Consider the following 56,565-nt stretch of genomic DNA (forward strand, 5'->3'; position numbering starts at 1 on the left):
ACGCCCTGCTCCGGCAGGGATCCGCCGTGCACCGCCGAGTGCTGGGCCGCCTCGATGACGGAGTCCTTGCTGAACCATCCGCTGAACGGCGGGACGCCCGCGAGCGCGGCCAGGCCGGCCGTCATCGACCAGAACGTGACGGGCATGGCGCGCCACAGCCCGCCGTAGTGCCCGAGCATGTTCGACCCGGCGGTGACGATGACGCATCCGGCGGCGAGGAACAGCAGCGCCTTGAACGCGCCGTGCGTGAGCAGGTGGAAGACGGCGGCGGTCTTCGCGCCGACCGCCAGCCCGGCGGCCATCACGGCGAGCTGGCTGATCGTCGAGTACGCCAGGACGCGTTTCAGGTCGTCCTGCGCGAGCGCCGCGCACGCCGCGCCGACCATGGAGACCACCGCGACCACGGCCAGCACGGTGCGGGCGCCCGGAGTCAGCAGGAACACGCCGTAGAGGCGGGCGACGACATAGACGCCCGCCGCGACCATCGTCGCCGCGTGGATCAGCGCGCTGATCGGCGTCGGGCCGGCCATCGCGTCCGGCAGCCAGGTGTGCAGCGGGAACTGCGCGCTCTTGCCCGCGACGCCGGCGAGCAGCAGCAGCGCCGCCGCGGTCACCGTCGAGGACGGCAGGTCGCCCGCCCGCGCGAGGATCCCGGAGATCTCGAACGTGCCGGCGCCGACACCGAGGACGATCACGCCGAGCAGGAAGCCGACGTCGCCGAGCCGCGTGACCAGGAACGCCTTCACGGCCGCCCGCGAGTTCGCCCGCTCCTCCCAGTGGTGCCCGATCAGGAAGTACGAGCAGATGCCCATGACCTCCCAGCCGACGTACAGGACGAGGAGGTCGCCCGCGTACACGACCAGGAGCATCGCGGACGTGAACAGCGAGATGAACGCCGCGTAGGACGAGTACCGCCGGTCGCCCTTCATGTACGCGACCGAGTACACCTGGACGGCCAGCGCGACGCAGCACACCATGAGCCCGACCACGGCGGCCAGGCCGTCCACCTGGAGCCCGATCCGGATCGGCACCGACCCGGTGTCGACCACGGCGAGGGTGCCCGTCCGCTCACCGGGGTCGCGCCACACGGTGAAGGCGACGACCGCCGACAGGACGAGCGAGACCGCGACCGGCACGCACGCGAGCACGCCGGGGCCGCCGCCCGGCACACCGCGCAGCATCCGGGTGAGGGACGGCCCGGACAGCATCCCGGCGAACGCGGCGAGGAACGGCAGCAGCGCCGTCAGGGAGGACAGCAGGATCATCGCGCGTCGACCGCCTCGGGGTCCGCCTCGGGGTCCGCCTCGGGCTCCGGTTCCGCCGGGCGCCGCCCGGTCTCGCCCTCCCGGGCGCCGTCCTCGGCGAGCGTGCGCAGCCGGTCGACGTCGATCATCTTCCGGTTCCGGTACACCAGCAGGACGATCGCCAGCCCGAGCCCGACCTCCGCCGCCGCGATCACGATGGTGAACAGCGTGAGGACCTGGCCGCCGTGCAGCCGGTCGCGATACCAGACGTCGAACGTGACGAGGTTCAGGTTCACCGCGTTCAGCATCAGCTCGACCGACATCAGGACGAGGATCGCGTTGCGGCGCGCCAGCACCCCGTACACGCCGACGGAGAACAGCAGCGCGGCGACGACCGTCGGGTAGGCGAGATGCATCAGGCGTCCTCTCCCGAGTCCGGGCCCGCGCCGGAACCCGCCTCGGGGGCGGGCGGGCCGATGTCGGAGCGCGACAGGACGATCGAGCCGACCAGCGACGCCAGCAGCAGCACCGACAGCACCTCGAAGGGCAGCACCCACGTCCGGAACACGGCCGCGCCCAGCTCCTCGGCCGACCCGCCGCCCGCGCGCAGCGGCATCCGCTCGTCCCGGAAGCCGAGGACCACCACGGTGACCAGGACGGCGGCCGTGCCGGCGGCGACGGCCAGCGCCGCCCACCGGTTGCCGGAGTCGAGGTCGGCGGACTCCCCGATCGGCGCCCGCGTCAGCATGATCCCGAACAGCAGCAGCACGACGATCGCGCCGACGTAGATCAGCACCTGCACCCAGGCGACGAACTCGGCCGTCAGCACCAGGTAGCCGCCCGCGAGCGCACCGAACGACACCACCAGCCACAGCGCCGCGTGGACGAGCCGGCGCGTCGTCACCACCAGCACCGCCGACCCGACCGCGACCACGCCGAGCAGCGTGAACACGATCTCCTGGCCGCTCACCGCGCCGCTCCCGGGGACGCGCCGGGCGGCCGGCGCGCGGCCCGCGCCGCCGCCTTCTCCGCCGCGGCGACCTCCTTGGGCGGCTCCGCCCCCGGGTCGTGCGCCTGCGGCGGCGGGACGGTCCACATCCACTCGCGCAGCCGCTCCTTCTCGTGCGTCAGCTCCGCGATGTCGTACTCGGCGTACTCGAACTCCGGCGACCAGAACAGCGCGTCGAACGGGCACACCTCGATGCAGATCCCGCAGTACATGCACAGCGCGAAGTCGATCGCGAAGCGGTCGAGGACGTTGCGGGTCCGGGGGCGCCCGCCGCCCTCGGCCGGGAGGGTCTCCTTGTGGGAGTCGATGTAGATGCACCAGTCGGGGCATTCACGGGCGCACAGCATGCAGACGGTGCAGTTCTCCTCGAACAGGGCGATGACGCCCCTGCTGCGCGGCGGCAACTCCGGTTGCACTTCGGGGTATTGACGCGTTATGGACCGCCGCGTCATCGTCCGCAACGTGACCGCCAGCCCCTTGGCCAGCCCGCCTCCTGGTAGCCGTCCCACGTGCCCCATGATTGCGCACGTTGGGCCTCGGGGGAACGCGATGGGCGCGGCGTTCGTCCTACCTGGAGTAGGACGCGTGGTACAGGACGCGCTTACGTGCAGGGAGGCTATGTGAGTCATCACGCGGACCGCCCTCACGACGGCGAACCGGGTCCGGCGATGCCGCGGCCTCCGCACCGGCCCCCGTACCGGCCTCCCTTCCCCGGTAGGCCGCCCGCGGGCGCGCCGCGTCCCGGAATGCCGCGTCCCGGAGCGCCCGTTCCCGGTCCGCCGGTCCCGCCCCCTCCGCCGCCGCCCGTCCCGCTCCCGGGCGCGGACACGGCGCGCGGTGTGCTGTGGGCGGCCGTGCCGTTCATCACATTCGGGTACGGGACGCCGGTCTCGTTCCTGTACGCCGCGATCCGGCGCGGTTCGTGGGGGCTCGGCGCGGCGGGCGCCGGGTACGGCGCCGGGACGGCCGCCGTCCTGACGATGCTCGGGTCCGGCGACGCGCTGCTGACCGTCTTCGGGTCGTTCGTGGCGATCCTGCTGTGGCTGGCGGGCACCGGGCACGCGTTCGCCGTCCGGAAGTCGGTGTTTCCGCAGGAGACGGTCCGCAACCGGCAGAACGAGCGCGCCATCGAACTCGCCAAGTACCGCCGTACGCTGCGCGAGCAGGCGCGCGCGCTCGCCGCCGAGGACCCGGCCCTCGCCCGCGAGCTGCGGATCGGCCGTCCGGACGCGCCGCGCACCTACGACGACGGCGGGCTGGTGGACGTCAACCACGCGCCCCGCGAGATCATCGAGGCGCTGCCCGGCATGACGCCCGAGATCGCGGAGCGCATCGTGCGCCACCGCGAGGAGCACGGCGGGTTCGTGTCCGCCGAGGAGATGGCGGTGGACGCCGACATCCCGCCCGACCTCCTCCCCGAAATGGCCGAGTTCACCATCTTCATGCGCTGAGCCGCGACCGACCAGCGGGGTTCAGGCCGGCGGGGTTCAGGGCAGCGGGGTTCAGGCCGGCGGGGTTCAGGGCAGCGGGGTTCAGGCTCTGCAGGTTCAGGCCAGGGCGACGCTGAGGACGCCCGTCAGCGCCAGTTGGGCGAGCGACAGCGGCACCAGCCACGCCCACGCGAGCTTCTGCAACTGGTCCTCGCGCATGCGCGGGTAGCTGACCCGCAGCCAGATGACGCAGAACGCCAGCGCGCCGACCTTGATCAGCATCCAGAGCCAGCCGAGCTCGGTGTTCAGGAACGGGCCCTTCCACCCGCCGAGGAACAGCACGGCCGTGAGCGCACAGAGCACCACGATCCCCGCGTACTCGGCCAGCAGGAACAGCGCGAACCGCAGCCCGCCGTACTCGGTGTACGGACCGAAGATGATCTCCGAGTCGGCGACCGGCATGTCGAACGGCGGGCGGCGCAGCTCGGCGAGGCCCGCGACGAAGAACACCACGGCGCCGACCGCCTGCCACGGCAGCCACCACCAGCGCCACTCCTCCACGACGCCCTGCAGCGACAGCGTGCCCGCCGCCATCGCGACCGACGACGCCGCGAACACCATCGGCAGCTCGTACGACATCAGCTGCGCGGCGACCCGCATCCCGCCGAGCAGCGAGTACTTGTTCGCCGACGCCCAGCCCGCCATGATCGCGCCGATGACGCCGACGCCCATCACGGCGAGCGCGAAGAAGATCCCCGGGCCGAGGTCGAGCGCGACCTGCCCGCCCGGCCCGACCGGGATGACCAGCAGTACCAGCAGGTACGGGACGAGCGCCACGCCCGGCGCCAGCTTGAACACCCACCGGTCGGCGTCGCGCGGGACCACGTCCTCCTTCTGCGCGAACTTCACGCCGTCTGCGACGAGTTGCGCCCAGCCGTGGAACCGGCCCGCGTACATCGGGCCGAGGCGGCCCTGCATGTGCGCCATCACCTTGTGCTCGGCCTGCCCCACCAGCAGCGGCAGCAGCGCGAACGCGGCCGCGACGAGGGCGAGCTTGACGACGATCTCAAGCATCCGGCCCCCAGTTCTCCGGGACGCCGGGCGGGCGGACGCGGCGGCGGCTCGGCGCCCCGTGCCCCGACTCCCCCGGCTCCTTGGCGCCCGGCCAGGGTTTGGCGACGCGGGCCGCGAGCACGAAGTCCTTGCGCAGCGGGTAACCCTCGAAGCCGTCCGGCAGCAGCAGCGGGACGAGGTTCGGGTGGCCCTCGAACAGGATCCCGAACATCTCCGCCGTCTCGCGCTCGTGCCACGCGGCGCCCCGGTAGACGCCGGTCGCCGTCGCCAGGACCGGGGCCCGCCTCGGGACGCGCGTCCGGACCAGCAGGTGGTGGCGGCGCTCCAGCGAGTACACGTGGACGACGACGGCGAAGCCGTCCTCCATCTCGTCGACGCCGGTCAGCCAGTCGAAGAACCCGCAGGACAGGTCGTCGCGGGCGAAGGTGAGCGCGTCGAGCCAGTGCTCGGGCGGGACGCCGACCGCGAGGCCGCCGGTCGTCTCCTCGGTGCTGACCTCGTCGCCGAAGCGGGCCGTCCAGGCGTCCGCCAGCTCGGCGCTCACCGGTCGCGCCCGATGCGGTCATCGTGGTCGTCGTCGACCAGCCCCGGGATGATGGACGGGTCGTGGTCGGGCGACCAGCGCCGCTTCCCGCCGCGCGGCGGCTCGGGCTCGCCGTCCTCCGCGACCGGCTCCTCGGCCTGGACCGGGTCCGGCACCTCGTCCTGGACGGGCGGCTCCTCCTGGACGGGCGGCTCGGCCGGGGCAGGTCCCTCGGCCGCGGGTTCCTCTGCCGCGGGTTTCTCTGCCACGGGTTTCCCGGCCGGGGCGGGCTCGTCCTCCACCGGCGCGACGGGCACTGTGGCCTGGTCGTCCTCGGCGACAGGCCGGACCGGCACCGTCTCGTCCTGGGGCGCGCCCGCCTCGGATATCTCGAGCTCGGACGCCGTGGGCTGCTCCTCGTGCACGGCCTCCTCGTCCGGTGAAGGTGAAGGGGCCGCAGGTGGCTCGGGCGGGGCCGGCGGCTCGGGCGGGGCAGGCGGCTCGGGCGGGGGCTGGAGCGGACGGCGCAGCACCGTCGCCGACATCGGCCGCGGCGGAGGCGGCGGGCTGAGCGGGTCGCCGCCGTCGTAGCGGTCGCCGAGCGACTCGGCCGCGATCTTCTCCTGCAGGTGGACGATGCCCTGCAGCAGCGCCTCGGGACGCGGCGGGCAGCCGGGCACGTAGACGTCCACCGGGATGATCTGGTCGACGCCCTTGGTGACGCAGTAGGAGTCCCAGTACGGCCCGCCGCAGTTGGAGCAGGCGCCGAACGAGATGACGTACTTCGGCTCCGGCATCTGCTCGTAGAGGCGGCGCACGGCGGGCGCCATCTTGTCGCTGACGGTGCCGGACACGACCATGAGGTCGGCCTGCCGAGGCCCCGGCGCGAACGGGATGACGCCGAGCCGCATGAAGTCGTGCCTGCTCATCGAGGTCGCGATGAACTCGATGGCGCAGCAGGCCAGCCCGAAGTTGAAGACCCACAGCGAGTAGCGGCGGCCCCAGTTGAGCACGAACTTGACCGGCTTCGGCGCGAGCCGGGACAGCGGTCCCACGCTCGGCGGCGGTAGATCGATGGTGCCCACAGCGCCATTGTTACAGCGGCCGGGCCCTCACACCCAGGAGAGGACGCCCTTCTTGCCCGCGTATGCGAGCCCGGTGGCGAGGAACGCGAGGAAGACGAACATCTCGGCGAGCGTCGTCGCCCCGTAGCCGGGCGCGGAGAAGACCGTCGCCCAGGGGAAGAGGAACACCGCGTCCACGGCGAAGACGACGTACAGGTAGGCGAAGACGTAGTACCGCACGTAGGAGTGGGCCCAGCCCTCCCCCACCGGGTCGACACCGCACTCGTAGGTCGTCAGTTTCTCCGCGGTCGGCCGATCCGGACGGAGCATCCGGTTCGCGGCCAGCGCGCCGCCGACGATTCCGGCGCCGACAAGGAGGAGGACGACCACAACGACATACGTGTCGAAATAGTTATGCACCAGATCCTCCTCAGATGCGTCTCATCCAGTATCCCCCGGCGCAGGATCGGGGGAGTGTGACGTCGTACCTCCACCCCGGGGGACCACGATGCCATGCTTTTGCTGCACACTAGGTTTGCATTGGGTCAGGTTGACCTGGAAGGACGTGACCGGATGAGCAACCCCCCGCCTCCCCCGGGTTGGGAATCCCCGGGCGGTGCCTCCTGGCCGCCCCCGCCGCCGCCGGCGGGCCCGGGCGGTCCCGGTCCGAGCGGACCCGGCAGCCCCGGCGGTTCCGGCGCTCCGGGCGCACCCCCGCCGCCTCCCGGCGGCTTCGGTGGTCCCGGCACGCCACCGCCCTTCTTCCCGCCGCCCCCCGGCGCCCCGATGGGTCCCGCCATGCCCCCGCCGAAGCGCGGTGGCGGCGGCGGGCTCATCATCGGGCTGATCGGCGGCGGCCTCGTCGTCCTCATCATCATCGCGGTCGTCGTGTACGTGGTGTCGGTGAACGGCGGAGGCAAGTCCCCCGAGGAGAAGCTGACCGCCGCGGCCGCCGGCATCGGCACCGCGCGCGCGGTGAAGCTGAAGGGCACCTTCAGCTCCTCGGAGTCGCTGCGCGGCGAGCTGAACGTCACCAAGGGCGGGCGCGTGATGGGGCCCGTCACGTGGGGCGGTGACAACGTCACCCTCCTCGCCGCCGACGGCAAGGTGTTCGTGAAGGCCGACCAGTCGTACTGGAAGAAGGAGATCTCCTCGACCGACGACCCGTTCTACCTCCAGTCGGGCGAGCAGTGGGGCCGGCTGGACGACGACGAGCTCGACATCGACTTCAGGACGCAGCTGTCGCCCACCGCGCTGGCGAGCAAGCTCCGCTCCGCCCGGACCTCCCGGGTGAAGCCGCTGGAGACGACGTGGCAGGGCAAGAAGGCGCTCAAGTTCAGCACCTTCTCCTCCACCCTCTACATCACCGACGAGGACGACTCCGAGCTGCTGCGCTACGAGGCGACCACGCCGCGCGTCGCGCTGGACGTCACCCCGCAGGACTCGAGCGGCGCCTCGTCCCTCATCTCCGACATGCGGTCGAGCATGGGCGAGCTGAAGGACGCCTTCAACGGCTCGGCGCGGCCGTCGGTCGACGAGTGGAAGCGGGGCGGCTGCAACAGCGACTCCGGCTGCACCGTCCAGGCCAAGATCCGCCCGCCGATCGGTGTGGAGAAGCCCGTCACGATCGACGTGCGGTTCCGGATCACCGCCAGCACGCTGACCGGCAAGGACCTCGGCAACTGCACGACCCGCATCACGATCACCGGTTCCGCCTCGCAGTGGGCGAGCTGCCGCGTCGCCACCAGCGCGTGGAAGAGCTGGGCCAAGGGCACCGGCGGCACCTTCTACAAGCACGCGCAGTACAAGGTGATCGGCGCCACGTCCGCCGATGTGCAGTCGCTGCAGAACGGCCTCGACAGCGAATGAGCCGCAGGTGAGGGTCGGAGTGCGCGGCACCGCGCGCTGACCCCCGCCGCCCGGGTGCCCGGCGGCGCTCCTCCCGTTCCGGAGGAAGCGCCGCCGGGCACCCTTATGCTCTGTGGGGACGCCCCTCCAGGGCCCGGCGGCCGCCCCTCATCCCCCCGCGACGGTCCCGAGCCTCGCCGGCACCCTCTGGTGGACGCTTCCCGCACCCCTTGCTTTGTGGCTGACGGTCGGGCCGAACCCGGGCCCCCGAAGTGAGAAGGGCAGAGCGAGTCCCCCGTGAGCGCTGAACAGGACGAGCCGTCACCGGCGTCCCCGTCCCCGCACCACCCCGCGAGTCCGCACCACCCCGCGGGCCCGCACCACCCCGCGGGCCCGCAAAACCCTGCCAACCCGCGGGCACGTCGCCCCTTCGCCGCCCGGCACCACCCGCAGGACGTGCGCGTGGCCGGCGGCCCCGCACCGTCCGGGCAGCCCGGCGGGCCCGCACCGTCCGCGGGACCTGGTGGGCCCGCTCCGTCCGGACGGCCTGGTGGGCCCCCTCCGCCCGGTGGGGTGATGCCCGGGAAGGGTGGACGCCAGGGCGGCCTGCGGCGGCGGCGCATCCTGGTGACCGCCGGGGCGGCGGCCGTCGCGGTGGTCGCGGCCGGCGCCCTGACGGCGGTCGCGCTCGGCGGGGACGGCGAGCCCGCGAAGCGGAAGCCGAAGCAGACCGCGGCCGCCGCGCCGCCCGCGTGGACGGCCGCACTCGGCAGCAGGCTCAAGCGCGGGACGGGCCTGCGCTACAACGGCACGCTCACGCTGACGGGCGGCTCCGTCCGGGCGCGGCTCCAGGTGTCGCCGTCGGGTTCGGCGACAGGGCGGCTGGTCGCGGGCGCCCTGGCGGCGGACGTCGTCGCCGTCGACGGCACCACCTACATCAAGGCCGGGCTCGCGTTCTGGCGCGCCTTCGCCGCCGAGGTCCCGCACCCCGAGTACTACGCGGGCCGCTGGTCGAAGGCGCCCGTGTCGGTGCCCGGGTTCGACGTGCCGGGAGTCCTCGGGCCGGAGTCCATCGCCAAGGCGCTCGCCAAGGCGTCCGGCACCCCGCCGACCGAGGACGCCGGCGGCGTCCGGGCCTACCGGGTCAGGACGCCCGCCGCCGACTACCTGGTCTCGGCCGCCGCCCCGTACCGGCTGCTGGCGGTGCGTCCCGCCGGGCAGAACGCGCCCGACTTCACCGCCGCGCCCGTGGCCGCGCCCGCGACGATGTTCGCCGAGCTGCGCCCGCGGGTGGCCGCGCTCGGCGGCGCGGCCGACCCGGGCGTGCGGTTCCGCCCGGGGACGCTGACGTTCAGCGACTGCGACCAGAACACCAACGGCTGCACGGTGCGGCTGCCCGCCACGCTGACCGCGCCCTCCGGGGCGGTGCCGGACGGCGCGCGGGCCGCCCTGCGGGCGTCGATCAGCTCGCGCGGCAAGCCGCTCGGCTCCTGCGGCGCGTCGAAGCCGGTCGGGGCCGACCGCTCGGTCCTGCTGGACTGCACCGTCAAGAGCAGGCTGTGGCGGACGTGGATGAAGAACGCGCTCGACAACCCCGGCTCCTACCCCTACGAGGCGTCCGCCCGCGTCGTCGGGGAGGCGCTGACCGTGGCGGACGTACCGAAACTGCTCGCTCGGGTCGACCGCGAGCGCAAGGCCCTGCTCACGCCGAAATCGGCCACACCGGGACCGTCCGCCACGGGCGGGACAGGTGGGACGCAAGGGCCGTCCGCGAAACGGACAGAAGGGGCGGAGGCGGCCACATCCCAGCCACCGGGACGGCCGTGATGCGCGCATCACGGGTCGGTGCAGTCCGCCTTTAGCCTCGCTGTCTACACTTCGGGACGTGAACTCCACGCCCCTGGGGAGCCGCGGCTCCTCGACGAGCCCGGCGCGGCGGCTGGTGCGGCGGCTGCACGTCGACCTGTGCCGGCAGCGCAGCAGCCTGTGTTCGGGATGAACTAGGCGTCCGCCCCAGGTCGTACCTCCCGGTGAGCGGTCGTCCCGAGAACACCATCCGATCCCGGACATACCATGAAGGTAAGCCTAAGTAGCATCACGATCCCGGGTGCCTCCCCCGGGAAGGGTGCTGCCCGTCGAGGAGGTCTTCCTCTGTGACCAAACAGGTCCAGCAACTCGACCGCGTCATCATCCGCTTCGCCGGAGACTCCGGCGACGGCATGCAGCTGACCGGTGACCGCTTCACGCAGGAGACTGCGGCGTTCGGCAACGACTTGTCGACACTCCCGAACTTCCCGGCCGAGATCCGCGCCCCGGCCGGGACGCTGCCCGGCGTGTCCAGCTTCCAGCTGCACTTCGCCGACCACGACATCCTCACCCCCGGGGACGCGCCCAACGTGCTGGTCGCGATGAACCCGGCCGCCCTCAAGGCCAACCTCGCGGACCTACCGCGCGGCGCCGACCTCATCGTCAACACCGACGAGTTCACCAAGCGCAACCTCGCCAAGGTCGGCTACGCCGCCAGCCCGGTCGAGGACGGCTCGCTCGGCGAGTTCCGCGTGCACGCGCTGCCGCTGACCTCCATGACGGTGAAGGCCCTCGAGGACTTCGACATCTCCAAGAAGGACGCCGAACGCGCGAAGAACATGTTCGCGCTGGGGCTGCTGTCCTGGCTGTATCACCGTCCCACCGAGGGGACGCTCGGCTTCCTGGAGAAGAAGTTCGCCAGCAAGCCCGAGATCATGAAGGCGAACATCGCGGCCTTCCAGGCGGGCTGGTCCTACGGCGAGACCACCGAGGCGTTCTCGGTGCAGTACGAGATCAAGCCGGCCGAGCACGAGCCCGGCCTGTACCGCAACATCACCGGCAACCTCGCGCTCGCCTACGGGCTGGTCGCCGCGGGCGTGCAGAGCGGGCTGCCGATCTTCCTCGGCTCGTACCCGATCACCCCGGCGTCCGACATCCTGCACGAGGTGTCCAAGCACAAGAAGTTCGGCGTGCGGACGTTCCAGGCCGAGGACGAGATCGCCGCCGTGGGCGCGGCGCTCGGCGCCTCCTTCGGCGGGTCGCTCGGCGTCACCACGACGTCCGGTCCGGGCATCGCGCTGAAGAGCGAGACGATCGGGCTCGGCGTCGCGACCGAGCTGCCGCTGCTGGTCATCGACGTGCAGCGGGCCGGGCCGTCCACGGGCCTGCCGACCAAGACCGAGCAGGCCGACCTGATGCAGGCCATGTACGGCCGCAACGGCGAGGCCCCGGTCCCGGTGATCGCGCCGCAGTCCCCGTCGGACTGCTTCGACGCGACGATCGAGGCCGCCCGGATCGCGGTGAAGTACCGCACCCCGGTCATCCTGCTGTCGGACGGCTACCTCGCGAACGGCTCCGAGCCGTGGAAGCTGCCGGACGTGGCGGCGCTGCCGAAGATCGAGCCGAACTTCGCCGCGCCCGCGCAGGAGGACTTCCAGCCGTTCAAGCGCGACCCCGAGACGCTCGCGCGCCCGTGGGCGATCCCGGGCACCGCCGGGCTGGAGCACCGGATCGGCGGCCTGGAGAAGGCCGACGGGTCCGGCAACATCTCCTACGACCCGTCCAACCACGACACGATGGTCCGGCTCCGCCAGGCCAAGGTGGACGGCATCGCCAACGACATCGAGCCGCTCGCGGTGGACGACCCGTCCGGCGCGGCCCGCGTCCTGGTGATGGGCTGGGGCGGGACGTACGGGGCCATCTCCGCGGCCGTCCGGCGGGTCCGCTCGACCGGCCGGAACATCGCGCAGGCGCACGTGCGGCACCTCAACCCGTTCCCCGCGAACCTGCCCGAGGTGCTGCGCTCCTACGACAAGGTCATCGTCCCGGAGATCAACCTCGGCCAGCTCGCCATGCTGCTGCGCGGCCGGTTCCTCATCGACGTGATCGGCTACAACCAGGTCCGCGGCCTGCCCTTCAAGGCGGAAGAGCTGCAGGGCGTCATCCAGGATGTGATCGACAGTGAGTGAGAACGGGTCCCCCAACGGCAACGGCGCCGTGGCGAACGGGAACGGCGCCGCGAACGGGAACGGGCACGCGAACGGGAACGGCAGGTCGCTGCTCTCCCTCGTCCCGAAGGCCGACCAGAAGCAGACGCTGAAGGACTTCAAGACCGACCAGGAGGTGCGCTGGTGCCCCGGGTGCGGTGACTACGCGATCCTCGCGGCCGTCCAGTCCTTCCTGCCGGAGCTCGGGCTGCGCCGGGAGAACATCACGTTCATCTCCGGCATCGGCTGCTCGTCGCGGTTCCCGTACTACATGAACACCTACGGGTTCCACTCGATCCACGGCCGCGCGCCCGCGATCGCGACAGGGCTCGCCACGTCCCGCCCGGACCTGTCGGTGTGGGTGGTGACCGGCGACGGCGACTCGCTGTCGATCGGCGGCAACCACCTGATCCACGCGCTGCGCCGCAACGTCAACCTGAAGATCCTGCTGTTCAACAACCGGATCTACGGGCTGACGAAGGGGCAGTACTCGCCGACGTCCGAGCTCGGCAAGATCACCAAGTCGACGCCGATGGGCTCGCTGGACGCCCCGTTCAACCCGCTGTCGCTCGCGATCGGCGCGGAGGGGACGTTCGTCGCCCGCACCATCGACTCCGACCGCAAGCACCTGCAGTCGGTGCTGCGGGCCGCCGCGCAGCACCGCGGCACCGCGCTCGTCGAGATCTACCAGAACTGCAACATCTTCAACGACGGCGCGTTCGACCCGCTGAAGGACGCCGACGTCCGCGACGACGTCACCGTCCGGCTGGAGCACGGCGAGCCGATCGTGTTCGGCGCGGACGGCTCCAAGGCGCTGCGGCGCACCCCGACCGGGTCGTTCGAGGTGGTCCGGACCGCCGACGTCGACCCGTCGGAGATCGCCGTGCACGACGCCCACAACCCGGACCCGTCGCAGGCGTTCGCGCTGTCGCGGCTGGACCAGCCGGCGTTCGAGCACACCCCGATCGGCATCTTCCGGGACGTGGACCGCCCGTCCTACGACGAGCTGATGCGGGCCCAGCTCGACGAGGCCGTCACGAAGCAGGGCGAGGGCGACCTCGCCGCGCTGCTCGGCTCCGGCGACACCTGGCGCATCGACTAGGCGCGCACCGAGTACGGCGCGCACCGGGTACGGCGCGCACCGAGCCAGACCGCGCAGGCGAAGGCCCGGCCCCGGTTCGTCCGGGGCCGGGCCTTTTCTCGCCTATTGCACAAGTATTGAATAGCGGGCAACAGGGCACTGATGCTCATGACGACCGTCGGGCGATTCGCCGGGGTCTTCGGGCGAGACACGGTGCGGGACGGCGTCTCACCCTGAGAGACTGTCGGAGATCATGGAGCCGGGGAGGTGACGATGCGGGTCATTCCGCGCCGCAACAGGGATCGTCCGCGGAACGAGTCCACGTCGCCTCCCGAGGAGAAGGCTTCTCCGGCCCCCTCCGGCGGCGCGGAACCCGCCGCCGAGGCCGCCTCCGGCGGTGCCGAGGCGGCTTCCGAGGGCACCGAGGCGCGGCCGGAAGCGGCCACGCGACCGCTGCCCGCGGGGAGCGCGGCGGGCGCGGGAGAGCCCGCGGAGGCGCTCGGGCAGGAGAGCCCGCGCGGCGGATCTCGCCCGGAGGCGGCCACGGCGGTGCTCCCCGCCGCGAGCGCCGCGAAGGCCGGAGACTCCGCGAAGCCCGGAGACACCGCGAAGCCCGGGGAGGCCGCGAAGGCCGGGGGCACTGCGAACGCCGGGGACGCCGCGAAGCCCGGGGACGTCCCTGAAGGTGAGGCGGCGCGCCGGCGGGCGCGGGCGGCGGAGCGGCGGCGCCAGGCGGCCGAGGTCAAGCGGAGCCGGGCCGGGCGGCGGCGTCCGCGCAAGCAGAGCGGTCCCCCCACGCCCGCCAAGGCCGCCGAGCAGCACCGGTCGGCGCTGCTCGTCATGGTGCTGACGCTGGGGCTGCTGATCGCGGCCGTCGCGGTGACCGGCGGGCTGATCGCGTCCTCGATGCGGACCCGGCCGGTGGCGCTCGCGGCGCCGCTGCGGATCTACCCGGTCGCCGAGGCGACGCCCGGCCCGTGCCCGGCCGGGACGGCGGGCATCACCGGGCAGGCCGGCACCGGGCCGACCTGCTACCGGCTCACCCAGGGCATCGCCATCCACAAGGTGTCGGGGCTGAAGGTGCAGAAGTCGCGGGTGAAGCCGGGCGGCTACGACGTGGCGCTGACGCTGCGCCCGGTCGACCGGGACGCGTTCGCCCGGCTGACCCGCGCCACGGTCGGGCGGGACCTCGCGTTCGTCGTCCGCGACCGGCTCGTCACCCTGCCCCGCGTCGACATGGCCATCACCGACGGGAAGGTCGTCGTGACCGGCTCGCCGGACCGGGCCACCGCGAACCGGCTCGTCCGCGACCTCAAGGGCGGCCGCTAGCACCCCGGCCACGACCCCGCCGGGCTGATCCCGCCGCCCGGCTCAGCCCGCCGCCGGGATCTCCTCGCCCTGGACGGCCTGGATCTCCAGCTCGGCGCGGAGGCTCTCGCCGACCATCGCGACGCCCGCCTCCAGGATCTGGTTGAACCGGATGCCGAAGTCGGCGCGGCGCAGCTCGGCCGACGCGCGGAACGCGGCCCGCACGCCGCCCCACGGGTCGGTGCCGCTGCCGAGGTAGGTCAGGTCGAGGTCGACCGGCTGCGTGATCCCGTTGAGGGTGAGGCGGCCGTGCACCGTCCAGCGGTCGGGCCCGGCGGCGGTGAGGCCATCGCCCTCGTAGGTGAGGTACGGGTGGACGTCGGCGCTCAGGAAGTCGGCGGAGCGCAGGTGGTCGTCGCGCGTCTTGTTGCCGGTGTCGATGGACGCGGCCTCGATGCGCGCCGTCACCCGCGACTCCTCGACGGGCTCGGCGATCTCGATCCGCCCCTCGAACGCGGCGAACCGGCCGCGGACGCTGGACAGGCCGAGGTGCTGCGCCACGGCGCCGACCGACGAGTGCGCCGGATCGATCGTCCAGGTGCCGGGCGGCGGCAGCTCGGTGCCGCCCGCGCGGCCCAGCACCACCTTGCCGATGTCGGCCGTGCCGGACGTCGACACGATCAGCGTCGCGGCGGCCGGCTGGAAGCCCATCGCTGTCACGATCACCGTGTAGGTGCCGGCGGGCAGCGGGCCGGCGGCGAGCACGCCGTCCTCCCCGGTCCGCTCCCGCGCGACCTGGTTCCCGGCCAGGTCGGTCACCGTGACGACGGCGTGCCGGACCGCCCAGCCGTCCTTCGTCCGCACCGTCCCGCGCAGACCCCGCTCAGCGTCCTTCAACGGCCCGCACCTCAGCTTCGTGTCGGCCGGGCCGCGTTCGGCGGCGGCCCGGGATCGGGTCGGTCATTCGTCGGGGTAGCCGAGCTTGAGGTCGTGCTCGTCGAGCCCGCTGCCCGAAAGCGACAGACCGGTGGCGACCGGAGGATAACCGGACGCGATCACGGTGTACTGGCCGCCCGTCAGGTCGGTGAACGCGTACTCGCCGTCCGGCCCGGTGATGACCATCGCGACGACGTTCCCGGCGGCGTCCACGAGCGTGACGCGGGCGTCGCCGACCGGGTCGCCGGACTCGTTGCGGACGGTGCCGCGGATGCGGGCGCCGGGCGGCATCTCCACGTCCTGCCGGGCCTGCCCGTTGCCGACGACCTCCACCGGCAGCGCGACCGGGCGGTGCGCGGCGGCGGACACCGCGAGCGTGTAGGCGCCGGAGGTGATGTCCTTGAACTGGTAGCGGCCGTCGGCGTCGGTGCGTCCGGTGCCGACGACGTCGCCGCGCACGTCGGTCACGACGACCATGGCGTTCGCGATGGGGGTGCCGTCGCCGCCGCGGACCGTTCCGGCGAGGCCGCCGTTGCCCGCGAGCAGCAGGTCGAAGTCGACCGGGCGGTCACCGACGACGAGCGTCGCGGCCTGCGGCTCGTGCTCGCCGGTCGCGGCGATCAGCACGTAGCTGCCGGGGCCGGGGGTCGGCAGCGCGTACCGGCCGTCCTCCTGGGTGACCGCGCGGGCGAGCTGGTGGCCGTCCACCCCGATCAGGGTCAGCGCGGCGGACGGGACGGGCGCGCCGTCACCGGTCCGCACGACGCCCCGCACCGGGACGCCGCCCTCGTGACCACCCTGCCCGTTCTGCCCGTTCTGTCCGTTCTGCTGGGCGAGCAGCCGCGCCTGCGCCGCCAGTTCGGACGCGGCCGGGGCCGTCGCCGGGGCGGGCGGGGCGGCGGTCGCGAGCCGGGCGTCCGGGTCGATGCCGTTGCCGCGCGCGTGCCGGCCGCCGCCGGCCGCCCCGACCGCGCCGACGGCCCCCGTGCGCGCCGACGGGGACGGGGGGCGGACGACGCCGTCCGCACCGGGGGCGGCGCCCGCCGGGGGCTCCCCCGCGGGCGTGGCGGCGGCCTTGCGGTTCGCCGAGCCGCGCAGCGGCAGCTCCTTCAGCGCGAGGACCGCGATGAAGCCGACCACCGCGACCGGGACGCCGACCAGGAACACGGCCTCCATCGCCTTGGTGAACGCGTCCTGGACGATCCCGTGCAGCGGCTCGGGGAGCTTCTGGATCTCCTCCGGCGAGCCCAGCTCGCCGGACGCGCCGGTCGGCATGGGGAGGCCGGCGGCGCGCAGCCCGGACGCGATCTCGTCCGCCACCCGGTTGGTGAGGATGGCGCCGAACGCGGCCACGCCCATCGCGCCGCCGAGGTTGCGGAAGAACGAGACGCCGGACGTGGTCGAGGCCAGGTCGGCGGGCGCGGCGGCGTTCTGCGCGGCCAGGATCAGGATCTGCAGGGTGAGGCCCATCCCGACGCCGAGCAGGGCGAGGTCGGCGCCGATGAGCAGCTCGGACGAGTCGGTGTGCAGCCGCGACAGCAGGAACATCGCGACCGCGATGCACGCCAGGCCGGCCACCGGGAACACCTTGTAGCGGCCGGAGCGGGTGACGATCTGCCCGGAGCCGGTGGAGGTGATCAGCATGCCGAGGACGAGCGGCAGCGTCATCAGCCCGGACGCGGTGGGGCTCATCCCCTTGACGATCTGCAGGTACTGCGGCATGTAGATCATCGCGCCGAACATCGCCATGCCGACGCAGATGGAGACGAACGAGGTCAGCACGAACGTCGGGTTGCGGAACAGCCGCGGCGGCAGGATCGGGTCGTGCGCGAGCCGCTCGGCGACGACCGCGAGCGCGGCCAGGACGGCGGCGGCGCCGAGCATGATGTAGGTCCACCGGGAGTTCCACGCGAACTCCGTGCCGCCCATGGACAGGACGAGCATCAGCAGCGCGGCGGCGCCGGTGATGGTGAACGCGCCGAACACGTCCACGCGGGTGTCCCGCTTCACCTTCGGCAGCTTCAGCACCCGCTGGATGACGAGGAACGCGACGATCGCGAGCGGGACGCACACGTAGAAGCACCAGCGCCAGCCGAGCCCGTCGGCGTCCACGATGAACCCGCCGAGCAGCGGGCCCGCGACCGTCGAGACGCCGAACACGGCGCCCATGTAGCCGGCGTAGCGGCCGCGCTGGCGGGGCTCGACGACGTCGCCGAGGATCACCTGGGCGAGCGCGGACAGGCCGCCGACGCCGAGGCCCTGGAACGCGCGGGCGGCGATGAGCTGGCCGATGTTCTGCGACAGCCCGGCGCCGACCGAGGCCAGCACGAAGATCAGCAGGGCGGTCTGGAACATGAGCTTGCGCCCGGCGATGTCCGACAGCTTGCCCCACAGCGGGGTCGAGGCGGTCATCGTCAGCAGCGAGGCGCTGGCCACCCAGGACAGCTTGTCCTGGCCCCCGAGGTCGCCGACGATCGTCGGCAGCGCCGTCGCGACCACCGACGTCGAGATCATCGACGTCAGCATCGCCATCATCAGGCCGGCCAGGATCTCCAGGATCTGCCGGTGCGTGTAGTGCGGTCGCGCCGGCTCGGACGCCGCCGGGCCCTGCGGCGCCACGCTCGTTTGAGCCACCCTGCCCCCATACGATACGGAATTACCTGTGCCGTGCATGTATCTTAGGTAGACGCTTGTTTACTTGCAACTCGTTGGATACTGAACACTGACCGTTACCGACAGTCCGGGGATGGGGATGCGGGTCGAGGACGAGCGCGCGAGCGCGCCCGGGGCCGAGGCGCCGGAGACAGGTGCGGCCGGTGCGGCCGGGCGGCGGCCGAAGCGCGACCGGGAGGCCACCCGGCGCCGCATCCTGGAGGCCGCCCGCGACCTGTTCGGCGAGCACGGCTACGACGGCGTCACCGTCCGGATGATCGCGGCGCGGGCGGAGGCGAACGTCGCCCTCGTCAACCGGTACTTCGGCTCCAAGGCGGCGCTGTTCGAGGAGGTGCTGGCCGGGGAGTCGGTGATCCGCGGCGTCATCGCGGGCGACCCGGCCGGGCTGCCGCGCCGGCTCGCCGAGCACTTCGTCCGGCAGATCGACCGGCACCCGGTGACCACCATGTCCCGGATCCTGGACCGGTCGGCGGGCCAGCCCGAGGTCAAGGAGGCCCTCCTCCACTACCTGGAGGACCAGATCGTCCAGCCGATGATCGCCCAGCTCGACGGGCCGGACGCCCGCGCCCGCGCGCTGCTCGCGTCCACGATCATCATGGGCGGCGGGCCCGTCCGGCGGCTGTTCGGCCTGGACGACCTGCGCGCCGCCGACCCGGCCGAGGTCGTCGACCGGCTCACCGCCATGTTCACCGCCGCGCTCGGCCCGCCCGTACGCCACCGGGAGTAGCGCGGCGCCGCGGATCCGCCTGGAGGCGGAGCGGCGCGCCCCGGACCCCGGCATAGGGTTGCTGACCATGAGGCTGGGGGGCGCTCTCCGCGAGCGGTGGGGCAGGACGGGGCGGGCCGCGCGCTGGACGGCGGCGGGCGCGGCGATCGTGCTCGCGGGCACGGCGGCGGGCTTCGGCGCGGTAGCAGGGGACGCGCCCCGCGTCCGGACGTCCGAGCAGCGCATCCTCGTGGTGGACGGGCCGAACGACGACCAGCGCGTCCAGCTCGACACGACGTTCTACCGTCCGGCCGGTGGGCGGGCGAAGGGCCCGGCGGTCCTGCTGGCGCACGGCTTCGGCGGCTCCAAGCGGGAGGTGGCGGGCGAGGCGCGCGCGCTGGCCCGCGCCGGGTACGCGGTGCTGGCGTGGTCCGCGCGCGGGTTCGGGCGCTCGACCGGGGAGATCGCGCTGAACTCGCCCGACTACGAGGTGAAGGACACCCGCCAGCTCATCGACTGGCTCGCGAAGCGGCCCGAGGTCGTCCTCGACGGGCCGGGCGACCCGCGCGTCGGGATGGCGGGCCAGTCCTACGGCGGCGCGATCGCGCTGCTGACCGCCGCGTACGACCGGCGGGTGGACGCCATCGCGCCGGGGATCACCTGGAACGACCTCGCGGACGCGCTGTTCCCGACCGCCGCCGAGGGCGCGCAGCCGGCCGACGGCGTGTTCAAGAAGCTGTGGGCCGGGATCTTCTTCACCGGCAGCGCGACCCGGACCGCCTGCGGGCGCTTCCTCCCGTCCCTGTGCGAGATGTACCAGGAGGTCGCGGAGAAGGGGCGCCCGACCGAGTCGGCGATCGCGACGCTGCGCCGGTCGAGCCCGTCCTCGGTCGCCGACCGGATCAGGGTGCCGACGCTCCTCGTCCAGGGGCAGGCCGACTCGCTGTTCCCGCTGGACCACGCCGACGCCAACGCGCGGGCCATCGCCCGCAACGGCGCGCCGGTGTCGGTGGTGTGGTTCCAGGGCGGCCACGACGGCGGCGACCCGGAGACCGAGCGCGTCGAGGGGCTGGTGCGCGACTTCTTCGACGCCCGCCTCCGCCGCTCCGGCCCCGCCCCGGACGCCTTCACGGTGACGCGGGCGGGCGGGCTCGACTCGTCCACGCAGCGGGTCGTCGTGGAGGAGGCGACGGCGTCCCGGTATCCCGGCCTGTCCGGCGATCCGGCCGCCCTGCGGCTCACCGGCCGCGAGCAGACGATCTTCAACCCGGCGGGCGGCTCCCCGGCGTCGATCTCGGCGGTGCCCGGCCTCGGCGCGCTCGGGTCGCTCGGCGCGGCGGGCGGGCTCGGCGGGTCGCTGCCGGCCGACATGCCGGGGCAGACCGCCGTCTTCGACACCGCCCCGCTGGAGCGTCCCGTCCGGCTGACCGGCGCGGCCACCGTGCGCCTCAAGGTGCGCGGCGAGGGGCCGCTCTTCGCGAAGCTGTACGACGTCCCGCCCGGCGGCGGCGCGGCGGGCCCGGCGCGGCGCCTGGCGGCCCCGTTCCGCGTGTCGGACGGCGAGGTCACGGTGGCGCTGCCGCCGATGGACTACCGCTTCGACCGGGGCCACCGCCTGCGGCTCGTCATCGCGACGACCGACATGGGGTTCGCGACGCCCGCCGAGCCCTCGTCCTACTCGGTGCAGGTGGTCTCACCCCTGACCGTCCCCACGGTGCCGTCCCTCGCCACGGCGGCGTCGCCCCTGCCCGCGTGGGTCTGGGTACTGCCCCTGTGTGCCCTCGCCGTGGCCGCCGGCATCCTCCTGCCCGGACGGCGCAGGCGCACCACCGACGCCGACAGCGACGTCCCCCTGGAGATAACCGGGCTCACCAAGACCTACAAGAACGGTCACCAGGCCGTGGCCGACCTGTCGTTCCGCGTGGAGAAGGGTCAGGTGCTCGGCCTGCTCGGCCCGAACGGCGCAGGCAAGACCACGACACTGCGCATGCTCATGGGGCTGATCCACCCCGACTCGGGCGAGATCCGCATCTTCGGTCAGCGCGTCACTCCCGGCGCGCCCGTCCTGTCCCGCCTCGGCTCGTTCGTTGAGGGGCCCGGCTTCCTGCCCCACCTCTCCGGCCGCGACAACCTCGACCTCTACTGGCGCGCCACAGGCCGCCCTCTGGACGAAGCCCACCTGGACGAGGCGCTGAAGATAGCCGACCTGGGTTCGGCCCTTGACCGCGCCGTCCGCACCTACTCGCAGGGGATGCGGCAACGGCTCGCCATAGCCCAGGCCATGCTCGGCCTGCCGGACCTCCTCGTCCTGGACGAACCCACCAACGGCCTGGACCCGCCCCAGATCCGCGAGATGCGGGAGGTGCTCGTCCGGTACGCCGCCGCGGGGCGCACCGTCATCGTCTCCAGCCACCTCCTCGCCGAGGTCGAGCAGACCTGCACGCACGCGGTCGTGATGGCGGGCGGACGCCGCGTCGCCGCCGGGCCCGTCAGCGAGATCGTCGGCTCCGGACGCCGCCTGGAGGACGCGTTCCTGGAGATCATCGGAGAGGCGCCATGACCACCTACCACGTCCGGCGGACGCTGCCGCTGCGGGTCGAGGCCGTCCGGCAGTTCCGGCGGCGCCGCACCCTGGTCGCGTTCGGGATCCTCCTCGTCCTGCCGTGGGTGCTGGTGCTCGCGTTCAAGCTCGGCGGCGACCCCGGCCCGGACGGCGTCCCCAGCCTGGTCGACGTCGCCACCTCCAGCGCCCTGAACTTCGCCCTGTTCGCCCTGTTCGTCTCCACGGGGTTCCTGCTCGTCGTCGCCGTCGCCCTGTTCTGCGGCGACACCGTCGCGAGCGAGGCCGGCTGGTCGTCGCTGCGCTACCTGCTGGCCGCGCCCGTGCCGCGCGCCCGCCTGCTCCGCCAGAAGCTGGTCGTCGCGCTCACCTACGCCGTGGTCGCCGTCGTCAGCCTGCCGCTGATGTCCCTGGTCGCCGGCACGGCGGGCTTCGGCTGGGGCGACGTGGAGCTCCCCACCGGCGGCACCGTCCCGGTGGGCACCGCGCTCGGCCGGATGGCGATCATCATCGGCTACTCCCTGGTCGCCCAGCTCGTCGTCGCCGCCCTGGCGTTCCTGCTGTCGGTCACCACCGACTCGCCCCTCGGCGCGGTCGGCGGCGCCGTCGGCCTGGTCATCGTCAGCAACATCCTGGACGCCGTCACCGCGCTCGGCTCCTGGCGCGACTTCCTCCCGACGCACTGGATGTACTCGTGGATGGACGCCCTGCAACCGCAGATCCAGTGGACGGGCATGGCGAAGGGCACCGCGATATCCCTTTCCTACGCGCTCATACTGTTCGCTCTGGCGTTCCGCCGCTTCCGCACCCGCGACATCGTCTCCTGAAATCCGGGCACCTATAGCGACCATTCGGCAACAGTCTGTCGACGTCTCCCGCCGGAAAATCGGTCGAACGGGCAGTGTTCGTCGCATAAGCTCAGCGAACCGCTCGACCGTCGACCGCGTCACACCAGGTAGTGACGATTAAGCCGGGCCCATCGGGGGGAGATGATCACCATGGCACGGCAGCAGCTCATCAAGCGCCCCAAGCCCCCACGTCAACCGAGCCAGCCCGACCTCCGGACGCCCTCAGGCCGCCTGCTTCCCTACTGAAGCCGCCCTACCCAAACCTCGCCAGGAACCGTTCCCGCTCGACCACCACGCGCTCGACGCGGCCGCCCGCGACGGGGCCGCGCTCGTCCACCGCGCCGACCGCGAACACGAGCCGCGTTCCGTCGACCTCTTCGAGCTCCGCCTCCACGGTCACCCGGCTCCCGACCGGGCTGGCCGCGCGGTGCTCCAGTTCCACCCGCGTGCCCACGGACGTCCGGCCGTCCCCGAGCCGCCCCTTGACGGCCTCCACGGTCGCCGCCTCCGCGAGCGCCAGCAGCCGCGGCGTCGCCAGCACCGGCACGTCACCGCTGCCGACCGCGGCCGCCGTGTCCTCGTCCCCCACCACATGGGACACCTGGCCGCGCAGCCCCGGTCTCACAACTCCCCCGCCAGCCGCGCCGCGACCTCCCGGTAGCGGCTGACCGGCACGAGGTGCACCCCGTCGAACGCCCCGCTGTCCCGGATGGCGAGCACCTGCTCGCAGGCGGCCGCGACGCCGGCGCCCCGGTCCCGCTCGACCTCGCAGACAACCTCGAACCCCATGAGCCCACTCCCAGATCGACGCACCAACCGGCACGGCTCACAGTAACCACCCGCCGCGGCCCCGAGGTCTGATTCCCGTCGAGCGGCGCCCCGATGCGGATCCCGGAACAGCGCTTCTCGACCCGAGGATCGATCGCCATCGTCGAGACGACAGCCTGGTCGGCAAAGGGGCGGAAGCAGTAGCGACTCGACAGGCCGCTACCGCTCACCGTTCACACCCCGACCACTCTGATGGACTTGCCGCAGAGAGTCGTCATGTCATCCACGTCAGAGGTCAAGAGGACAACGGGCTTGGGCGCCTGAAGCGCCGTGGCGGCGACGACCGCGTCGATCGCGTACTTGTGCCCGTGCAGCCGGCGAGCACGCAGGAGGTCGATGGCGGCAGTACTGATCTCGTCGGTGACCGGTTCGACGCGGAGCCTGGACAAGTACCAGCGAAGCCTGTCCGGCCTCGTCCGAACGTCTTGGGCCTCGATCGGGGTGAGCGCACTGACCAGCACACGGAAGTCGTTGTCCTGCGCTTCGCGAACCAGAGCCGTCACACGCTGGTCGGCCCGGCACCACTTGACCAGGCCCTCGCAGTCGAGCACGAGTGTGCCGGCGCTCAGCCTGCTTCGTGTCCGGCCCACTCCGCGCCTTCCTGCAACTCCGGCGCCGCCTTCACGGCACGGAACAGCTCCGCGGCCTCGTCCCGCAACACCTGCGGGATCGGCCCCGACGCGGCCTCGTTGGCCTCCAGCGCCTCTTCGAGCAGGTCCCGTTCTATCTGACGCTCGACGGCGGCATCGACATAGGCGGAGAAGCCGCGGCCTCCCACCCGTTCGCGGACGGCGCGGATGTTCCCCGCTCGCAACGAGACGCTCACCTTCGCCGCAGGGCCCTCACCTGGCCCGAAGTCCTTCTCCTCCACACCCATGCCCGCAGTTTACTACCTCAAGTAGCAAACAGACGCGAGCTCGAACGAACCGTCCGTCCGTATAGCCTGCTCGCCGACAACTATCCTACTTTCAGTAGTACAGTTGGGTCATGGCTGAGGTGGGGAATCCCAAGACGGCGGGCTCGGAGAAGTCCCGTGCGCAGCACGGCAAGCGAGGCCGCCGCTCGACCGAGGGCCGGCGGGGGGACGCCTCGCCACAGGCTCGACGCAAGCCGGGCGCGGGTGAACGCTACGGCAAGACGGTGAAGAAGTCCGTCACCCTGCGCGAGTCCGTCGTGGAGCAGATCGAGGCCCGCACGGGAGTGCGCGGCTTCTCGGAGTTCCTGGACGCCGCGGCCGAGCGCCACCTCGCATTGCTCAAGGCACAGGAGATCGTCGACGATCACGTCGCGCGGCACGGCGAGTTCACCCCGGAGGAACGGGCGGAGGCGGAGGCCGCGTGGCGCGGCGAGTGAGCGACTCGGCACCGCTGATCGGTCCGGCGTTCGTGCTGGACGCCCAGGGCCTGTCGCTCCTCGCCGACGATGACCGGCGCATGGCGGTAAGGCTGGAACTCGCGGTGCGAGCGGAGTACGTACCCGCGATCAGCGCTGTCACCATCGCCGAACAGCGCCGCGACGGGAAGGCCGGCAAGCGGCTGGCCTGGTTGCGCTCCAGGCTCACCGTCATTCCAGTCACCGAAGACATCGCCGACGCGGCCGCGGCGCTTCTCGACTCCACGGGTCTGTCCGGCCATGACTGCGTGGTGGACGCACTGGTGGTGGCCACCGCAGCCGGCGCCACCGGCCCGGCGAAGGTCGTCTCCAGCGACGGCTCCCACATCCCGGCACTCTGCAAGGCCGCCAGTTCCAACCGCCCCACGCCGGTCGACTGGCTCCGGGTCTGACCCTCCAAGTCTGCCGGTCGTCCATCCGCCTCTCCGTCCAGCGTCAGGGGTGTCTGGTTGGGTGGGTGGTTACCGCGTAGGGTGCCGGGGTGATGAAGCGGGGCATGGCCGCCGGTGTCGGGGCATATGTGATGTGGGGGCTGTTTCCCCTGTACTGGCCGCTGCTGAAGCCGGCGGGGGCGGGGGAGATCCTCGCGCACCGGATCATGTGGTCGCTGGTCGCGGTGGGCGCGGTGCTGGCGGTGCGGCGGGCGTGGGCCCGGGTCGGGCGGCGGCAGGTGCTGCTGCTGGTCGGGGCGGCCGTGGTGATCAGCGTCAACTGGTGGACGTACATCTACGCCGTGAACAGCGGGCACACGATCGAGGCGTCGCTCGGGTACTTCATCAATCCGCTGATCAGCGTCCTGTTCGGGGTGGTCGTCTTCCGGGAGCGGCTGCGGCCGTGGCAGTGGGCGGCGGTCGGGCTGGGGGCGGTCGCGGTGGTGGTGCTGACCGCGGACTACGGGCGGCCGCCGTGGATCGCGCTGGTGCTGGCCCTGGCGTTCGGCCTGTACGGGCTGCTGAAGAAGTTCGCGGACATGCCGTCGGCGGAGAGCCTGGCGGTGGAGACGGCCGTGCTGTTCCTGCCCGCACTGGGCTTCGTGCTCCTCCTGGAGGGACGGGGCGACGCCGCGTTCGGGCACGCCGGGGTGGGCAACGCGGTGCTGCTGGCGGGCGCCGGGGTGGTGACGGCGGTGCCGATGATGCTGTTCAACGCGGCGGCGGTCCGGCTGCCGATGACGGCCCTCGGGATGCTGCAGTACCTGGCGCCCGTGCTGCAGTTCGCCATCGGGTTCCTGGTGCAGCACGAGGACATGCCGCCGAGCCGGTGGACGGGTTTCCTGCTGGTGTGGGTCGCGCTGGTGACGCTGACGTGGGAGGGGCTGAGCCGCCGGGAAGCGGCACCCGAAGCGGTGTGAAGGGGCTAGAGTGCCGCTCGTCATATGCCGGATTCGAGGAGTCTCGTTGCGTCTGGTCACCGTCAGCGTGTTGGGCACGGCGCTGGTCGCGGCCGGGATGCTGGCGCCGGCCACGGGTGAGGCGACGGGCCACGGCGGTGTCGTGGTGGAGCCCGGCATGGTGCGGCCGGGCGAGCGCGTCCGGGTGTCGGCACCCGAGTGCGCGGGCGGGGCGGCGCGGATCGAGTCCGAGGTGTTCACCGGGCGGGCCGTGCGCGGCGCCGCGACCGTGAAGGCCGACGCCGTCCCCGGCGAGTACGCCGTCGCGGCGCGCTGCGGGGCGCGGAAGGTGACCGGCGAGGTGCGGGTGGCGGGCCGGGTCGGGTGGCCCGAGATCCTGCCGGCCGACCGCTGACCGGGGGCGCCCGGGGCCGCCGGCGGGCGGTGCGGATAAGCAGCCGTCACATTGTCAGCGCGGTATTGACTTCGGCGTCGCATCGCTTGAAAAGTGACCTAGATCACGCATGAATGTAGTGCTTTCCTACCTATCAGACGGTTGTCTTCGTCAAATGATCATGTGATACTTCCGACGAATCGCCCATGTTTCACAAATGCCGCAACTGCGGCCATAGCCCAAGATCGTCTCGCCCAGTGACCCGCACCAATGCCTAGTGAGGGGACAGTCGAGTATGTCGGTCGGCGTCGGCTCCGTCAGGGAACCGCGAACCATTCCGTTCCATCAGAGCCTGCCGAGACTGCTCAGAGACCCGCTCGGGGCCATCGAGCAGATGGGACGCGAGTCCGAGGGCGAGATCACCCGCGTGAACCTGGGCATGCTGCGCCCGTACCTCGTCACCCGCCCCGAGCACGTCCAGCACATCCTGCGCGACAACGCGGCGAACTACCGGCGCGAGGGGCTGATGTGGAAGCCGCTCAGCAGGCTCGTCGGCGAGCCGTCCGGCGCGGACCCCGCGTGGCCGCTCAAGCGGCGGATCTTCCAGACCCTGCTGACCGGTAAGAACATCGCGACCTACACCGACGAGATGGCGGCCAACATCGCCGGCAACGTCGACGCGCTGGGCCACCGCTTCGGCGCCGGGACGCCGGTCGACTGCAACGAGGAACTGACCCGCATCGTCTACCGGGCCATCCTGCGGATCTTCATCGGGGACCGGCTCTCGCTCGCCGACGCCGACCGGCTCGGGGACGCGATCACGATCGCCACCACGTCGTCGTTCCGGTCCCGGATGCTGCTGCCGTTCGTCCCGCACGCGGTGCCGCTGCCGGGCGACCACGCCTTCCACCGCGCGGTCCAGAACGTCGACGACATCATCTTCCCCGTCATCGAGGAGGCGCGCCGGCAGGGCGCGGGCACGGGGAGCGGTGAGGGCCACGACATCGTGTCCCTGCTGCTGCAGGCCCGCGACGAGCAGGGCAACGCGCTCGACGACCAGGGCGTCCGGGACGGTGTCGTCTCGCTGTTCGTGGCCGGGACCGAGACCACGGTGACGGCGCTGAGCTGGCTCTGGGTCGTGCTCGACGAGCATCCCGAGGTGATGGTCCGGCTCCGCGCGGAGATCGAGGACGTCCTGGACGGCGGCCGTCCCGCCCGCGAGCACCTGCCGCGGCTCCGCTACACGAAGATGGTGCTGCAGGAGCTGCTGCGGATCTACTCCGTCGGCTGGATCATCCCCCGCATCGTCGCCGAGGACGACGTGATCGACGGCGTCCGGATGCACCGGGGCGCCACGATCGCGGTCAGCCCCTACCTCACCCACCGGGTACCGGACGTGTGGCCCGACCCGCACCGGTTCGACCCGGAGCGGTTCGCGCCGGGCCGGTCCCGGCACCGCTTCGCCTACCTCGCCTTCGGCGCGGGGCCCCACCAGTGCGTGGGCAGCGTCTTCTTCACCGTCGAGGCGCAGCTGATCGTCGCCAGCATGATCAGCCGGCTGCGCCCGGTCCTGCACGGCCCGGCGGGCGTCCAGCCCCAGGCGGGGCTGACGCTCAAGCCGCAGGAGCCGATCAAGATCTCGCTGAACCCCGTCGACAGGTAGGGCGCACATGGGAACCCCGGCCGCACCGACCGGTGAACTGAGGACCGTCATCGAGGAGGGCAGGACCAGCGCGCTCGCGATCGACTGCCAGCGCGACCTGCAGTCGTGCGCCGAGGAGCACGCCGTGCTGTTCCCCGGCGGCCCCTTCGACCCGCGACTGCTGAGCGGCGTGGCCCTCGCCAACGCGTTCGGGTCGCCGTGGGCGGCCGCCGAGGAGCTGAGCGTCGCCTGCCGCACGTCGCTGTGGGTCTTCGCCGCGGACTGGCTGGTCGACTACGTCGCGCAGACGCGGGCGGACATCGACGCCCAGGCCGGTGCGTGCCTCGCGGTCGCGGACGGCGCGGACCCGCCCGCCGATGTCCCGCTGGCGAAGTTCCTCGCGGAGATCCGCGACACCCTCGCGGCGCGTCCCGCGTTCGCCGGGCTCCACGGGCGGTGGCGCACCCAGCTCGACCGCTACTTCGCGGCGATGACCCGGGAGTGGGAGTGGCACGCGGCGCGGAAGGCCGGCGAGGGCCCCGCGCCGACGTTCGCCGAGTACGTCGGCAACGCCGACAACTTCGGGTCCTCGTTCGTCAACCTCTCGCACTGGATCTTCACGTCCGAGCCGGACGCGCTCCGGCACATCGACGCGCTGTGGGCGGCGAGCGGAACGGTGCAACGCATCCTGCGGCTGCTGAACGACCTCGCCACCCTCCAGCGGGACCTCGACTGGGGCGACCTCAACCCGCTCGCCCTCGGTGTCAGCCGCGCCGAGGTGACCGACCAGATCGACCTGCTCGTCAAGGAGTGCCTCGACGAGCTGGCACCGCTGCGGGAGCCGTGCCCGCGGGAGACCCGGTACCTGGAGCGCCAGATCGGGTTCAGCACCGGCTTCTACGGCCGGACGGACTACTGGGGTGAGCTGTGAGCGTCCAGTGCGGTGAGGCGGAGGGCGTCCCCGACCCGGCCGAACCCGCGCCGGCGGCGGACCCCGTCGCCGGCGCCGGGGAACTCGTCCGCGGCCTCCTCGCGGACCCGTGGGGCCAGGTGTCGCCCTCCATCTACGAGACCGGGCGCGTCGTCACCCTCGCCCCGTGGCTCACCGGGCACACCGAGCGGCTGGAGTTCCTGCTCGCGTCCCAGCGCGCCGACGGCGGATGGGGCGCGCCCGGCGGGTACTCGCTCGTCCCGACGCTGAGCGCGACCGAGGCGGTCCTTTCGGCGTTCCGGCGGGACGGCTCCGGCATCGCCCGCGACGTCCTGGCGAAGGCCGCCGACCGCGGGCTCCAGGCGCTGACGGCGCTGCTGGACGACACCTCCGGCGACGCCATCCCCGACATGCCCGCCGTGGAGCTGATCTCCGCCCACCTGGCCCAGCTGATCAACGACCATCTGGAGTGGCTCGACGCCCGGCCGCCGGGCGCGGCCGGTCCGCGTCCGGCGGGGCTGCGGGTGCGCGCCCCCGAGAGCTGGGCGGACGAGGCGCTCGTCCCGCTCCGGGAGCTGCTGAGCACGGGCGGGCGGGTCCCGGAGAAGCTGTTCCACGCGCTGGAGGTCGCCGGTCCCGCGGCCCGCCGGACCGGCTCCACCCGGCCCGGGCCCGCCACCGGCGGCGTCGGGGCCTCACCGGCCGCGACCGCCGCCTGGCTCGGGCAGGACAAGCCCCCGCCGCCCGGCGACCCCGCCCGCCGGTTCCTGGAGACCGTGGCGGCGCACCACGGCGGCCCGGTGCCCTGCGGCTACCCGATCACCGTGTTCGAGCGGGCGTGGGTGCTGAGCGGGCTGCGCCGCGCGGGCGTCCCCGTGTCCGTCCCGGACGAGCTGACCGCCTCGCTGGACGCGGCCGTCGGCCCCCTCGGCACCCCGGCGGGCGAGGGCCTCCCGGCGGACGCCGACACCACGTCCGTGACCCTGCACGCGCTCGCGCTGCTCGGCGCGCCGCGGGAGCCCGACAGCCTGCTGGCCTACGAGCTGGACGACCGCTTCTGCACCTGGCAGGGCGAGCAGGGCGCGTCGGTGACGACGAACGCGCACGTCCTCGACGCGTTCGGCGAGTTCGTGCGGCTCCGCCCGGACGCCCGCGCCCGATACGCGCCCGCCATGGCGAAGGCGGCGAGCTGGCTGCGGGCGCGCCAGGAGCCGGACGGGAGCTGGACCGACCGCTGGCACGTCTCCCCCTACTACGCGACCGCGTGCGCGGTGCAGGCGCTCCAGGCGTTCGGCGGCGCCGAGGCCGCCGCGTCCGTGGAACGCGCCCGGCGGTGGGTGACCGGGACACAGCGTCCGGACGGATCGTGGGGCTGGTGGGAGGGCACCGCCGAGGAGACCGCCGAGGCGATGCTCGTCCTGCTGCCGTCCGGCCGGGACGGGAACGGGACCGCGCGCCGCCTCGCGCACCTGCGGGCCGCCGCGCGCGGCCGGGCGTGGCTGCTGCGCTCCCCCGGCTGGACGGACGGCCCGGCCCTCTGGCACGACAAGGACCTCTATCTGCCGAAGGCGATCGTCCACGCGACGATCCTGAGCGCCCTCCATCTCGCCCGTCCCGAGTAGCAGCGCGCGAAAACACGCGCGACGTGAGGCGTGCCACACCCTTTAGCGCATCGTCCTGCTCAAATAGTGAAAATTGACGTCTTCCCGCAATGCGGCGTTGCTAAGGTGCTCCGGTGTGTGCGCTGGCGCCCCTCCTGCCCCATCGCGCACTCCGACAACAGAGACTCGCTGGCCCTTGACACCCCCGGGATCGCGGGTCCTGCTCACTCTCGTTGGGACGGGTCGTCAATGCGCCTCCGCAATTCACGTCTGCGGACCAAGATCACTGCGCTGCTGCTGTCGCTGACGGCGCTCTGGGCGTTCGCCGCGTGGGTGACACTTCGCGAAGGACTGGGCCTGCTCTGGGCCAGCACGCTCGACACCAAGATCAGCCGTCCGACGGTGACGCTCGTGACCGCGCTGCAGAACGAGCGCCGCGCGTCCGTCGTCTACCTCGCCTCGCCGGGCCAGCAGCAGCGGCAGTCGCTGCTGGCGCAGCGCGCCGAGACCGACAAGGCGGCGACGAAGGTGCGCTCGACGGCGTCCGGCGGCGCGGTCGACCGGGCGGCGAGCGACGCGCTGGAACGGCGCATCGACGAGATGTTCAAGGCACTGGACGGCCTGCGGGCCGACCGCGCCGCGGTCGACGGCGGCCGCGGCACCCGCATCCAGGCCGCCACCTCCTACAACGAGATCATCGACACCGCGTTCCGCGTCTTCAACTCGACCGGCGCCGTGCTGAACGACGAGGGCATCTCCAAGGACAGCCGCACGCTGAACGCGATGACCCGCGCCAAGGAGGTGCTGTCCCGCGAGGACGCCCTCCTCGCCGGGGCGATCGCCGCCCGCAAGTACGAGGCGGGGGAGCACGCCCGGTTCGTCGGGCTGGTGAACACCTCGCGCTTCCTCACCGAGGAGGCCGCGGCGGAGCTCCCGCCCGCCGACCTCGCGCGCTACCAGCAGCTCGTCAAGGGCCCGGCCTTCACCCGGCTGCGCGCCATCGAGGACCGCATCCTCCAGCGCGCCACGCTCCGCCCGCCGGTCACCGGTGCGGACTGGCAGGGCGCGGTCGGCCCGTCCCAGGAGGGGCTGGAGAAGCTGGTCCTCACCGGCGGTGACGAACTGGTGGAACGTGCCGGTCCGGTCAGCCTCGGCATCATCCTGCGGCTGATCCTCGCCGGTGGTCTCGGCCTGCTCGCGGTCATCGCGTCCATCGTCGTGTCCATCACCACCGCCCGCGCCCTGGTGCGGCAGCTCGAACGCCTGCGCGGCGCGGCGTGGGAGCTGGCCGAGCAGCGGCTGCCGAGCGTCGTCGAACGGCTCGGGCACGGCGAGAAGGTGGACGTCGCCCTGGAGGCGCCGCCGCTGCAGTTCGGCAGCGACGAGATCGGGCAGGTGGGCCGCGCGTTCAACGCCGTCCAGGAGACCGCGATCCGCACCGCCGTCGAGCAGGCCGAGCTGCGCCGCGGCATCCGCGACGTCCTGCTGAGCCTGGCGCGCCGCACCCAGGCGCTGGTGCACCGCCAGCTGAGCATGCTCGACACGATGGAGCGCAAGCGCGACATCGACCCCAAGGACCTGGAGGAGCTGTTCCGGCTCGACCACCTCGCCACCCGCATGCGGCGCAACGCCGAGAACCTCATCGTCCTCTCCGGGTCGATCCCCGCCCGCGGCTGGCGGCAGCCCGTCCCGATGGTGGACGTCGTCCGCGCCGCCGTCGGCGAGGTCGAGGACTACACCCGCGTCACCGTCCTGCCGTTCGGCCCGGTCGAGCTGGCCGGACGCGCGGTCGGCGACGTCACCCACCTGCTGGCCGAGCTGATCGAGAACGCGGTGTCGTTCTCCCCGCCCGACACCGCCGTGCACGTCGGCGGGCACCTCGTCGCCAACGGCTTCGCCATCGACATCGAGGACCGCGGGCTCGGCATGACCGACGAGAAGCTCGCCGAGATCAACGAGCGGATCGTCGACCCGCCCGAGTTCAACCTGCGCAGCTCCGTCCAGCTCGGCCTGTTCGTGGTCGCCAAGCTCGCCGAGCGCTACGGCGTGCGCGTCTCGCTGAAGCGCTCCGCCTACGGCGGCACCACCGCCGTCGTCGTCATCCCGCAGGACCTGGTCGTCGAGGCCGGCACCGACAAGGCGCCCGCCGCCACCACCACCGAGAACGGCCTGGCCGTCCGGCAGCCCGCGGCCGTCCCGGCGGGCGGCGCCGAGCAGGGCCGGGAGGAGGCGGGCAGCGTGGTGACGCTCACCAGGCAGCCGGCCGGCTCGCCGCCCGCGCTGGTGGCCGTGCCGCCGCCCGCCCCCGAGCAGGACGACGCGTCCGCCCCGCGGGCCACCGGCCCGAACCCGGCCGGCGACCCGACCAGGACCGACCCGGGCGGCACCGGCCCGAGCACGACCGGCCCACAGGCCGCCGAACCGCGCACCACCGGCCCGCAGACCGTCACCGCGGCGACCGGGCCCGCGACCACCGGCCCGCAGACCGCACCCGCCGGTGCACCCGCCCCGCCGCGTCCCCCGGGCGGCCTCGCGCCCCCCGCCGGCCCCGCGGCGGAGGGCGGCGGGGAATCCGCGACCAGCCACCCGGAGGACCAGCCCCCCGTGACCGACAGCACCACCCCGTCCGGCCTGCCCGTCCGGGTCCCGCAGGCGAACCTCGCGGCGCCGCTGCGCACCGACGAGCCGGTCGTCGCGCAGGAGCCGGACGAGCCGGAGGACGCCCCCGGCCGCTCCCCCGAGGAGATCCAGCGAATCATGGGTTCCTACCAGCGCGGCACCCGCCTTGCGAGGACGGCGGTCGAATCCCGCGGCAACGAAGCAGTGGAAGGCGAGGACGAGCAGTGAAGCAGAAGGCAGGTTCGCCGTCCGATCTGGGCTGGCTGCTGGACGACTTGGTCCACCGCGTGCCGCACGCCCACAACGCGGTCGTCCTGTCCGCGGACGGCCTCCTGATGGCCTCGTCGGAGGGCATGAGCCAGGACGACGGGGAGCACCTGGCCGCCGTGGCCGCCGGCATCCAGAGCCTGGCCAAGGGCGCCGGGGCCCGGTTCGGCGGCGGACCCGTCCGGCAGACCATCATCGAGATGAAGACCCAGTTCATGCTGGTGACGGTGGCGGGCAAGGGCGCCTGCCTCGCGGTGCTGGCAGACGAGGACGCCGACGTCGGCCTCATCGCCTACGAGATGGCGATGCTCGTCACGAGCATGGGCCACCACCTCACCTCGCCGGCCCGCGCCGAGAGCGCCGCGGAGGGCCGCCCGACATGATGCCGCCCGAGGACCCCTCGCCCGAGTTCTGGCCGGAGGATCCGGCGCGTCCCGCGGAGACCGAGGCCGAGCGGTGGCTCGACGAGCACGCCGGCCCGATGGTCCGCCCGTACGTCATGACGAGCGGCCGCATCGAACCCACCCGCGGCAAGTTCGACCTCATCACGCTGGTGGTCGCCTCCGGCCCCGAGCCGGACACCGCGATCGGGCTCGGCCCCGAGCACCTGGCGATCCTCCGGCTCTGCCAGAACGTCATCTCCGTCGCCGAACTCACCGGCCATCTCAACCTGCCCGTCGCGACCGTGCGGGTGATGCTCGGCGACCTCCTCGACAAGGGGTTCGTCTCCATGCAGGAACCCGAACCGGAGGCGGACATGCACGACATCAGGCTCTACAAGGCGGTGATCGATGGTCTCCGGGCCCTCTAGGGGCGTGCGCGCCCGCCGGCTCCCCACCGCGGTCAAGATCGTGATCGCGGGCGGTTTCGGCGTCGGCAAGACCACCATGGTCGGCACGGTCTCCGAGACGCAGCCGCTGCGCACCGAGGAACTCCTGACCGACCAGAGCATCGGCGTGGACGACGTGTCCGGGGTGGAGCGCAAGAACACCACCACGGTCGCGATGGACTTCGGCCGCATCACGATGCGCAACGAGTACGTCCTCTACCTGTTCGGCACGCCCGGCCAGGAGCGCTTCTGGTTCATGTGGGACGAGGTCGTCCTCGGCGCGCTCGGCGCCGTGGTCCTCGCCGACACCCGCCGCCTGTCCGACTGCTTCCCGTCGGTCGACTACTTCGAGCGCCGCGGCACCCCGTTCATCGTCGCCGTCAACTGCTTCGAGGGCGCCCAGCGCTACGACCTGGCGGAGATCCAGATGGCCCTGAACCTGGGCCCCAAGGTCCCCGTCATGCTCTGCGACGCCCGCAGCATCGACTCCTGCAAGGAGGTCCTCATCGACCTCGTCCTGCACGCGATGAAGGCCCGCGGCGTCACCGAGGAGCCCGAGCCGCAGAACGTCTAGACATGCCAGGGGCCGGCGAGCGGCGGGAGGAACCCGCGCTCGCCGGCCCCTGTCGCGTCCGCGACCGGAGGACCGGGGAGGTCAGCCGGTACGGGAGACGACTCAGCCGGTACGGGAGACGACGTAGTCGCAGAGGTTGGTGAACGCCTCGCGGGCCGGGACGTCCGGGAGGGTGAGGAGCTCGGTCCGCGCGTCCTCGGCCCACCGGCGCAGGTCGGCGCGGGCGCGGTCCATCGCCGGGTGGGCGCGCAGCAGCGCGAGGGCCTCGGCGTGCAGCGCGTCGTCGGTGAGGTCCTGGACGAGCAGCTCGCGGAGGCGGGCGTCGTCCGGGCCCGAGCCGACGCCGGCGAGGACGTGGTGCATCGGCAGCGTGCGGATGCCCTCGCGCAGGTCGGTGCCGGGGGTCTTGCCCGACTCCTCGGTCTCGGAGTCGATGTCGAGGATGTCGTCGGACAGCTGGAACGCGATGCCGATCTTCTCGCAGGCGGAGGTGACCGTGTCGACGACGTGCGACGGGGCGCCCGACAGCAGCGCGCCGAACTGGCCGGAGACCGTGATCAGCGACGCGGTCTTGTCGGCGACGACCTGGAGGTAGTGCTTGAGGGGGTCGGCGTCGTCGCCGGGGCCGACGGTCTCCTGGATCTGGCCGCGGACGAGCCGCGCGAACGCGCGGGCCTGGATGCGGACCGCCTCCGGGCCGAGGTCGGCGAGCAGGTCGGACGCGCGGGCGAACAGGTAGTCGCCGGTGAGGATCGCGACGGTGTTCGTCCAGCGGGAGTTCGCCGACTCCTGGCCGCGGCGGACGGTCGCCTCGTCCATCACGTCGTCGTGGTAGAGGGTGCCGAGGTGGGTCAGCTCGACGACGACGGCGGCCGGCACCACACCGGGGGCGGCGGGGTCGCCGAAGTGGGAGGCGAGCAGGACCAGCATGGGCCGGAACCGCTTGCCGCCCGCCTCGACGAGGTGCTCGGAAGCCTCGGTGAGCAGCGGGTCCTCGCCGCGCACGCAGTCGAGCAGGAGGGCCTCGACGTCGGTCAGGCGCGCCTTGGCGTCGGACGCGAGCGCGGCGTCGATCGGAAGGCCGAACGGGCCGGCCGCCTTCACGGCCGGCCCGCCGGACTTCTCCGCGGATGGGTGGCTCACCCGGACTCCCTAACGGACGAACATGTGGGTCGTGGCCTGACCCGCGAGGTCCAGGACCGGCTGCGGGAGCACGCCGAGTACCACAGTAGCCGTCACACCGAGCGCCACCGCTACCGCGGTCGCCGGCCCGGCCACCACGACCGGCCCCTCGGCGTCGGGCTCGCTGAAGAACATCACCACGATGACCCGGACGTAGAAGAACGCGGCGACCGCGGACGAGATGACCGCGACGATGACCAGCGGCGTCGCGCCCTCCTCGACGGCGGCCTTGAACACCGCGAACTTCCCGGTGAACCCGCTGGTGAGCGGGATGCCCGCGAACGCCAGCAGGAAGAAGGCGAACACGCCCGCGACCACCGGGGAGCGCTTGCCGAGCCCGGCCCACCGGGACAGGTGCCCGGCCTCGCCGCCCGCGTCCCGCACCATCGTGACGACGGCGAACGCGCCGACCGAGGTGAAGCCGTACGCGAGCAGGTAGAACAGGCTGCTCGACAGGCCGTGCGGGGAGCTGGCGATCACGCCCATGAGCAGGAAGCCCGCGTGCGCGATGGACGAGTAGGCCAGCATCCGCTTGATGTCGGTCTGCGTGATCGCGATGATCGACCCGGCGACCATGGTGAGAATCGCCACACCCCACATGACGGGCCGCCAGTCCCAGCGCAGCGTCTCGAACGCCACGTAGTAGACGCGCAGGATCCCGCCGAACGCGGCGACGACCGTCCCGGACGCCATCAGCGCCGTGATCGGGGTGGGGGCGCCCTGGTACACGTCCGGCTTCCACATGTGGAAGGGGACGCCGCCGAGCTTGAACAGCAGCCCGACCGACAGCAGCGCGACGCCCGCGAGCAGCAGGGTCTCGTTGCCGGCGTCCTTGCCGATCTCGGCCGAGATGTCCGCCAGCCGCACCGACCCGGAGTACCCGTACAGCAGTGCCGCGCCGTACAGGAAGAACGCCGACGAGAACGCGCCGAGCAGGAAGTACTTGACCGCCGCCTCCTGGGAGAGGAGGCGCCGCCGGCGGGCGAGCCCGCACAGCAGGTACAGCGGCAGCGACATGACCTCCAGCGCCACGAACATCGTGAGCAGGTCGTTCGCGGCCGGGAACATCACCATCCCGGCGACGGCGAACATCATCAGCGGGTACACCTCGGTCTGGGTGACCCCCGCCACCGCGGTCCGCTGCTCGGCGTCGGTGCCGGGCAGCGCGGACGCCTGCGCGGCGAAGTGCCCGCCGGTCGCGTGGCCGCCGCGCTCGGCGATCAGCAGCAGGCTGACGAGCCCCAGCAGCAGGATGGTGCCCTGGATGAACAGCGTCGGCCCGTCCACCCCGAGCGCGCCCTCCGCCGCGACGTGGTGCGGGTCGTCGCGCCATGCGAGCGCGACCGTCCAGCCGAAGCCGCCGGCGAGGCCGAGGAACGCCAGCGGGACCTGCACGTAGTAGCGGGCGTTGCGGCCGACGAACGCCTCGACGAGCACGCCCACGACGGCGGCGCCGAGGATCAGGAGCAGCGGGGCGATCTGCCCGTACTCGATGTGCGGCGCGGGGATGTCACCCCCTTGCGCGAGGACCGCGCTCACCTGGCTGGAGGTGCTCATGGACGGGCTCCGTTCTCGGCGACGTTACCGGTGATGTCCGGCGCCGGGTCGTGCTGGTCGACCCGGGCCAGCGTGTGGTCCACCGACGGGTTGATCACGTGCAGCACCGGCTGCGGGAAGAAGCCCATCGCCACGATGATCGCGATGATCGGGGCGATGACCCACTTCTCCCGGGCGGACAGGTCCTTCATGCCCTCCACCGCGGGCACCGGCGGGCCGCCCATGGTCCGCTGGTACATCCACAGGATGTAGATGGCGGCGAGCACGATGGCGATGATGGAGGCGACGGCGGCCCACTCGTAGCGGCTGAACGTGCCGACCACGACCAGGAACTCCGACACGAACGGCGACAGGCCGGGCAGCGACAGCCCGGACAGTCCGGCGATCAGGAACGTCCCGGCGAGCACCGGGGCGACCTTCTGCACGCCGCCGAAGTCGGAGATCCGCGCCGACCTGCGCCGGACGATCAGGAACCCGACGATCAGGAACAGCGCGCCGGTGGAGAACCCGTGGTTCACCATGTAGAGCGCCGCGCCGGACTGGGCCTGCGACGTCATCGCGAAGATGCCGAGCACGATGAACCCGAAGTGGGAGACCGACGTGTAGGCGATCAGCCGCTTCATGTCGACCTGCCCGATCGCGAGGATCGCGCCGTAGACGATGCTGACGACCGCGAAGGCGAGCACGGCCGGCGTCGCCCACTTGGCCGCGCCGGGGAACAGCTCCAGGCAGAACCGGAGCATCCCGTAGGTGCCGACCTTGTCCAGCACGCCGACGATCAGCACCAGCGCCCCGGCCGGGGACTGCTGCGCGGCGTCCGGCAGCCAGGTGTGCACCGGCACCATCGGCGCCTTGATCGCAAACGCGACGAAGAAGCCGAGGAACAGCCACTTCGCCGTCGTCGGGTCGATGTTCATCTTCGACAGCTCGTCGAACATGAACGTGCCGTGGCCGAGGCCGCCGTCCGCGGTGGACTTGGCCGACAGCGGGTACAGCCAGATGACCGCGACGAGCATCAGCAGCCCGCCGAACAGCGAGTACAGCAGGAACTTCACCGCGGCGTAGGAGCGCTGCGCGCCGCCGTAGGACCCGATGATGAAGTACACCGGGATCAGCATCGCCTCGAAGAAGACGTAGAAGAGGAACACGTCGGTCGCCGCGAAGACGCCGATCATGGCCGCTTCCAGCGACAGCAGCAGCGCGAAGTAGGTCTTCGCGGACCGCTTCGCCGGCACGTCGGTGCCGCCGGAGCGGTCCGCCTCGTTCCAGGAGGCCAGGATGACCAGCGGGACGAGGATGACCGACAGCAGGATCAGCGTCAGCGCGACGCCGTCGACCCCGAGCGCCCAGTGGACCCCGAACTCCTTGATCCACCAGTACTTCTCTTCGAACTGGAAGCGCGCCCCGCCCGCGTCGAAGCCCGCCGCCATGACGCCGGTGAGCGCCGCGACGACGAGGGAGACGCCGAGCGCGAACTGCTTGACCAGCGCCTCCCGCTGCCGCGGGATGGCGATGAGCAGCAGCGCGCCCACCAGTGGCAGTCCGATGAGGACGCTCAGCCAGGGAAAGTCGCTCATGAAACGTTCACCACCAGGAGCGCCGCGACCACCAGGGCCGCACCGCCCAGCATCGAGAGTGCGTAGGAACGGGCGAAGCCGGTCTGCACGCGGCGGAGCCGGCCCGAGCTGCCGCCGACCCCGGCGGCCGTGCCGTTGACGAGGCCGTCGACGCCGCGCCCGTCGAACCAGACCGCGAGGCGGGTCAGCCACTGGCCGGGCCGCATGAGCAGCGACTCGTTGATCGCGTCGCCGTACAGGTCCCGGCGGGCCGCGACGGTGACGAACGAGCCCTTGGGCGCCTCGCGCGGCACCTTGCGGGCGCCGTACTGCCGCCACGCGATCACCACGCCGATGACCATCAGCACGAAGACCGCGATGCCCGGGCCGGTGATGAACGCGAACTCGTGCTCGTGCTCGGGCGCCCCGACGACCGGCTCCAGGAAGTCGGCGAACCCGCCGAGGATGAGGAAGCCGCCGGCGGCGACGGAGCCGACCGCGAGCAGCATCAGCGGGATCGTCATGACCTTCGGCGACTCGTGCGGGTGGACGTCGTCCGCCCAGCGCTTCTCGCCGAAGAACGTCATGAACATGACGCGCGACATGTAGTACGCGGTCACGGCGGCGCCGATCACCGCGCAGGTGCCGAGGATCGCCCCGGACGTCCCGCCCTTGTCGAACGCCGCCTCGATGATGGCGTCCTTGGTGAACCAGCCGGACAGGAACGGGAACCCGATGATCGCGAGGTACCCGAGCCCGAACGTCACCGCGGTGGCCATCATGACGCCGCGCAGCGCGCCGTAGTGGCGCATGTTCACGTCGTCCTTCATGCCGTGCATGACCGAGCCGGCGCCGAGGAACAGGCCCGCCTTGAAGAAGCCGTGCGCGATGAGGTGCGCGATGGCGAAGACGTACCCGGCCTTGCCGAGCCCGGCGGCCAGCGTCATGTAGCCGATCTGCGACATCGTCGACCCGGCGAGGGCCTTCTTGATGTCGTCCTTCGCGCACCCGATGATCGCACCGGCGAGCAGCGTGGCCGCGCCGACGATCGTCACGACGAGCTGCGCGGTCTCCGACATCTCGAAGACCGGCCCGGACCGGACGATCAGGTAGACGCCCGCCGTCACCATCGTGGCGGCGTGGATGAGCGCCGACACCGGGGTCGGGCCCTCCATGGCGTCCAGCAGCCAGGACTGGAGCGGCAGCTGCGCCGACTTGCCGCACGCGCCGAGCAGCAGGAGCAGCCCGATCGCGGTGGCGGTGCCGGAGCTCAGCTGGGTCGCCAGGCCCGCGTGCTCGGGGCCGGTCCCGAGGATCGGCCCGTAGTCGATGGTGCCGAACGTCGCGAACAGCAGCGCGATCGCGATGATCAGCCCCATGTCGCCGACGCGGTTGACGACGAACGCCTTCTTCGCCGCGGTCGCCGCGGTCGGCTTGTGCTGCCAGAACCCGATCAGCAGGTAGGACGCGAGACCCACGCCCTCCCAGCCGAGGAACATGACCAGGTAGTTGCTGCCCAGCACCAGCAGCAGCATCGCCGCGACGAACAGGTTCAGGTACGCGAAGAACTTGCGGCGCTGGGGGTCCTCGGCCATGTAGCCGATGGAGTAGATGTGGATGAGCGAGCCCACCCCGGTGATCAGCAGGACGAAGCTGATGGACAGCGGGTCCACCAGCAGGTCCATGCCGACCTTGAACGAGCCCACGTCGATGAAGTCCCACAGGTGCAGGGTGCGGCGCCGCTCCTCGGCGCCGTACCCGAGCATCTGGGCGAACATCGCGAGGCCCACCGCGAACGACGCGACCGACATGGCCGTGCCGAGCAGGTGGCCCCACTTGTCGGTGCGCCTCCCCCCGAGCAGGAGGATCGCGGCGCCCGCGAGCGGGAGCGCGATGAGAAGCCAGGACGCGGCCTGGATGCCTTCCGCTTTCATCCCCGACCTCTCAGTACTTCAGCAGGTTCGCGTCGTCGACCGACGAGGACCTGCGGGTCCGGAAGATGGTCATGATGATCGCCAGGCCCACCACGACCTCCGCGGCGGCCACCACCATCACGAAGAACGCGATGATCTGGCCGTCGAGGTTGCCGTGCATGCGGGAGAACGAGACGAACGCCAGGTTCGTCGCGTTCAGCATGAGCTCGATGCACATGAACACCACGATCGCGTTGCGCCGCACGAGGACGCCGAGCGCTCCGATGGTGAACAGGATCGCCGAGAGAGCCAGGTAGTGCCCCGGACTCATTGACCAGCCTCGCCTTCACTCGCGCCGCCGCCCGCGGCCGGCGTCCCCGACTTGACGGAGCGCTCCTCGGCGTCGGCCGCGGCGGCCTCGTCGGTGACCGCCCTGACCGCGGCCACGTCCCGCTCCATCGCCTCCTCCTCGGTGCCGCCGTACAGGTCGGCGTGCCGCTCGGCGGTGTCGGTGCGGGCCGCGATGACCGGGTTGACCGACAGCTCCGACGGCGTCCCGTCCGGCAGCAGCGCCGGCATGTCCACGGCGTTGTGCCGGGCGTAGGTGCCGGGGCCCGGCAGCGGGCCCGGGTGGTCGCCGCTGAGGAAGCGCCCCTTGGACAGGTCCTTCTGGGTCGGCTTGGGCTCGGTGCGCTCCCGGTGCGCCAGCACCATCGCGCCCAGCGCCGCGGTGATCAGCAGGGCGCTGGTCGCCTCGAACGCGAACACGTACTTGGAGAACAGCAGCCGGGCCAGGCCGATCACGTTGCCCTCGGCGTTCGCCTGGTTCAGGCCCGCCGAGTCGCCGAGCGCCGCGTTGCCGAGGCCCGTCACCAGCAGGGCGAGGAACCCGACCGCGGCGATCACGCCCCAGAAGCGCTGGCCCCGGATCGTCTCCACCAGCGAATCGGTGGAACTCACTCCGACGACCATCATCACGAACAGGAACAGCATCAGCACCGCGCCGGTGTAGACGATCACCTGGACGAAGGCCAGGAACGGCGCGTTCTGGATCGCGTACAGCGCGGCGAGGCTGAGCATCACGGTCGCCAGCAGCAGCGCCGAGTGCACCGCCTTGCGCACGAGGATCATGCCGAGCGCGCCGGCGACCGCCACCACGGCCAGCAGCCAGAAGAAGAACGGCTCCCCCGACTGCTTGTCGGCGACCTGCTGGGCGATCGGCCCGGCGAGGACGTGCGCCGTGCTCATTTGCCCTCACCGCCCTCGGGTGCCCCGGCCGGCGCCTCGTCGGACTGGAGGCCGAGGCGGTAGTAGTCCTCCTCGGTGTCGCCGAGCCGCATGGCGTGCGGCGGCGTCTCCATGCCCTCGCGCAGCGGCGCGAGCAGCATGTCCTTGGTGTAGATCAGGCTCTCCCGGCTGTCGTCGGCGAGCTCGTACTCGTTGGTCATCGTGAGCGCCCGGGTGGGGCACGCCTCGATGCACAGCCCGCAGAGGATGCAGCGCAGGTAGTTGATCTGGTACGTGCGGCCGTACCGCTCACCGGGCGAGTACCGCTCGTCCTCGGTGTTGTCGGCCCCCTCGACGAAGATGGCGTCCGCCGGGCAGGCCCACGCGCACAGCTCGCAGCCGATGCACTTCTCCAGCCCGTCCGGCCACCGGTTCAGCTGGTGCCGCCCGTGGAAGCGCGGGGCGGTCGGCTTCTTCACCTCGGGGTACTGAACGGTCTCGCTCTTCATGAACATCTGGTGGAACGAGACCCCGAACCCCTTGACCGGGTTCAAAAAATCAGTGAGTCCCACTGGTGACCTCCTCAGGAGGGGTTTCGATCGTGGCGGGCCGGACCGGCTCGCGGGCGCGGCCGTGGTAGTGGGGCGCGTCCAGCGGCGGCACCGGGAACCCGCCCGCGGCCGGATCGGGGCGCGGCCCCTCCGCCGCGCCGGGGACGATCTCCTTGCCGTCCTCGCCGCCGCGGACCATCTCCCAGATCACCGTCGCGACCAGCACGACCGCGGCGGCCACCGCGGTGCCGATCGCGATCTGCTGCATGTCGTAGCCCTCGTTCTTGAAGGCGCGGATCGCGGCGACCAGCAGGATCCAGCCGAGCGAGACCGGGATCAGCACCTTCCAGCCGAGCTTCATCAGCTGGTCGTAGCGGACCCGCGGGAGCGTGCCGCGCAGCCAGATGAAGAAGAAGATGAACAGGAAGATCTTGATGAGGAACCACAGCACCGGCCACCAGCCGGAGTTGGCCCCGGCCCACACCGTGGAGATCGGCGCGGGCGCGCGCCAGCCGCCGAGGAACATCGTGGTGGCGAGCGCCGACAGCGTCGTGAGGTTGATGTACTCCGCGAGGAAGAACATCGCGAACTTCAGCGACGAGTACTCCGTGTGGAAGCCGCCGACGATCTCGCCCTCGCCCTCGGGGAGGTCGAACGGGATGCGGTTCGACTCGCCCATCATCGTGATCACGTAGATGATGAACGACGGCGCGAGCAGCAGCACGAACCACTTGTCCTGCTGCGCCGCGACGATCTCCGAGGTCGACATCGAGCCGGCGAACATGAACACCGCGACGAACGACAGCCCCATCGCGATCTCGTAGGAGATCATCTGCGCGGACGAGCGGAGCCCGCCGAGCAGCGAGTACGGCGACATCGACGACCAGCCGGCCAGCACCACGCCGTAGATCCCCATCGACGACATCGCGAGGACCAGCAGGACCGCGACCGGCAGGTCGGTGCCCTGCAGCGCCGTCTGGTGCCCGAAGACCGACACCGTCGGCCCGAACGGGATGATGATGAACGAGATGAAGGCCGGCACCGCCGCCATCACCGGCGCCAGGATGAACACCACCTTGTCCACCTGGCGGGGGACGATGTCCTCCTTCAGCGCCAGCTTGACGCCGTCGGCGAGGCCCTGCAGCAGGCCGAAGGGCCCGGCGCGGTTCGGGCCGACGCGCAGCTGCATCCGGCCGATGACGCGCCGCTCGATCCACATCGTCATCAGCACGGTCACCACGAGGAACGCGAAGATGACCAGGACCTTGCCGCCGATCAGCCACCACGGGTCGTGCCCGAAGTCCTGCAGCGGCGGCTCGGCGGCCGGCGCCGCGGCGAGCGGGCTCATTCGCCACCTCCCACGTTGCGCACGGTGCTCGCGAGCACCCCGCTCGCGATCTTGACGACGCCGCCCGCGGCGGCGCCCAGATCCCGGTAGAGGGCGCAGCCGGCCGAGTTCGTCGGCAGCCACACCACCCGGTCGGGCAGGTCCGGGGTGATCTCCAGCGGCAGCGTCACCTCGCCGCGCGCGGCCGACACCGTCACCGCCTCGGTCGCGCCGATCTCGGCGGCGGTCGCGGGCGACAGCCGGGCCACGGACGCCTTGGCGGTGCCCGCGAGGAACGGCTCCCCGTCCTGCAGGCGGCCCCGGTCCAGCAGCAGCCGCCACGTGGCGACCAGCGCCTCGCCCTGCTCGGGGTGCGGCGGCAGCTCCGGCGCCGTGTTCGGCGCGTCCGGGCGCTCGCCGCGGTACGCGCCGAGGCCGGCCAGCTCGCGGCGCGCCGCGTCCGGTCCGGGCAGGCCGAGGTGGACGTCCATCTCGTCGGCGAGCGCGTCCAGCACCCGCAGGTCCGACATCCGCCCGGCTTGCTTCAGCACGACGTCGAACGGGCGGCCGCGGCCCTCCCAGTCGACGAACGTCCCGGCCTTCTCCGCGACGGCCGCGACCGGCAGCACCACGTCGGCGCGGTCGGTGACCGCGCTCGGCCGCTGCTCCAGGCTCACCACGAACGGGGCCGCGTCGAGCGCCCGGAGCATCGCCTCCGGGTCGGGCAGGTCGTAGGGGTCGACGCCGCCGACGAGCAGCGCGCCCCGCTCGCCCCGCGCCGCCGCCGCGATGATCCCGGCGGTGTCCGCGCCGGGGGCCTCGGGCAGCTCCGCGACGCCCCAGGTGCGGGCGACCTCGGCCCGCGCGGCGGGGTCGGCGACCGGGCGGCCGATCGGCAGCAGCCCGGGCAGCGCCCCGGCCTCCACCGCGCCGCGCTCCCCGGCCCGGCGCGGCACCCACGCGAGCTTCGCGCCGGTCGCCCGCGCCACCCGGACCGCCGCGGTCAGCGCGCCCGGGGCGGCGGCGAGCCGCTCACCGACCAGGATCACCGCGCCCGGCGTCTCCAGCAGCGTCCGGACGTCGGAGCGGCCGTCGTCCCCGAGGAGGGAGCCGAGCGTGTCGGCCTCCGCGCCGGGCGCCGTCGGCAGCAGCGTCCCGCCGACCTTGGCGAGCCCGCGGGTCGCGAACGGGGCCGCGGCGATCACCTTCACGCCGTTCTTGCGGTACGCCTTGCGGAGCCGCAGGAACACGATCGGCGACTCCTCCTCCGGCTCGAACCCGGCGAGGAGGACGGCGGGCGCCTTCTCCAGGTCGGCGTAGGACACCTCGATGGAGCGTCCCGCGACCGACGAGGCGAGGAACCTCGACTCCTCGTCCGACAGCGGCCGGGCCCGGAAGTCGACGTCGTTGGTGCCGAGCGCGACCCGGGCGAACTTGGCGTAGGCGTAGGCGTCCTCGAGGGTGACGCGGCCGCCGGTCAGCACGCCGACCGAGCCGCGCGCCGCCGCGAGGCCGCGCGCCGCGATCTCCAGCGCCTCCGGCCACGACGCCGGCTCCAGCTCCCCGTCCTCACCCCGGACGAGCGGCGTGGTGAGCCGGTCCGGCTGGGTGGTGTAGGTGAACGCCCAGCGGCCCTTGTCGCAGTTCCACTCCTCGTTGACCTGCGGCTCGTCCCCGGCCAGCCGGCGGGTGACCTTGCCGCGCCGGTGGTCGGTGCGCAGCCCGCAGCCGGACGCGCAGTGCTCGCAGACGCTCGGCTGCGACACGAGGTCGAACGGCCGGGACCGGAACCGGTACGCGGTGCCGGTGAGCGCGCCCACCGGGCAGATCTGCACGGTGTTGCCGGAGAAGTAGGAGTGGAACGGCCGGTCGTCGGCGACCGCGACCCGCTCCTTGGCGCCCCGCTCGAACAGGTCGATGAACGGGTCGCCGGCGATCTGCTCGGAGAACCGGGTGCAGCGGGTGCACTGGATGCACCGCTCCCGGTCGAGCAGCACCTGGCTGGACAGCGGGATCGGCTTCGGCCAGGTCCGCTTGGTCTCCTGGAACCGGGTCTCGCCGCGCCCGTTCGACATCGCCTGGTTCTGCAGCGGGCACTCGCCGCCCTTGTCGCAGACCGGGCAGTCCAGCGGGTGGTTGATGAGCAGGAACTCCATGATGCCGTGCTGGGCCTTGTCGGCCACCGGCGAGGTGAGCTGGGTCTTGACGACCATGCCCGGCATCACCGCGGTGGTGCAGGACGCCTGCGGCTTCGGCATCCCGCGGCCGTTGCCGGCGTCCGGGATCTCCACCAGGCACTGCCGGCACGCCCCGATCGGGTCGAGCAGCGGGTGCTCGCAGAACCGGGGGATCTGGATGCCGAGCAGCTCGGCGGCCCGGATGATCAGCGTGCCCTTCGGCACCTCGATCTCGAAGCCGTCGATGGTGCAGGAGACCATCTCGACCTTCTCCACCGCCGACTTGTCGTCGGTGACGGTCACTTGGCACCTCCCCAGAGGGTGGACTTGGCCGGGTCGAACGGGCAGCCGCCCTGCTCGAAGTGCTGGAGGTACTCGTCCCGGAACAGCTTGATCGACGACACGACCGGGCTGGTCGCGCCGTCGCCGAGGGCGCAGAACGCGCGGCCGAGGATGTTGTCGGAGATGTCCAGCAGGGTCTCCAGGTCCTCCTCGGTCCCGTCGCCCGCCTCCAGCCGCTTGAGCATCAGCTTGTACCAGTAGGTGCCCTCGCGGCACGGCGTGCACTTGCCGCACGACTCGTGCGCGTAGAACTCCGACCAGCGCAGCACCGCCCGGACGACGCAGGTCGTCTCGTCGAAGATCTGCAGCGCCCGGGTGCCGAGCATGGACCCGGCGGCGCCGACGGACTCGAAGTCCAGCGGCACGTCCAGGTGCTCCTCGGTGAAGATCGGGGTGGACGACCCGCCGGGCGTCCAGAACTTCAGCCGGTGGCCCTCGCGGATGCCGCCCGCCATGTCGAGCAGCTCCCGCAGCGTGATGCCGAGCGGCGCCTCGTACTGGCCGGGCCGGGTGACGTGCCCCGACAGCGAGAAGATCCCGAAGCCCTGCGACTTCTCGGTGCCCATCGAGGCGAACCATTCCGGTCCGTTCTCGACGATCGAGGGAACCGAGGAGATCGACTCGACGTTGTTGATGACAGTCGGGCCGCCGTAGAGGCCCGCGACCGCGGGGAAGGGGGGCTTCAGCCTGGGCTGGCCGCGGAACCCCTCCAGGGAGTCCAGCAGCGCCGTCTCCTCGCCGCAGATGTAGGCGCCGGCGCCGCTGTGCACGACCACGTCCAGGTCGTAGCCGGAGCCGAGGATGTCCTTGCCGATGTAGCCGGCCTCGTACGCCTCCGCCACCGCCTGCTGGAGGCGGCGGATGACGTGCAGGACCTCGCCGCGCACGTAGATGAACGCGTGGTTCGACTTGATGGCGTACGCGCTGATGATGACGCCCTCGACGAGGACGTGCGGGTTCGCCATCATCAGCGGGATGTCCTTGCACGTGCCCGGCTCGGACTCGTCGGCGTTGACGACGAGGTAGCGCGGGTTCGGGCTGGACGGCGGCAGGAAGCCCCACTTCATCCCGGTGGGGAACCCGGCGCCGCCGCGGCCGCGGAGGCCGGAGTCCTTGACCGCCTGGACGATCTCGTCCGGCTCCATCCGCAGCGCCTTGCGCAGCGCCGCGTAGCCGCCGTCGCGCTCGTAGCCCGCCCGGGTGAAGGAGTCGGAGCGGTCCCAGTTCTTCGTGAGGACGGGGGTCAGCGTGGTCACTTGTTCCGTCCCTCCTGGCTGCCGGGCTTGGCCTCGCCCGGAACCGGCTTGCCGGGCTCGTGCGGCGGCTCGGCGATCTGCTCGGGCTTGACCGGCTCGTCCGGACGCTCGCCCGCATCGTCGGTGGACGGCGCCGCCCACCCGCGCTCGTGCGCGAGCTTCAGGCCCACCAGCGACTCCGGCCCCGCCTGGACGCCCTCGCCGGCGAGGCCGTCGGGGAACCCGGCCAGCACCCGGGACGCCTCCCGCCAGGTGGCGAGGCGGTTCGGCCCGCGGGAAGGAAGCACGTCCTTACCGAGGCGCAGGTCGTCGACGAGCTGCTTGGCCTTCTCGGGAGTCATGTTGTCGAAGAACTCCCAGTTGACCATCACCACCGGGGCGAAGTCGCAGGCCGCGTTGCACTCGACCCGCTCCAGGCTGATCTTGCCGTCCGGGGTGGCCTCGTCGTGGCCGACGCCGGTGTGCTCGCTCAGCTCGTCCCAGATCTGGTCGCCGCCCATGATCGCGCACAGCGTGTTGGTGCAGACGCCGACGTGGTACTCGCCGACCGGCTCCCGCTTGTACTGCGTGTAGAACGTGACGACGCCCATCACCTGCGCCGGCGTGATGCCGAGCATCTCGGCGCAGAACTCCACGCCGTCCTGGGTGACGTAGCCGTCGACCGACTGCACCAGGTGCAGCATCGGCAGCAGCGCCGACCGCGGCCGCGGGTACCGGCCGATGATGTCCTTGGCGTCCCGTTCCAGCCGCTCGCGTACGTCGGGTTCGTACGTCATCGGTCCACTCCCCCCATGACCGGGTCGATGCTGGCCACGGCGGCGATGATGTCGGCGACCATGCCCCCCTCGCTCATCGCCGGGGTGGCCTGCAGGTTGACGAAGGACGGCTCGCGGAAGTGGACCCGGTACGGGCGGGTGCCGCCGTCGCTGACCACGTGCGCGCCGAGCTCGCCGCGCGGCGACTCGATCGGCACGTACGCCTGGCCCGCCGGGACCCGGAAGCCCTCGGTGACCAGCTTGAAGTGGTGGATCAGCGCCTCCATCGAGGTGCCCATGATGTGCGCGATGTGCCGCGGCGAGTTGCCCATGCCGTCCGCGCCGATCGCCAGCTGCGCGGGCCAGCCGATCTTCTTGTCCTCGATCATGACCGGGCCCTTGACCGTCTGCAGCCGGTCCAGGCACTGCTCGACGATCCTCAGCGACTGCTCCATCTCGTCCATCCGGACGAGGTAGCGGCCGTACACGTCGCAGGTGTCCTGCGTCGGGACCTCGAACTCGTAGGTCTCGTAACCGCAGTACGGCTGCGACTTGCGCAGGTCCCACGGCAGGCCGGTGGAGCGGAGCACGGGGCCGGTGACGCCGAGCGCCATGCAGCCGGTCAGGTCCAGGTACGCGATGTTCTGCGTCCGGGCCTTGAAGACCGGGTTCTCGTCCATCAGCTTGCGCAGCGCCTGGATCCGCTTCGGCATCCGGTCCAGGTAGTCGCGGATCTTGCTGGTGGCGCCGCTCGGGAGGTCCTGCGCGACGCCGCCGGGGCGGACGTAGGCGTGGTTCATCCGCAGGCCGGTGATCTCCTCGAACAGGTCGAGGGTGTACTCGCGCTCGATGAACCCGTTCAGCATCACGGTCGTCGCGCCGAGCTCCAGCCCGAACGTGGCGATCGCGACCAGGTGCGAGGAGATCCGGTTCAGCTCCATCATCATCACGCGGATGATCTGGGCCCGCTCCGGGATCGTGTCCTCGATGCCGAGCAGCCGCTCCACGCTCAGGCAGTACGCCGTCTCGTTGAACAGCGGGGCGAGGTAGTCCATCCGGGTGCAGAACGTGGTGCCCTGCGTCCAGGTGCGATACTCCATGTTCTTCTCGATGCCGGTGTGCAGGTAGCCGATGCCCACCCGGGCCTCGTTCACCGTCTCACCGTCGAGCGTCAGGATCAGCCGGAGCACGCCGTGCGTGGACGGGTGCTGCGGCCCCATGTTGATGACGAGCCGCTCGTCGCCGAGGTCCTCGGCGGCGGACACGACCTTGTCCCAGTCCTGCCCGTTGACGTCGAAGACCTTGCCCTCGGCCGCCTCCTCGGCGGCGTAGGCGTCGTACTCGGTGTACTTGGTCGAACTCATACGTACGACCGCCTTTCGTCCGGCGGCGGGATCTCCGCTCCTCGGTACTCGACGGGGATGCCGCCCAGCGGGTAGTCCTTGCGCTGCGGGTGCCCCACCCAGTCGTCGGGCATCTCGATGCGCGTCAGCGCCGGGTGGCCGTCGAAGACGATCCCGAAGAAGTCGTAGGTCTCGCGCTCGTGCCAGTCGCTCGTCGGGTAGACGGGGACGAGCGAGGGGATGTGCGGGTCGGCGTCGGGGCAGCTCGCCTCCAGCCGGACCCGCCGGTTGTGCGTGATCGACAGCAGGTGCACGACCGCGTGCAGCTCGGCGCCCTCGTCCTTCGGGTAGTGGACGCCGGACACGCCCGAGCACAGCTCGAAGCGCAGCGACGGCTCGTCCCGCATGGTCTTGGCGACCTCGCGCAGATGCTCGCGCTTCACGTGGAAGGTCAGCTCGCCGCGGTGCACGACCACCCGCTCGATCGCGTCGCCGAAGTCGGGCCCCGTCTTCTCCGGGGACGACCCCGGACCCCGCAGAGCCCGCTCCAGCTCGTCGGCGATGTCGTCGAACTCGCCGCGCTCGGTGGCGCCGCCGGGCCCGCCGTAGGGGCGCGGCGCCGACACCTTCGGGCTCTGCCGGACGATCAGCCCGCCGTAGCCGGAGGTGTCGCCGGTGGTCTTCGCGCCGAACATGCCCTTGCGGGCGATCGGCTGCTCCCGGCGCTCCTCCTCGGCCTGCGCGGGAAGCTGGTCGGCGGCCTGCTCGGCCCGCTGCTCAGGGTGCTCGGAACTCATCTAGGCCCCCTGTCCCAGCAAGGGGAGCTGGCGGCGCTTGGCCTCTTCCAGCTCGGCGATCTGCTTCTGGCGCTGCGGCCCGAGCTTGGTGTTCTGGATCTTGTCGTGCAGCTTCAGGATCGCGTCCAGCAGCATCTCCGGCCGCGGCGGGCAGCCGGGCAGGTAGATGTCGACCGGGACGATGTGGTCCACGCCCTGCACGATCGCGTAGTTGTTGAACATGCCGCCGGACGAGGCGCACACGCCCATCGCGATGACCCACTTGGGCTCGGTCATCTGGTCGTAGATCTGCCGCAGCACCGGCGCCATCTTCTGGCTCACCCGGCCCGCGACGATCATCAGGTCGGCCTGCCGCGGCGTCGCCGAGGCACGCTCCATCCCCCACCGGGAGAAGTCGTGCCGGGGGTCGCCGGTCGCCATCATCTCGATCGCGCAGCACGCCAGGCCGAACGTCGCCGGCCACACCGAGCTCTTGCGCGCCCACCCGGCGACCTGCTCGACCGTGGTCAGCAGGAACCCGCTCGGGAGTTTCTCCTCTAGACCCATGTCAGTCCCACTCCAGACCGCCGCGCCGCCAGATGTAGGCGTACGCCACGAGCACGGTGACGATGAAAAGGACCATCTCGACAAGGCCGAAGAGCCCCATCCGGTCGAACGCGACCGCCCAGGGGTAAAGGAAGATGATCTCAATGTCGAAGACGATGAACAGCATCGCCGTCAGGTAGTACTTCACCGGGAAGCGCCCGCCGCCGACCGGCTGCGGAGTCGGCTCGATGCCGCACTCGTAGGCGTCCAGCCGGGCGCGGTTCCACCGCTTCGGCCCGGTGAACGCCGCCATCAGCACCGAACCCGCGGCGAAGGCGAAGGCGAGCACCCCGAGCACGATGATCGGAATATAGAGATCCATGCCTCTACGACCTCTCCTCGGGACGTACGACGTTGTACGGGACGGGCCGCCGGCGACCCGCCACCCTAACCAAGGTGATCAATAGCGCTCCCCTCAGGGGCTCGGGTACTGCACTGTAGTCCGCTCACCTGCGGAAGCTTGAATCCGATCAGCTCGATCAGGAGCGTCGTACGGGGTGTGCTCATGCCGCCGGCGCCACCTTCTGCATCGCGTTGATGACCCGGTCCATCGCGTCCCCGCCCTTGGGGTCGGTGAGGTTGGCCAGGAGCTTGAGGGTGAAGCGCATCAGCGTCGGGTGCGGCAGGCCGTGCGAGGTCAGGAACTTCATGACGCGCGGGTCGCCGATGGCCTGCACGAAGACGCGGGCGAGGGTGAAGTAGCCGCCGTGCTCGTCCTTCAGGATGCGCGGGTACTCGTAGAGGGTCCGCTCGCGCTGCGCCGGGGTGCGCCGGGCGAGCGCCTGCACCATGATGTCGGCGGCCAGCCGGCCGGACTCCAGCGCGTAGTCGATGCCCTCGCCGTTGAACGGGTTGATCATGCCGCCGGCGTCGCCGACGAGCAGCATGCCCCGGGTGTAGTGCGGCTGCCGGTTGAAGCCCATCGGCAGCGCCGCACCGCGGATCTTGGAGACCGCGTGCTCCTCGTCGAACTGCCAGTCCTCGGGCATCTGCGCGCACCAGCGCTTCAGCATGCCCCGGTAGTCGACGTTCTGGAACGCCTTGCTGGTGTTGAGCAGGCCGAGGCCGACGTTGGAGGTGCCGTCCCCGACGCCGAACACCCAGCCGTAGCCGGGCAGGAGGCGCTCGCCGTCCCACAGTTCGAGCCACGCCTCCATGAAGTCGTCGTCGTGGCGCGGCGTCTGGAAGTAGCGGCGGACGGCGACGCCCATCGGGCGGTCCTCGCGCCGGCGCAGCCCCATGGCGAGCGACAGCCGGGTCGAGTTGCCGTCGGCGGCGACGACGAGCGGCGCGCGGAACTCGACCTCTTCACCGTCGAGGACGGCGGTGACCCCGGTGATGCGGTCGGTGCGGTCGTCCACGATGGGACCGGTCACGTTGCAGCCCTGCAGCAGCTGCGCCCCGGCCTTCGCGGCGTGCTGGGCGAGCAGCTCGTCGAGGTCGGTGCGCTTGCGGACGAGCCCGAAGTCGGGGAAGGAGGCGAGCTCCGGCCAGGGCAGCTCGACCTTCACCCCGCCGCCGTAGATGCGCAGCCCCCGGTTGCGCCCCCACCCCGGGTCGTTGGTGTCGACGCCCATGCTGACGAGCGCGCGGACCGCGCGGGGGGTGAGCCCGTCCCCGCAGATCTTGTCCCGCGGGAAGGTGGCCTTCTCCAGCAGGTACACGTCCAGGCCGGCCTGCGCCAGCCAGTAGGCGGTCGACGATCCGGCGGGGCCTGCCCCGACGACGATCACGTCCGCGTGTCGGGTGGAGTCGGTCACGGCGTTCCTCTTTAGCTCGTTCGCTTGTGAAGCACTTCACAAGGATCCGACGGGGAGTCTATTCCTTTATCACGACTGGTGGGTACTTCCGGGTCGGTCTGACTTTGGACCGGTCCGAACGGCGCCCGCCGCCGTGGTCAGCCGGGATTGACCGCGTGGTGCATCGCGGCGACCCCGAACGTGAGGTCGCGCCACCGCACCGCGTCCCAGCCCGCGTCCTGGATGAGCCGGGCCAGGCCCGCCTGGTCCGGCCACGCCAGCGTCGACTCGGCGAGGTAGCGGTAGGAGTCGGGATTGGAGCTGACCCGCGCCAGCAGCGGCAGCCCGTACTTGAGGTGCGCCTTGTGGCCGAGCGCCAGCAGCGCGTTCGGGGGGTGGCTCACCTCGCACACCAGCAGCCGGCCGCCCGGCCGCGCGACCCGGCGCAGCTCGCGCAGCGCCCGGCCGGTGTCGGCGACGTTGCGCAATCCGAAGGAGATGGTGACGGCGTCGAACGAGCCGTCGGCGAACGGCAGCGACAGCGCGTCGCCCGCCACGAAGCTCAGCCCCCGCACCCCCGCCTGCCGCCGCACGCCGACGCGCAGCATCCCGAGGGAGAAGTCGCACGCCACCGTGTCGGCGCCCGCCTCGGCGAACGGCACCGAGGAGGTGCCCGTCCCGGCCGCGAGGTCGAGGATCCGCTCGCCCGGCCGCGCGTCCAGCGCCCGGACGGCCTCCCGCCGCCACCGCCGGTCCTGCCCGCCGGTCATCAGCGTGTTCAGCAGGTCGTACCGCTCGGCGGTGCCGTCGAACATCGCCGCGACATCGGCGGGCTTCTTGTCAAGAGAGGCGCGGGTCATGACCCCACCCTAGAGACTGCCCGGACCCGCGCGCGCCCGTGGTCCCCCCTGGTTCGGCTACCGGCGGACCGGCTCGCCGGGAGCCGTCAGGCGTCCTCCTTGGTGAGGGACTCCTGGTACTTCCGCCGGCCCGCGCGGAAGCCGCGGGTGACCGCGGCGGACATGCGGTCGCGCTGCGCGGACAGCAGGACATAGCTGACGACGCCGCTGATCAGCAGGGCGAGCAGCAGGAGCAGGTAGCCGCGGGCGCCGAACAGCGCCAGCACGCCCGCGGTCGCCGCGAAGATCGCGAGCCGCGCGACGGTGTAGAGGATGACGGAGCTCATGGCCCTTCGAGGTTAACCCCGCCCGCGCGCGCTCCGGCCCCGGGGTCACCTCAGCACGTCGAGGAGGAGCGCCGGGTCGACGTTGCCGCCGGACAGGACGGACACATAGGTGCGCCCGGCGGGGAGTCCGGCGCGGTGGTGCAGGTAGGCGGCGGTGGCGACGGCGCCGCCCGGTTCGGCGATCAGGCGGGCCTCGCGGGCCAGCCGGCGCATCGCGCCGCGGATCTCGTCCTCGGTCACGGTGACGATGCCGTCCACCTGGGCGCGCATGTGCGCGAACGGCAGGTCACCGACCCGCTGGACGCGCAGCGCGTCGGCGAGGGTCCGGCCGGTCTTCTCGGCGTCCCAGGTCACCGGCCGTCCGGCCGCCAGGGAGTCGCGGGCGTCGGCGGCCAGCTCCGGCTCGACGCCGATCACCTTCGCCTCGGGGCGCAGCGCCTTGACGGCGGCGGCGACACCCGCGATGAGGCCGCCGCCGCTGACCGGGACGAGGACGACGTCGACGTCCGGGCGGTCCTGGACGATCTCCAGCCCGACCGTGCCCTGCCCGGCGATGACCCGCGCGTCGTCGTAGGGCGGGATCAGCGTGAAGCCGTGCGCGGAGGCGAGCTGTTCCGCGGTGGCGGCGCGGGCCTGCCCGGTCGGCTCAACGTAGACGACCTCGGCGCCGAGCGCGATGCACCGCTCGACCTTCACGCCGGGGGTGGTGTGCGGCATGACCAGGACGGCCTTGATGCCGAGGGCGCGGGCCGCGTAGGCGACGGCCTGCGCGTGGTTGCCGCTGGAGTGCGTCACGACCCCCGCCGCGCGCTGCTCCTCGGTGAGGGAGGCGATCGCGGCGTAGGCGCCGCGCACCTTGAAGGCGCCGATCGGCTGCAGCGACTCGGCCTTCACCAGCAGCGCCGGCTCGGCGGAGGCGGGGTCGCGGGGGAACGGGACGAGCGGGGTCCGGACGGCGACCCCCGCGATGCGCTCGGCGGCGCGCTCGATCTCCGGCAGCGAAACAAGATCGGACATGGTCTCGAAGACTACTTCGCACGCCGCGGACCGGGGGCGCCGCAACCCGTTTCGCCCGTGACCTGGCAGGTCAAACGGGGTCAGAGCGAGTGCGGTGACGGCAGCGGCGAACACCCAGCGCGATCGCTCCTGCTCGGGAAACTACGGTCGGTGATCTTTTCCGAAAACAAGGGAGAAATCGGTCTTGACCCGCCACACTGTAAACAGTCCACCCGCGCCGAGAGCGGGACAAAGGGGGAGAGAAAACGTGGAGAGCACGAGCGAGCGCCTGCTGACCCCAGGGGAGGTCGCCGCCCTCTTCCGGGTCGACCCGAAGACGGTCACCCGGTGGGCCGCCGCGGGCCGTATCAGCAGCATCCGCACTCCGGGAGGCCACCGGCGCTTCCGCGAGTCCGAGGTGCACGCGCTGCTGCGCGGCGAGGAGCCCGTCGCCGAGCATTCGGCCCGCTGACGAGGCTCTGGCCGCCCGGACCGCCGCGCCACCGACGGTCCCTTCCAGCCGGGCGGCCGGGGCATCGCACCCGCTCCCCGGGGGCGCCCCCGCGGTCCCTCGCGCTCAGTCCTCCGCGTCCCCCTTCCACTCCTCGAACCTGCGCAGCAGGTCCGCGTCCTCGTCCCGCCAGCGCCGCCGCCGCTCCGCCAGTTCCTCCTCGGTGAGCGACTCGGTGAGCAGCCGCTCGTAGTCGGGGTCGTCCGGGCCGATCTCGACGTAGGCGTCGGCGATGATCCGCCCCTCGGGCGCCTCGGCTCCGGGCTCGGCGCCGTCCGCGCCCGCGATGGCACCGTACGGAACCCGGAGCGTGCCGTCGGGGAGCCGGATCACGTACATCGTCGATCACCCTCGCCGTCTGCCGTCGCCGTCGTCACGGCTTCCTAGATCCCGTACTCGCGGTTGAAGAAGAGCATGACCTCAAGGGCCGTCCTGATGTTGCCGGCGAGCATATCCACGAGCGCGGGCCGCTGCCGGGAGGAGATCGCGGCGAAGGCGTCGGCGAAGAACTCGCGGCGGCCGAGCGCGCCCGGCTGCTTGTGGAAGGCGCTCGCCAGGTGCGGCAGGCACTCCTCGTACAGCCTGCGGAACGCGGGGCTGTCGGAGGTCCACTCGCCGTCCTCGCCGTCGATGTCGTCGAGGGCGTGCCCGACCTCGTGCAGCATGACGTCGGGGGTCGGGGACGGCCGGTCCCCCACGACGATCTTGCGGTCGCCGTAGGCGCCGGCGCAGATGTCCCAGGTCGCGCGGCCCGACGGCAGCGGCCGGTCGCGCAGGTGGCCCATGTCGTCGAGCTGCGGGACGCCGCCCGGCCCCACGTAGATGCCGTCCAGCCCGGACG

At 72.1% G+C, this 56,565-nt stretch carries 55 protein-coding genes and 1 pseudogene (2 of these 56 running past the window's edge); 21 read left to right on the top strand and 35 right to left on the bottom strand.

Features of this window, described 5'->3' with window-relative positions; all coding sequences use genetic code 11:
- The 4 genes and pseudogenes from CHF16_RS04135 to CHF16_RS04150 all read right to left on the bottom strand — a co-directional run.
- Positions 1-1,265, bottom strand: the 5' portion of a protein-coding gene (locus CHF16_RS04135; protein ID WP_089324531.1) for an NADH-quinone oxidoreductase subunit 5 family protein. It extends 745 nt beyond the left edge of the window; the window shows 1,265 of its 2,010 coding nt (coding positions 1-1,265); its start codon is at positions 1,263-1,265; the stop codon falls past the left edge of the window.
- A 113-nt stretch (positions 1,266-1,378) separates the two neighbouring features.
- Positions 1,379-1,660, bottom strand: a pseudogene (nuoK, locus tag CHF16_RS04140) (NADH-quinone oxidoreductase subunit NuoK); the annotation flags it as partial.
- Positions 1,660-2,214 carry an NADH-quinone oxidoreductase subunit J family protein gene (locus CHF16_RS04145; protein WP_089324533.1) on the bottom strand — a complete coding sequence of 185 codons (555 nt, stop codon included), beginning with the start codon at positions 2,212-2,214 and terminating at the stop codon, positions 1,660-1,662. The pseudogene nuoK (CHF16_RS04140) and the gene CHF16_RS04145, both read right to left, overlap by 1 nt.
- Complete coding sequence (locus CHF16_RS04150; RefSeq protein WP_245868198.1) at positions 2,211-2,771, bottom strand: NuoI/complex I 23 kDa subunit family protein; 561 nt, start codon at positions 2,769-2,771, stop codon at positions 2,211-2,213. Before CHF16_RS04150 ends, CHF16_RS04145 begins: the two co-directional genes overlap by 4 nt.
- 336 nt (positions 2,772-3,107) lie before the next feature.
- Between CHF16_RS04150 and CHF16_RS04155 the strand changes: the two genes are divergently transcribed.
- Entirely contained in the window at positions 3,108-3,704 is a 597-nt protein-coding gene (locus CHF16_RS04155; RefSeq protein ID WP_179271376.1) for a helix-hairpin-helix domain-containing protein, read from the top strand.
- 96 nt (positions 3,705-3,800) lie between these two features.
- Here the strand turns inward: CHF16_RS04155 and CHF16_RS04160 are convergent, their stop codons facing one another.
- From CHF16_RS04160 to CHF16_RS04175, 4 genes are read right to left on the bottom strand one after another with little or no spacing between them, the layout of a single operon-like run.
- Positions 3,801-4,757, bottom strand: coding sequence for a complex I subunit 1/NuoH family protein (locus CHF16_RS04160; protein ID WP_089324535.1), 957 nt, complete (start codon positions 4,755-4,757; stop codon positions 3,801-3,803).
- Entirely contained in the window at positions 4,750-5,301 is a 552-nt protein-coding gene (locus tag CHF16_RS04165) for an NADH-quinone oxidoreductase subunit C (RefSeq protein WP_089324536.1), read from the bottom strand. Before CHF16_RS04165 ends, CHF16_RS04160 begins: the two co-directional genes overlap by 8 nt.
- Positions 5,298-6,365, bottom strand: coding sequence for an NADH-quinone oxidoreductase subunit B (locus tag CHF16_RS42125; RefSeq protein WP_089324537.1), 1,068 nt, complete (start codon positions 6,363-6,365; stop codon positions 5,298-5,300). The genes CHF16_RS04165 and CHF16_RS42125 overlap by 4 nt, the downstream gene beginning before the upstream one ends.
- A gap of 27 nt (positions 6,366-6,392) precedes the next feature.
- On the bottom strand, positions 6,393-6,764 hold the full coding sequence (locus CHF16_RS04175) for an NADH-quinone oxidoreductase subunit A (protein WP_089324538.1): 372 nt from the start codon (positions 6,762-6,764) through the stop codon (positions 6,393-6,395).
- Positions 6,765-7,142: 378 nt separating this feature from the next.
- On the opposite strand from CHF16_RS04175, the gene CHF16_RS04180 reads away from it, so the two are divergent.
- From CHF16_RS04180 to CHF16_RS04200, 5 genes are all read left to right on the top strand, one after another.
- Positions 7,143-8,213, top strand: a complete 1,071-nt coding sequence (locus CHF16_RS04180; RefSeq protein WP_143227870.1) for a hypothetical protein — start codon at positions 7,143-7,145, stop codon at positions 8,211-8,213.
- Positions 8,214-8,768: 555 nt separating this feature from the next.
- The gene (locus CHF16_RS04185; RefSeq protein ID WP_089324540.1) at positions 8,769-10,019 is read left to right on the top strand and encodes a LolA-like protein; all 1,251 of its coding nucleotides are present in this window, start codon (positions 8,769-8,771) and stop codon (positions 10,017-10,019) included.
- A gap of 326 nt (positions 10,020-10,345) precedes the next feature.
- Complete coding sequence (locus tag CHF16_RS04190) at positions 10,346-12,187, top strand: 2-oxoacid:acceptor oxidoreductase subunit alpha (RefSeq protein ID WP_089324541.1); 1,842 nt, start codon at positions 10,346-10,348, stop codon at positions 12,185-12,187.
- A 28-nt stretch (positions 12,188-12,215) separates the two neighbouring features.
- Complete coding sequence (locus CHF16_RS04195; RefSeq protein ID WP_218826523.1) at positions 12,216-13,307, top strand: 2-oxoacid:ferredoxin oxidoreductase subunit beta; 1,092 nt, start codon at positions 12,216-12,218, stop codon at positions 13,305-13,307.
- Between the two features lie 252 nt (positions 13,308-13,559).
- Complete coding sequence (locus CHF16_RS04200; protein WP_179271377.1) at positions 13,560-14,615, top strand: SecDF P1 head subdomain-containing protein; 1,056 nt, start codon at positions 13,560-13,562, stop codon at positions 14,613-14,615.
- Positions 14,616-14,657: 42 nt separating this feature from the next.
- On the opposite strand, the gene CHF16_RS04205 is transcribed toward CHF16_RS04200, so the two are convergent.
- Positions 14,658-15,491 (bottom strand): YceI family protein, encoded by an 834-nt coding sequence (locus CHF16_RS04205; protein ID WP_245868199.1) that lies wholly within the window; start codon positions 15,489-15,491, stop codon positions 14,658-14,660.
- Between the two features lie 63 nt (positions 15,492-15,554).
- Positions 15,555-18,164, bottom strand: a complete 2,610-nt coding sequence (locus CHF16_RS42035; protein ID WP_342750068.1) for an MFS transporter — start codon at positions 18,162-18,164, stop codon at positions 15,555-15,557.
- A 112-nt stretch (positions 18,165-18,276) separates the two neighbouring features.
- Here CHF16_RS42035 and CHF16_RS04215 point away from each other — a divergent pair, with 112 nt between their 5' ends.
- The 3 genes from CHF16_RS04215 (at position 18,277) to CHF16_RS04225 (ending at position 22,296) form a co-directional block, all read left to right on the top strand.
- A complete protein-coding gene (locus CHF16_RS04215; protein ID WP_245868200.1) occupies positions 18,277-18,930 on the top strand; it encodes a TetR/AcrR family transcriptional regulator in 654 nt (217 codons plus the stop codon).
- A 67-nt stretch (positions 18,931-18,997) separates the two neighbouring features.
- Positions 18,998-21,469, top strand: a complete 2,472-nt coding sequence (locus CHF16_RS04220; RefSeq protein WP_089324633.1) for an alpha/beta fold hydrolase — start codon at positions 18,998-19,000, stop codon at positions 21,467-21,469.
- Entirely contained in the window at positions 21,466-22,296 is an 831-nt protein-coding gene (locus CHF16_RS04225; RefSeq protein ID WP_089324544.1) for an ABC transporter permease, read from the top strand. The genes CHF16_RS04220 and CHF16_RS04225 overlap by 4 nt, the downstream gene beginning before the upstream one ends.
- A gap of 274 nt (positions 22,297-22,570) precedes the next feature.
- Here the strand turns inward: CHF16_RS04225 and CHF16_RS04230 are convergent, their stop codons facing one another.
- From CHF16_RS04230 to CHF16_RS04245, 4 genes are all read right to left on the bottom strand, one after another.
- A complete protein-coding gene (locus CHF16_RS04230) occupies positions 22,571-22,942 on the bottom strand; it encodes a thioesterase family protein (RefSeq protein ID WP_089324545.1) in 372 nt (123 codons plus the stop codon).
- Positions 22,939-23,106: a hypothetical protein gene (locus CHF16_RS04235; RefSeq protein WP_218826516.1), complete on the bottom strand. Its 168-nt coding sequence runs from the start codon at positions 23,104-23,106 to the stop codon at positions 22,939-22,941. Before CHF16_RS04235 ends, CHF16_RS04230 begins: the two co-directional genes overlap by 4 nt.
- 212 nt (positions 23,107-23,318) lie before the next feature.
- Positions 23,319-23,696 carry a type II toxin-antitoxin system VapC family toxin gene (locus CHF16_RS04240; RefSeq protein WP_179271378.1) on the bottom strand — a complete coding sequence of 126 codons (378 nt, stop codon included), beginning with the start codon at positions 23,694-23,696 and terminating at the stop codon, positions 23,319-23,321.
- Between the two features lie 14 nt (positions 23,697-23,710).
- Entirely contained in the window at positions 23,711-24,022 is a 312-nt protein-coding gene (locus tag CHF16_RS04245) for a hypothetical protein (RefSeq protein WP_089324547.1), read from the bottom strand.
- A 110-nt stretch (positions 24,023-24,132) separates the two neighbouring features.
- On the opposite strand from CHF16_RS04245, the gene CHF16_RS41210 reads away from it, so the two are divergent.
- The 11 genes from CHF16_RS41210 (at position 24,133) to CHF16_RS04300 (ending at position 34,724) form a co-directional block, all read left to right on the top strand.
- Entirely contained in the window at positions 24,133-24,498 is a 366-nt protein-coding gene (locus CHF16_RS41210) for a hypothetical protein (RefSeq protein WP_245868201.1), read from the top strand.
- Positions 24,495-24,929, top strand: coding sequence for a hypothetical protein (locus CHF16_RS04255; RefSeq protein ID WP_089324549.1), 435 nt, complete (start codon positions 24,495-24,497; stop codon positions 24,927-24,929). Before CHF16_RS41210 ends, CHF16_RS04255 begins: the two co-directional genes overlap by 4 nt.
- Positions 24,930-25,021: 92 nt before the next feature.
- Positions 25,022-25,888: an EamA family transporter RarD gene (rarD, locus tag CHF16_RS04260; RefSeq protein ID WP_245868202.1), complete on the top strand. Its 867-nt coding sequence runs from the start codon at positions 25,022-25,024 to the stop codon at positions 25,886-25,888.
- Between the two features lie 46 nt (positions 25,889-25,934).
- A complete protein-coding gene (locus CHF16_RS04265) occupies positions 25,935-26,282 on the top strand; it encodes a hypothetical protein (protein WP_089324551.1) in 348 nt (115 codons plus the stop codon).
- Between the two features lie 274 nt (positions 26,283-26,556).
- Positions 26,557-27,924 carry a cytochrome P450 gene (locus tag CHF16_RS04270; RefSeq protein ID WP_089324552.1) on the top strand — a complete coding sequence of 456 codons (1,368 nt, stop codon included), beginning with the start codon at positions 26,557-26,559 and terminating at the stop codon, positions 27,922-27,924.
- A gap of 7 nt (positions 27,925-27,931) precedes the next feature.
- Positions 27,932-28,834, top strand: a complete 903-nt coding sequence (locus tag CHF16_RS04275) for a terpene synthase family protein (RefSeq protein ID WP_089324553.1) — start codon at positions 27,932-27,934, stop codon at positions 28,832-28,834.
- Complete coding sequence (locus CHF16_RS04280) at positions 28,831-30,456, top strand: prenyltransferase/squalene oxidase repeat-containing protein (RefSeq protein ID WP_089324554.1); 1,626 nt, start codon at positions 28,831-28,833, stop codon at positions 30,454-30,456. Before CHF16_RS04275 ends, CHF16_RS04280 begins: the two co-directional genes overlap by 4 nt.
- A 228-nt stretch (positions 30,457-30,684) precedes the next feature.
- On the top strand, positions 30,685-33,282 hold the full coding sequence (locus CHF16_RS04285) for a sensor histidine kinase (protein WP_281259321.1): 2,598 nt from the start codon (positions 30,685-30,687) through the stop codon (positions 33,280-33,282).
- Complete coding sequence (locus tag CHF16_RS04290; RefSeq protein WP_089324555.1) at positions 33,279-33,704, top strand: roadblock/LC7 domain-containing protein; 426 nt, start codon at positions 33,279-33,281, stop codon at positions 33,702-33,704. Before CHF16_RS04285 ends, CHF16_RS04290 begins: the two co-directional genes overlap by 4 nt.
- A complete protein-coding gene (locus CHF16_RS04295; protein ID WP_089324556.1) occupies positions 33,701-34,132 on the top strand; it encodes a DUF742 domain-containing protein in 432 nt (143 codons plus the stop codon). Before CHF16_RS04290 ends, CHF16_RS04295 begins: the two co-directional genes overlap by 4 nt.
- Positions 34,113-34,724, top strand: a complete 612-nt coding sequence (locus CHF16_RS04300; protein ID WP_089324557.1) for a GTP-binding protein — start codon at positions 34,113-34,115, stop codon at positions 34,722-34,724. The genes CHF16_RS04295 and CHF16_RS04300 overlap by 20 nt, the downstream gene beginning before the upstream one ends.
- A 102-nt stretch (positions 34,725-34,826) precedes the next feature.
- On the opposite strand, the gene CHF16_RS04305 is transcribed toward CHF16_RS04300, so the two are convergent.
- From CHF16_RS04305 to CHF16_RS04395, 19 genes are all read right to left on the bottom strand, one after another.
- Positions 34,827-35,828, bottom strand: a complete 1,002-nt coding sequence (locus CHF16_RS04305) for a polyprenyl synthetase family protein (protein ID WP_089324558.1) — start codon at positions 35,826-35,828, stop codon at positions 34,827-34,829.
- A 48-nt stretch (positions 35,829-35,876) separates the two neighbouring features.
- On the bottom strand, positions 35,877-37,463 hold the full coding sequence (gene nuoN / locus CHF16_RS04310) for an NADH-quinone oxidoreductase subunit NuoN (RefSeq protein WP_089324559.1): 1,587 nt from the start codon (positions 37,461-37,463) through the stop codon (positions 35,877-35,879).
- Positions 37,460-39,040 (bottom strand): NADH-quinone oxidoreductase subunit M, encoded by a 1,581-nt coding sequence (locus tag CHF16_RS04315; protein WP_089324560.1) that lies wholly within the window; start codon positions 39,038-39,040, stop codon positions 37,460-37,462. Before CHF16_RS04315 ends, nuoN begins: the two co-directional genes overlap by 4 nt.
- On the bottom strand, positions 39,037-40,953 hold the full coding sequence (gene nuoL, locus CHF16_RS04320; protein ID WP_089324561.1) for an NADH-quinone oxidoreductase subunit L: 1,917 nt from the start codon (positions 40,951-40,953) through the stop codon (positions 39,037-39,039). The genes CHF16_RS04315 and nuoL overlap by 4 nt, the downstream gene beginning before the upstream one ends.
- A 10-nt stretch (positions 40,954-40,963) precedes the next feature.
- Entirely contained in the window at positions 40,964-41,263 is a 300-nt protein-coding gene (nuoK, locus tag CHF16_RS04325) for an NADH-quinone oxidoreductase subunit NuoK (RefSeq protein ID WP_089324562.1), read from the bottom strand.
- Positions 41,260-42,180 carry an NADH-quinone oxidoreductase subunit J gene (locus tag CHF16_RS04330; RefSeq protein WP_089324563.1) on the bottom strand — a complete coding sequence of 307 codons (921 nt, stop codon included), beginning with the start codon at positions 42,178-42,180 and terminating at the stop codon, positions 41,260-41,262. The genes nuoK (CHF16_RS04325) and CHF16_RS04330 overlap by 4 nt, the downstream gene beginning before the upstream one ends.
- The gene (gene nuoI / locus CHF16_RS04335; protein ID WP_245868211.1) at positions 42,177-42,674 is read right to left on the bottom strand and encodes an NADH-quinone oxidoreductase subunit NuoI; all 498 of its coding nucleotides are present in this window, start codon (positions 42,672-42,674) and stop codon (positions 42,177-42,179) included. Before nuoI ends, CHF16_RS04330 begins: the two co-directional genes overlap by 4 nt.
- 43 nt (positions 42,675-42,717) lie before the next feature.
- On the bottom strand, positions 42,718-44,058 hold the full coding sequence (gene nuoH, locus CHF16_RS04340) for an NADH-quinone oxidoreductase subunit NuoH (RefSeq protein ID WP_089324565.1): 1,341 nt from the start codon (positions 44,056-44,058) through the stop codon (positions 42,718-42,720).
- A complete protein-coding gene (locus CHF16_RS04345) occupies positions 44,055-46,517 on the bottom strand; it encodes an NADH-quinone oxidoreductase subunit G (RefSeq protein WP_089324566.1) in 2,463 nt (820 codons plus the stop codon). The genes nuoH and CHF16_RS04345 overlap by 4 nt, the downstream gene beginning before the upstream one ends.
- Positions 46,514-47,812 carry an NADH-quinone oxidoreductase subunit NuoF gene (gene nuoF / locus CHF16_RS04350; protein ID WP_089324567.1) on the bottom strand — a complete coding sequence of 433 codons (1,299 nt, stop codon included), beginning with the start codon at positions 47,810-47,812 and terminating at the stop codon, positions 46,514-46,516. The genes CHF16_RS04345 and nuoF overlap by 4 nt, the downstream gene beginning before the upstream one ends.
- Entirely contained in the window at positions 47,809-48,588 is a 780-nt protein-coding gene (nuoE, locus tag CHF16_RS04355; protein WP_089324568.1) for an NADH-quinone oxidoreductase subunit NuoE, read from the bottom strand. The genes nuoF and nuoE overlap by 4 nt, the downstream gene beginning before the upstream one ends.
- On the bottom strand, positions 48,585-49,931 hold the full coding sequence (locus tag CHF16_RS04360) for an NADH-quinone oxidoreductase subunit D (RefSeq protein ID WP_089324569.1): 1,347 nt from the start codon (positions 49,929-49,931) through the stop codon (positions 48,585-48,587). The genes nuoE and CHF16_RS04360 overlap by 4 nt, the downstream gene beginning before the upstream one ends.
- Positions 49,928-50,707, bottom strand: a complete 780-nt coding sequence (locus CHF16_RS04365; RefSeq protein ID WP_089324570.1) for an NADH-quinone oxidoreductase subunit C — start codon at positions 50,705-50,707, stop codon at positions 49,928-49,930. The genes CHF16_RS04360 and CHF16_RS04365 overlap by 4 nt, the downstream gene beginning before the upstream one ends.
- Positions 50,708-51,253, bottom strand: coding sequence for a NuoB/complex I 20 kDa subunit family protein (locus CHF16_RS04370; RefSeq protein WP_089324571.1), 546 nt, complete (start codon positions 51,251-51,253; stop codon positions 50,708-50,710).
- 1 nt (position 51,254) lies between these two features.
- On the bottom strand, positions 51,255-51,614 hold the full coding sequence (locus CHF16_RS04375; RefSeq protein ID WP_089324572.1) for an NADH-quinone oxidoreductase subunit A: 360 nt from the start codon (positions 51,612-51,614) through the stop codon (positions 51,255-51,257).
- A gap of 181 nt (positions 51,615-51,795) precedes the next feature.
- Entirely contained in the window at positions 51,796-53,052 is a 1,257-nt protein-coding gene (locus CHF16_RS04380) for a geranylgeranyl reductase family protein (RefSeq protein ID WP_089324573.1), read from the bottom strand.
- Positions 53,053-53,189: 137 nt separating this feature from the next.
- Positions 53,190-53,891: a demethylmenaquinone methyltransferase gene (locus tag CHF16_RS04385; protein ID WP_089324574.1), complete on the bottom strand. Its 702-nt coding sequence runs from the start codon at positions 53,889-53,891 to the stop codon at positions 53,190-53,192.
- 86 nt (positions 53,892-53,977) lie between these two features.
- Positions 53,978-54,217 carry a DUF4229 domain-containing protein gene (locus CHF16_RS04390; protein ID WP_179271379.1) on the bottom strand — a complete coding sequence of 80 codons (240 nt, stop codon included), beginning with the start codon at positions 54,215-54,217 and terminating at the stop codon, positions 53,978-53,980.
- A 45-nt stretch (positions 54,218-54,262) separates the two neighbouring features.
- Complete coding sequence (locus tag CHF16_RS04395) at positions 54,263-55,234, bottom strand: threonine ammonia-lyase (protein WP_089324575.1); 972 nt, start codon at positions 55,232-55,234, stop codon at positions 54,263-54,265.
- 247 nt (positions 55,235-55,481) lie between these two features.
- Here CHF16_RS04395 and CHF16_RS04400 point away from each other — a divergent pair, with 247 nt between their 5' ends.
- A complete protein-coding gene (locus CHF16_RS04400; RefSeq protein ID WP_021593176.1) occupies positions 55,482-55,685 on the top strand; it encodes a BldC family transcriptional regulator in 204 nt (67 codons plus the stop codon).
- A gap of 105 nt (positions 55,686-55,790) precedes the next feature.
- Here CHF16_RS04400 and CHF16_RS04405 read toward each other — a convergent pair whose 3' ends face one another.
- Positions 55,791-56,063 (bottom strand): hypothetical protein, encoded by a 273-nt coding sequence (locus CHF16_RS04405; protein WP_089324576.1) that lies wholly within the window; start codon positions 56,061-56,063, stop codon positions 55,791-55,793.
- 44 nt (positions 56,064-56,107) lie between these two features.
- Positions 56,108-56,565 carry the final stretch of a hypothetical protein gene (locus tag CHF16_RS04410; RefSeq protein ID WP_089324577.1) on the bottom strand. The gene runs 565 nt beyond the window's last position, so only the last 458 of its 1,023 coding nucleotides appear in the window; its start codon lies off the right edge, out of view; its stop codon occupies positions 56,108-56,110.

It is taken from the genome of Actinomadura meyerae (genome assembly GCF_900188445.1).
Taxonomy (GTDB): Bacteria; Actinomycetota; Actinomycetes; order Streptosporangiales; family Streptosporangiaceae; genus Spirillospora; species Spirillospora meyerae.

Bases quoted from the DNA above. Each gene is read 5' to 3' on its own strand.
- CHF16_RS04160 (WP_089324535.1), bottom strand. From the start codon at position 4,757: ATGCTTGAGATCGTCGTCAAGCTCGCCCTCGTCGCGGCCGCGTTCGCG.
- CHF16_RS04390 (WP_179271379.1), bottom strand. From the start codon at position 54,217: ATGAGCTCCGTCATCCTCTACACCGTCGCGCGGCTCGCGATCTTCGCG.
- CHF16_RS41210 (WP_245868201.1), top strand. From the start codon at position 24,133: ATGGCTGAGGTGGGGAATCCCAAGACGGCGGGCTCGGAGAAGTCCCGT.
- CHF16_RS04295 (WP_089324556.1), top strand. From the start codon at position 33,701: ATGATGCCGCCCGAGGACCCCTCGCCCGAGTTCTGGCCGGAGGATCCG.
- CHF16_RS04150 (WP_245868198.1), bottom strand. From the start codon at position 2,771: ATGGGGCACGTGGGACGGCTACCAGGAGGCGGGCTGGCCAAGGGGCTG.
- CHF16_RS04360 (WP_089324569.1), bottom strand. From the start codon at position 49,931: ATGAGTTCGACCAAGTACACCGAGTACGACGCCTACGCCGCCGAGGAG.
- CHF16_RS04315 (WP_089324560.1), bottom strand. From the start codon at position 39,040: ATGAGCGACTTTCCCTGGCTGAGCGTCCTCATCGGACTGCCACTGGTG.
- CHF16_RS04275 (WP_089324553.1), top strand. From the start codon at position 27,932: ATGGGAACCCCGGCCGCACCGACCGGTGAACTGAGGACCGTCATCGAG.
- CHF16_RS04225 (WP_089324544.1), top strand. From the start codon at position 21,466: ATGACCACCTACCACGTCCGGCGGACGCTGCCGCTGCGGGTCGAGGCC.
- nuoL (WP_089324561.1), bottom strand. From the start codon at position 40,953: ATGAAAGCGGAAGGCATCCAGGCCGCGTCCTGGCTTCTCATCGCGCTC.
- CHF16_RS04365 (WP_089324570.1), bottom strand. From the start codon at position 50,707: ATGAGTTCCGAGCACCCTGAGCAGCGGGCCGAGCAGGCCGCCGACCAG.
- CHF16_RS04235 (WP_218826516.1), bottom strand. From the start codon at position 23,106: ATGGGGTTCGAGGTTGTCTGCGAGGTCGAGCGGGACCGGGGCGCCGGC.
- CHF16_RS04245 (WP_089324547.1), bottom strand. From the start codon at position 24,022: ATGGGTGTGGAGGAGAAGGACTTCGGGCCAGGTGAGGGCCCTGCGGCG.
- CHF16_RS04300 (WP_089324557.1), top strand. From the start codon at position 34,113: ATGGTCTCCGGGCCCTCTAGGGGCGTGCGCGCCCGCCGGCTCCCCACC.
- CHF16_RS04200 (WP_179271377.1), top strand. From the start codon at position 13,560: ATGCGGGTCATTCCGCGCCGCAACAGGGATCGTCCGCGGAACGAGTCC.
- nuoK (WP_089324562.1), bottom strand. From the start codon at position 41,263: ATGAGTCCGGGGCACTACCTGGCTCTCTCGGCGATCCTGTTCACCATC.
- CHF16_RS04270 (WP_089324552.1), top strand. From the start codon at position 26,557: ATGTCGGTCGGCGTCGGCTCCGTCAGGGAACCGCGAACCATTCCGTTC.
- CHF16_RS04285 (WP_281259321.1), top strand. From the start codon at position 30,685: ATGCGCCTCCGCAATTCACGTCTGCGGACCAAGATCACTGCGCTGCTG.
- CHF16_RS04215 (WP_245868200.1), top strand. From the start codon at position 18,277: ATGGGGATGCGGGTCGAGGACGAGCGCGCGAGCGCGCCCGGGGCCGAG.
- CHF16_RS04395 (WP_089324575.1), bottom strand. From the start codon at position 55,234: ATGTCCGATCTTGTTTCGCTGCCGGAGATCGAGCGCGCCGCCGAGCGC.
- nuoN (WP_089324559.1), bottom strand. From the start codon at position 37,463: ATGAGCACCTCCAGCCAGGTGAGCGCGGTCCTCGCGCAAGGGGGTGAC.
- CHF16_RS04405 (WP_089324576.1), bottom strand. From the start codon at position 56,063: ATGTACGTGATCCGGCTCCCCGACGGCACGCTCCGGGTTCCGTACGGT.
- rarD (WP_245868202.1), top strand. From the start codon at position 25,022: ATGAAGCGGGGCATGGCCGCCGGTGTCGGGGCATATGTGATGTGGGGG.
- nuoE (WP_089324568.1), bottom strand. From the start codon at position 48,588: ATGACGTACGAACCCGACGTACGCGAGCGGCTGGAACGGGACGCCAAG.
- CHF16_RS04375 (WP_089324572.1), bottom strand. From the start codon at position 51,614: ATGGATCTCTATATTCCGATCATCGTGCTCGGGGTGCTCGCCTTCGCC.
- CHF16_RS04185 (WP_089324540.1), top strand. From the start codon at position 8,769: ATGCCCGGGAAGGGTGGACGCCAGGGCGGCCTGCGGCGGCGGCGCATC.
- CHF16_RS04220 (WP_089324633.1), top strand. From the start codon at position 18,998: ATGAGGCTGGGGGGCGCTCTCCGCGAGCGGTGGGGCAGGACGGGGCGG.
- nuoI (WP_245868211.1), bottom strand. From the start codon at position 42,674: ATGTTCATGAAGAGCGAGACCGTTCAGTACCCCGAGGTGAAGAAGCCG.
- CHF16_RS04385 (WP_089324574.1), bottom strand. From the start codon at position 53,891: ATGACCCGCGCCTCTCTTGACAAGAAGCCCGCCGATGTCGCGGCGATG.
- CHF16_RS04330 (WP_089324563.1), bottom strand. From the start codon at position 42,180: ATGAGCACGGCGCACGTCCTCGCCGGGCCGATCGCCCAGCAGGTCGCC.
- CHF16_RS04180 (WP_143227870.1), top strand. From the start codon at position 7,143: ATGCCCCCGCCGAAGCGCGGTGGCGGCGGCGGGCTCATCATCGGGCTG.
- nuoH (WP_089324565.1), bottom strand. From the start codon at position 44,058: ATGAGCCCGCTCGCCGCGGCGCCGGCCGCCGAGCCGCCGCTGCAGGAC.
- CHF16_RS04370 (WP_089324571.1), bottom strand. From the start codon at position 51,253: ATGGGTCTAGAGGAGAAACTCCCGAGCGGGTTCCTGCTGACCACGGTC.